Here is a 57671-nt window from a genome sequence, read left to right as displayed (position 1 = left end):
TATTGGTTTAATTGGTATTTGGGCAGTTTTAAAGGCTTTATAGTTTTCTATTCCTATTTTTTGTAACATGTTTTTCGTTTATAATTTATAGATATAAAACTCAATTATCACTCATCTAAAAATATTTTAGACTCTTATTTGAGTACCAAAATTAGGTGTATACAACCACAACCCTTTACGGCAACCCATAAAGACATGTTTGTTTTACTACAACCCATAAAAATAGTTGAGATAAGGGGACTATTTTTTTAGTGTGTTAAACATAATAAAAAAAGAGGAGGGAAGCAAGTTTTTTTTGTCATTACGAGGAGGATACGACGAAGTAATCTGTTGGTTGGGAACTCAAAAGTGAAAGATTGCTTCGCTATCGCTCGCAATGACGGTTTGAATTGCAATCACGAAGAAATATACCGTCATTACGAGGAAGATACGACGAAGTAATCTGTTGGTTGGGATTGTCCTTGTAAATGTTCCATATTTAACTATACGGAATATCATCTATATACAGAAATAATGAAACCCGTTTTTAAGTAAAGAAGAGGGGTTTTTGAGACAGTCTGACGGCAACGTATAAATTTAGTAAGGAATTTTTAAGCTATTGGTTTCTGTTTGTATATAGTCTTTACAAATACAAAATTGCCCTAGTTTTAAGCTTCAACCCCTTATTGAGTTTATACCTTGTTATGAGCAGTTACTGTTTTTCGAAAGTCATATATTCTTGCTCTGAATAAAAGATTTTTAATATGTTTCCTTGCGCTATTTCATAGGGGTTTTCCCAATTTTCAGTTTGCTCATTATAATTTGAGTTTAAACTTTGATAAAACAAATTTCCCCATTCAGTTTCATTAACCTCAGTCGTCGAAAAATTTAAAAACGTAAGTAGTTCTTCTTTTTGATTGATAGAATAATTCCCTGAAAAATTATTGATAACCGTATTTCCAGTAAAGTCTAATTCTTGATTAAAAGTTATTGTTATTTCATTAGAATTTAAAAAATCATTAGGAACTAATATGCTGCCATTGGACTCATTGACAATGGATGTAAGTTTCCAATTTCCTAAAATAATTGTTTCTTGAGACTTTGTTTCATCTTCATTACAGCTGATTAAAGCTAGTAGTAGAATTAAAAATATATTTTTCATGATTTTAAGTTTTTATTCAACAATTATATGGTGTGTTTCTTCTTCTTTTGTTCCGTAAATTTTTAAAATATATCTGCCTTTTTTCAGGTTGCTTACATTTATAATAGCTTTATCATTAGTAATAAAATCTTTATAACGTGAGTTCGGGATAAAAAAGTTTTTTAATTAGAAGAAAAAAAGCAGAAAATTTAGCATGTTAAAATAATGATTTTTAACCATATAACTAAATTATCCACTATGGTTTCTGATTTTAAAATTACTTGATTTTTCTGTTTAATTGATGATTTTTGTATCGAAATTAATCAAGTTATTGATAAAAATGCTTTAGAAACCTGTTCAAAGATAGTTAGACGAAGAAAGCCTAAACTCACCCAAAGTAAAATAATTACAAGTATGGTGCTTTTCCATTTTAGTGGTTTTAGGTGTTTTAAACACTTTTATATCGAATATGTTAGCAAACACTTGTCGATTTAGTTTCCTATAACCGATTTGTTGAATTGAAAAAGCGTTGTTCAGTGCCTATGATACTGTTTCTTCAAATGCACTGTTTAGGTCAATGCACAGGGATCTCTTTTTTAGATTCTACCACTATTAAAGTATGTCATTATAAAAGAGAAAAACAGAACAAAGTTTTTAAAAAACACCACAAAAAAAGGGAAAGGAACCATGGGGTGGTTCTTTGGTTTTAAACTTCATATTATTATCAATGAAAAGGGTGATATTGTTGAATTTTTAATTACTCAAGGTAATATAGATGACAGACAACCACTTAAAAATAAAACCTTTCATAATCGTGTGTTCGGAAAAATATTTACCGACAGAGGGTATGTAGGTAAAGAACTGTTTGAATAGCTTTTTGTAGATGGAATACATCTGGTTACAAAAATTAGAAAGAATATGAAAATACTCTTATGCATATCTATGATAAAATTATGCTTAGAAAAAGGGCTGTTGTTGAAAGTGTGAATGATATTTTGAAAAACGTATGTCAAATAGAGCATACAAGACACAGAAGCTTCGATAACTTTATCTTAAATTTGGTCGCAGGGTTAATCGCTTATTCGTTCTATCCAACTAAACCTAATATTAATATCGATAACCTACAAAGAATAGGGTAAACTATCCCGAATTCACGTTAAAATTAATTTTCTAATAGGTGAAGATGGAGATATGGTAAAATATTTTTCGTTTTCAAAAATTAACAAACTCACACTTATAAAATAATTGATGGTCTAGCTGGTTATAACCACACTACCTAGACAAACATTCGTTGAGTTTACTTTTGTATCAATTTTTGCCAGTGTTTCTTTCATTTGAGCAATTCCTTTCAGTTGCTGACTTGCTTTTTCCATTTCTAATTGTAGCATTGCTCTACCTGTTTCATGCTTGTCTTCAGCAGAGCTTTTTGTTTCAGATTGCAGTGATTTTTGATAGGATGAAATCGTTTCTTCTACCGTTTGTAAACGCTTGTTTACATACTCTTCACATTGCTTGTATAGTTCTTCTTTAATACTCATTTTTTACCTCTGTAAACAATATTAATTGATAAGTTCTGCTAGCTCTTTTCCTACCAAACTTCCTATAGCAACACCCATTCCTCCTAATCTTACGCCACAAAATACATTATTTGAAAGTTGTTTTACAATAGTTTTTTTCTGATTTCCAACCCCCATAATTCCGCTCCAACGATGGTCTATTTCAACTTTCGTATTCGGTAAAATTGTTGTTTTTAAAATTTCTTCTAATTTGTTTTGAATAAGCGCTGTTTGCCCAAATTCAGTAGTTTCTTCACCTTTAAAATCGAGATTTCTACCTCCTCCAAACAAAATTCTATTATCAATATTTCTAAAATAATAATATCCTTTATCTAAATGAAATGTTCCGTTAATATGTAAATTTTTAATTGGTTTAGTAATTAACACTTGTGCTCTAGCAGGTTGTATATTTTCATTTAAAAGCTGTTTTGCAAATCCGTTTGTAGCAATAAATAACTTTTTTGTGTTAAATGTAATTTGGTTCGTTTCAACGGCTACCTGCTCATTATTTTCGGTAAACTTTTCAACCTGAATCGTATTGATAATTTTTATTCCCAACGATGTTACTCTTTCTAACAATTTTCCAGCCATTTTACCCGTATCTATCTGACCTTCAAACTGATTCGTTATGTAATTTTGATGAATATTTTGAAAATAAAACTTATTGTTATCTACCGTAAAAACATCTGAAGAGAATAGGGGCTCTAAAAGCTTGTTTATCTCTCTTTTTCGATACAAACAACATTCATATAGTTCGGTTGTTAGAAATAATTCGTATCCTTTATTTTGTTGAAAGTCGATGTTTTTATCTCCTAAAATTGTGCGTAAAAGCTTCAAACCTTCCCAACGTTTTTTTACCAAGCTAAAAACCTCCTCTTCGGTGTGTGTTTGTAAATCATCTATTAATTCAGATAAGCTTCCAAAACAGGCGAAACCTGCATTTTTAGTACTTGCTCCTTGTGGTAATATTCCTTTTTCTATAACTATAATTTTTGCTTTAGGGTGTTTTTCTCGTAGTTGTAAAGCACAATTCAACCCTACAATTCCGCTTCCCACAACCGTAAAATCTACATTTGTAAACCATTCTTTTAATTCCCAATAACTAAAACTCAGTTTCATATAAATCTGATTATATTTGTGACTTGGCACGTTCCTTGAACGTCTAAATTTAAACATTAAAAAACAACTCCATGAAATTAATTGGAATCTTAATTTTAGCGTTAAGTTTTACCGAATGCGCAAGTGTAAAAACAGAAAATAACCATCCTTTTAAAGTAGAATCTGCAAATTACTCTTATGTAAGTGGAGGCGTAAAAGGAAGTTATAATTCAACGAACCTCATTATTTATTTTACTTCAAAAGAGCCTGTTGATTTTAAAAATGTTTATTTTCAGAATAGAATTACCAAAGCTGTTGTTGAACAGCATAACAATACGAACTATATAGCAGCTCGCTATAAAACCTCCTCTAATGATAAAGAAGATCTTGTTTTACATGCTAATCCAGAAGAAGAGTTTGGTAATACTGCTGTAGAAAATTTTCCTTTTGAATTAAAAGATGATGAAGCCATGATTTCTTATGCCTTAGGAGAGAAAATTTACTATGTGAAAGTAGCAAACATTGTGAAAAAAGATGCGGTTTTTATGCAGTAAAAACTTTAACATACCATAGTATGAACACCTCTTTTTGAGGTGTTTTTATTTTTGGCACGTAATTTGAAAACCTATAAGCATAACCATAAAACGAATGCTTATGAAACGTATAAAATTACTTTTACTACTGCTTATTAGTGGTGTAACCTTTACGTCGTGTGTTGTAAGGAATGAAATTGTAGAGGATAGTTTCGCACTAAATCAATATATTTCAAGTTATGATTTATGGTACATAGATTATCACAGAACAACAGGTAGCGGCGATGTTCCTTTTTTATCGAGAGCTTTTACCATTTCTTTTATTAATGGAACCATGTATGCGAACAATAATATTGTTGATATTGGTAAAACAGGAAATGGTTTAGGAATTGCGGTGGGAAATTACAGAACTTACGGAACCATATTAGAAGCGCGTCACGATATTGATGGTTATTATGAATTTGACATTGTGCAACTTTCTAATAACGAAATTAGAATTGACGACTTATCACAAAACGTAAGTTATTATTTAATTGGTTACCAGAGAAACACTTTTGATTACGATATGTTATTTTATGACAATATTGAATATTTCTTACAAGAGTTTGTTGCTTGGGAAAGAACCGATGCTTCTGGAGGTACTCCGAATCCTTTTGATGAAGAGCACTATTTACAGTTCACTCCTGAGAATAATGTAACCTTTTATTCGTCACATGACCCTTTTGGCACAGATGTTGATTACATTAATTGGGATTATGTAGGAGGCTATATAGTTCGAGACGTTCAAGGTGTTGAAGACCTAAAATATTTAACACTTAATTATGATAACGGAGATACTGAAGAATTTGATTTAACCGTTATAAATGATGAAACCATAGAGTTGTATCACGTAGGTTCTGAGACAACGTATGTTTTTTCTGGAAGAGGGTTTATACAATACCTCAAAGGAGAAAAAATAAGTACTACAAAACCGGCTGGAAAAAATAGCGGTAGAAAACGTACTAAGATAAAAAGACAAATAGTTCCGAAAAGGACATAAAAATAAAGTTTGGTTAGTTGATTTTTGGTTGGTGTAGTAGCCAACTAAAAGGAACCGCTCCGCTAGGGGCGGTTTTTCGTTTTATAATAATACCATTTATAATTTGAAATGGTATAACATAAAAAGTTTACCTTTATGCAAAACAAAAAACCATGCAACAAACTGCTTTAATTACAGGAGCAACCTCTGGCATTGGCAAGGCAACTGCTCAATTTTTTGCAAAAAACAACATCCGCTTAATTATTTGCGGTCGACGTATTGAAAAGCTACAACAATTACAACAAGAACTATCAGAATTTACCAAAGTACATATTTTACAATTTGATGTTCGCTATAACGAAGAAGTACAAAAAGCCATTAATAGCTTACCTAGTGAGTTTAAACATATTGATATTCTTATTAACAACGCTGGAAATGCGCACGGATTGAATAGTATTCAAGATGGAAGTATTGACGACTGGGATGCGATGATTGATGGAAATGTGAAAGGACTTTTGTACGTTTCAAAAGCCATCATTCCTCAAATGGTGAAACGCAACAACGGATTTATCGTAAATATCGGTTCTACCGCAGGAAAAGATGTGTATCCTAACGGAAATGTATATTGTGCTTCTAAGTTTGCTGTAAATGCCTTAAATAAAGGAATGCGTATGGACTTAAACCAACACAACATTCGTGTGAGTGCGATTCATCCAGGATTGGTAGAAACCGAATTTTCTGAGGTTCGTTTTAAAGGAGATACTGAAAGGGCTAAAACCGTTTATAAAGGTTATAAAGCATTGCAACCAGAAGATATTGCAGATATTATTTATTTTGTAGTAACCCGCCCTTACCATGTAACGATTGAAGATCTCATCGTATATCCAACAGCGCAAGCAAGTGCAACGATAATACACAAGGAAAATGACTAATTATTCTAACGTAATTGCTGGGTGTATGCGATGGGGAATTTGGGGTGAAAATTTAGATACACACCAAATGGTAAACCTAATAGAAGCCTGTGTTCAAAATGAGGTAACTACATTCGATCATGCAGATATTTATGGAGACTATACTACAGAAAGTTCCTTCGGAAAAGCACTTGAATCAAGTTCTATAAAACGAGAAAACATACAGCTTATTTCTAAGTGTGGAATTCAGCATACAGGAAATACCAGAACAAATAGAATTAAACATTACGACTATTCAAAAAAGTACATTATTTGGAGTGTAGAGCAATCTTTACAAAACCTAAAAACCGAATATTTAGATCTACTTTTGTTGCATAGGCCAAGTCCTTTAATGCACCCTGATGAAATTGCAGCGGCTATTGAAACACTCATATCGCAAGGAAAAATTAAAGATTTCGGGCTCTCTAATTTTACTCCGCTACAAACACAATTGATAGCAAGTAAAACCACCGTTTCGGTAAATCAAATAGAAGCTTCGTTAAGCCATTATACACCTTTGCTTAATGGAGATTTAAACTATATGCAACTTCATCATATTCAGCCGATGGCTTGGAGTCCGTTAGGCACCTATTTTACAGAAGATTCCACTAAAAATCTTCAAATAAAAGAAGAAATGCTTAGGTTGACTCAAAAATACAATGCTACCGAAACTCAAGTATTGTTAGCTTGGCTTTATCAACATCCATCACAAATAATTCCTGTCATTGGAACCACCAAAAAAGAACGAATAATCGAAGCGGTAGCTGCACAAAAAATTATTTTAGAAACTGAAGACTGGTTTGCTCTACTAGAGGCTAGCCAAGGGCATAAAGTACCTTAAAATGATTAACAAGCGCTTACTTATTAAAAACTTACTGTCTCATAACGATGAGAATAGTTTTTATGATAAAAAGCAGAAGTTATCTTTAGATTCTAAAGAAGGAAAAGCAAAATTTATTAAACATGTTTGCGCACTTTCTAATTCGAACCCTACCAATAATTCTTATATTGTTATTGGTATTGAAGATGAAGAAAATAAAATTGTTGGGGTAGATTTTTACGACGATAGTAAAATACAAAACTTGGTAAATGCATACCTGAACAACCCACCGAAAATAGAATATGAAAATGTTCCTTTTCCACGTTTAGAACGACATAAAGTAATCGGACTGGTAACAATTTATCCTACCAAATTAATTACCTCCTTAGCTAAGAATTCCTGGAAATATCGTAAAGGAACTATTTTTTATCGCAGAGGAAGCAACTCAATGCCTGCGGAAGAAAACATTGTTCTTAAAAACAATAACAAAGCCATTGTTGAAGCTATTGAAAAAAATGCTCGTAATAACATTCAACTTACCCTCGATGGTGTTTTTGATTTTATAAACAGGCATAAACCAGAGTACAATCCGCAATACAAGGTGTTTAACGAACAATTTGTGTTGTGTTGGGCAGGGAAACAGAAAAAAATTAACGATGAGGTATTTTTTACACGTGTTGATATTGAACTGATAAATGAGCAAGTCCGCTTGTTTTTTTCTTCGTTAGATGATGTTCAAATCAATTATAACGAACAATCATTCATTATTACCGAGTACATTGTTTTAGGGATTGACAAGAGTGAAAAACGCTATCCACTAGAAAAAACAATCATCAATTTCAAAGATAACGGAAAGCATGATATTGTTACCGAATTTCTATTTGAGGCACCTCAATACGATAGCAACATCTTACAGCATATATACAATAATAATAACAGCATTGTAGCAAAAATTGTAAACAACAAACCTCTTTCGGTTACCGAGCACGAAGATGTATATCGACTCCCTACTTCTTATTTAATCTGTTATTTAAACGGATTTGAAAGCGCTGCTCTACAACTTAAAAAAGCAAAATATTACATTAAAAACCTCGAAGATAAAACCACGTACATCAAATACAAAGAGGCCATGCGAGTAATACGTAAAGTGAAGTATAATTAATACAATCTCATAAGCAGGTATTAAAAAAGCTGTTGATTTCTCAACAGCCTTTAAAAATAGTAATAGTTTGAACTTTAAATTTAAATTACTTATTCTTGATTTTCAATAGCTTCTTTAATTTTATTTTCAAGCTCCTCCATTAGTTCAGGATTGTCTTTAATAACACCTTTTACAGCATCTCTACCCTGACCTAACTTCGTTTCTCCATAACTAAACCAAGAGCCACTTTTCTTTATAATTCCATACTCTACACCAATGTCTAAAACTTCTCCCACCTTTGAGATTCCTTCTCCATACATAATATCAAATTCTGCTTGTTGAAAAGGTGGAGCTACTTTATTTTTTACAATCTTAACTTTGGTGCTGTTACCAACTACTCTATCGCCATCTTTAATTTGTGTTCTACGACGAATATCTAAACGAACCGATGCGTAAAACTTCAAAGCATTACCTCCTGTAGTTGTTTCAGGGTTACCGAACATAACTCCGATCTTTTCACGTAACTGGTTAATAAATATAACCGTACAGTTTGTTTTACTAATCGTACCTGTTAGCTTACGTAAGGCTTGTGACATTAAGCGTGCATGTAATCCCATTTTAGAATCTCCCATTTCACCTTCAATTTCAGATTTTGGTGTTAGGGCTGCAACCGAGTCAATGACTACAATATCAATCGCTCCTGAACGAATCAAATTATCGGTTATTTCTAAAGCTTGTTCTCCATGATCGGGTTGCGAAATAATTAAGTTATCAACATCTACTCCTAAACTCTCTGCATAAAAACGATCGAAAGCGTGTTCTGCATCGATAAAAGCGGCAATTCCTCCTGCTTTTTGGGCTTCGGCAATCGCGTGAATAGTTAAGGTTGTTTTACCCGAAGATTCTGGTCCGTAAATTTCTATAATTCTTCCGCGAGGATATCCTCCTACTCCTAAGGCTAAATCCAATCCTAAAGAACCCGACGATATTGCATCTATGTCTTCTACTTGGCTGTCGCCTAACTTCATTACCGTTCCCTTACCGTAGGTTTTATCTAACTTATCTAGTGTAAGTTGAAGCGCTTTTAGTTTCGCTTCTTTCTCTTTATCTGCTGCCATAAATCGTGCTAATTATTTTAAATAATAAGAATGGCTAAGTTATGAAAAACTAGGCTTATTATCCTATATTTTTATGTTACATTTTGTAATATTGTACTTCTTAAAAAAGTAAGGATGTCAAATCATCGCCACTTCATGATATACAAGCCTTATGGTTTCTTATCACAATTTATTACCAATCAAAAAAAGGGAGGAAAACATAAACTGTTAGGTGAATTATACGACTTTCCAGAAAAAACCATGGCTGTTGGTAGATTAGATGCTAAATCGGAAGGTTTGTTGTTATTAACAACTGACGGAAAAGTAAGTGATTTTATTACCACCAGAGGTGATGTTGAAAAGGAATATTATGTACAATTAGATGGTGCTATTACTTCAACAGCAATTGAACAGTTAAAAAATGGCGTTGAAATTGGTTTCGATGGAAAAAAATATAGAACGAAACCTTGTAAGGTTCGTTTGATTGATGCTCCGAATCTTCCAGAACGTTCTAAAAAAATTCGTGATGCTCGTCACGGTCCTACTCCATGGATATCGGTTACTTTAACTGAAGGAAAATTCAGACAAGTACGTAAAATGACTTCCGCAGTTGGTTTTCCTACACTTCGCTTGGTACGTGTTCGTATAGGTGATATTTTATTAGGAAATATGCAAGTCGGGCAGGTTAAAGAGGTAGGGGAATTGATTTAGTTTTTAAAAATAATCTTTCAAATTTAACTTTTCAATTAACGTTTCTTTTGAATAATCCACAGCTAGGTGAGTTGAAATACTATATTCATCAATATAATCTTCACTTTTCTTTAATTTATCTGTCGCTATAAGATAATGAAAATATAATTTTTCACCTTCAAATAACTGACGAATCTTAGTTTCTAAACCAAATGGTAATATCTTCGTAATAGACTTTTCTTTATAACTTTTACTAAAAAAAGATTCTGATTTTATAATTCCTAAATTATCTTTAAATCTATAAGGCATCCAATCATTATTTTTTGCCCTAATTTTCATTATTTCACCGTCTTCTGTACCAATACTAACTACATATTTTTCGTCATTTATCCATACTGAATCCAAGTGTTCACCTGTGTCTGATTCAGAAGTAACTTTTGAGTTATTAGGACTTAAAATACAATCAAAACTCAATGCTCTTTTATGATCATTCAACTTATGTATTTTAAAAATCCAACCTATAGTTTTTTCAACTTCAATTTTATTCAACCAATTTTTAACATCATAAAATTTTATAATTTCAATTTTAAATGAACTTGATAAAATATTATAACCTAATTCACTAGTAATTATTTTAACTTCATCATCACTTTTAATGCGAAGTGATATTTCACCTAAATTAGTCAAAAAATTACTTATTTTCATTATTAATTCTTTACCATTCTTATATGCGGAATTCCATCTTCTAAATACCCTTCTCCTACTTGTTTAAATCCGTGAGATTCGTAGAACTTCTGTAAATAGGTTTGTGCAGAAATGGTAATTGTAGTTTCTTTATAGTTATCAGAAATAGCCTTGATAGCTACTTTCATCAAATCGTGTCCGTATCCATATCTACGTTCCGTTTTCTTTACGATAACCCTACCGATACTAGGCGTATTAAAATATTCACCACTGTTAAACAAGCGTGCATAGGCGATGATATTACCTTCTTTTACTCCTAAGACATGCAATGCTTTTTGATCTTTACCGTCTAAATCTTGATACACACAATCTTGTTCAACAACAAAAACTTCAGAACGTAATTGAAGTAAATCATACAGTTCTGAAGTTGTTAATTCTTGAAATCTTTTTACTATAAAATTCATTAACAGCAAGCTATCTTTTGTACTCGGTTTGCATGACGCCCACCTTCAAATTCGGTAGCTAAGAAAATCTTTACAAAACCTAGTGCTTGTTGTAACGATACAAAACGAGCTGGAATTGTTAAAATATTAGCATCGTTATGCTGACGTGTTAATGCTACCAATTCATTATTCCAACACAAGGCAGCACGTACCCCTTGATGCTTATTAGCCGTCATCTGTGCTCCGTTACCACTTCCACATAAAATAATTCCCATGGCTGCTTGTCCTGTCTCTACAGCTTCTGCAGCAGGATGAATAGCATCAGGATAATCCATACTATCCGTATCATTTGTACCAAAATTAAGTACTTTATACCCTAATTCTTCTAAAAGATTAACTATTTCGAATTTGTATTCGGTACCTGCGTGATCATTTCCTACAGCGATTGTCATAATTTGTTGATTTTAATTTAGTTGTGATTTACAAAAATACAGTTATTCACGATTATCAACAGTAATTAACAATGCTTTTTTTAGCATTCTTAATAACCTATTTAAAATTAAGGAGTTAAGCTATATTACCAAATTGTTAAGAACTCATAGTAGATTCTGAAAAGAAAATTTGATTTTCTAAATAAATTTTACAATACAAGAAGAACAATTACTTATGCAACTTTTTTTGTAAGATTTTAATGAACATTTATCAACATAAAATTAACCTCTTTTTTACATTGAGAATTAAATTAACTATTCATAATTTGTGGTGAATTACTGTTTATAACTTTTGTTAATAAGTACATCTTATAATTGATTTTTAAGATTTTATTTAACTCATAACTTGTTTATTTATTTTAATAAGTCACTTCTCCAAAAATAACCTCCATTTTTTATTCCATATATCAACACACTATTATAACAATCATTTCTTTTTTTAAATTTTTAAAAATCTTTTTATTAATAATATACTATGTTAATAACAATTTTAAAACTATAATTCTTAAGAATTCTCTTATATATAGAGTTGTGAGAATTTGAAGGAAACAAGTGTGATTTATATTTGACGTTTCCGCCTAGCGAAATTGCAAAAAATAATATGCAATTACGATGCTTGTTAATAACTGTTACCAAATAGTAATAAGGCTCAAAAGTTTTTTTTATAAGCTTTGATAAGGTATACTGTGTCTTGTTTTACAACTTTTGAAGGAATTTTTTTATTCAAAGCAGCATGAATACTCATTACAGTTACAATAATTCCTGTAATGAATATAAAAATGAATAGTGCTATTATTTTTCGTAAGTTTTTCATTTACAACCACCTTCTATTATTAAAGACGTGTGAGTTTGGTAAATGTTACAATTTTTTTAAGATTTCCTTAACTTTTTATGGTACAACAATTCGAATAGCACTTTTAACAATACTTACTTTTACTTTCCCCGTACCTATTAATTCTCCATCTGCTTGAATATAAGGTTTATTATCAATGTTTTTTGGAGTTATTAACAAAGAGTTAGAGCTATAAGTTTCTACCTTTTTATGTTGAAGTATTTTTCCGTTATACAATCTTTTTATTGAAACTAATACATCCCAAAAAGAAAGGTTTTTAGCAATAGTAATATCCAACAAGCCATTATTAGATTCTTTATAATCAGTTAATTGCATACCACCACCAGAATATTTACAAATACCAAACAGAGTCATTAAGCACTTTGTTTCAATAGAAATATCATCAATATCTATTTTTAAAGTAGTTTTTTTATAGAATAAAATTCCTGCTATTCCACTAATTAAATAAGCAATAGAGCCGAATCTTTTCAATTTATTTAACTTATTAACAACATAGCCATCAAAACCTATACCAGCAACATTATTAAAGTAAGTAGTAGTATTAGACAACTCTAAGTAACCTACGTCTTGAAAAATTGACTTTTCTTTTTTTATTAAATGAATAGCAGTTTTAATGTTTTTAGGTATATTATATGTTTTAACCCAATCATTACCAGTACCTAAAGGAATTACAGCAACAGTAATATCTTTTGAATTAATACTATTTTGAGTCATAATTCCGTTAATAATATGATGTAAAGTACCATCTCCACCTACAGAAATTATTTTTGTATACCCTTTATCAATAGCTAGTTGAACAATCGTTTTTTCACGTTTTGAATGTGCTGTTAAAGCATATTCATAAGCAATATTATTTATTTTTAATTCTTGTTGAATTTCATTCCAATATTTATTAAAGTTACCATTACCAGCTACAGGATTAACAATTAAAAACCAAGAACTATTCATATAAAAACTTTTGAATGAAGAGGAGAAAAGTACGAAATGAATTTATAACAATTATTTTAAATCACTTACATTAATTTTATTCGTACTTTGGCAAAAAATTAAATAAGACGAAAGATTAATGACTAGAAAGAAAAAAATCTATAAAAAAAAGGGAAAAGTTATTAAAAACCTTACCCGAAGCATTTTCAAAATACTTAACGAAGACAGTAATAAAAATTACAACTACAAGCAAATAGCTTCAAAAATGGGAATTTCTGATACCGATGGAAAAACTCAAATTATTAAAAAGCTAGCAGAACTTACAGCTAATAAAAAAATTAAAGAAGTAGACAGAGGCAAGTATCAAATAAATGAAGATCGAAAATATCATATTGGTACTTTAGACGCTACTTCCAATGGCAATGCTTACTTTATCTCAGACGATTTTGAAGAAGATATTTTTGTTCCTTCTGTTAATTTAGGAAAAGGACTGCATAATGATACTGTAAAAGCGTATGTATATAAAAAGAGAAGAAGCAATAAGTTAGAAGCCGATGTCGTAGAAATCATAGAAAGAGCGAAAATCGAATTCGTTGGTGTGCTACAGATGAATAAAAATTTCGGATTCGTTTTGCCCGATAATACGAAAATGTATGCCGATATTTTTATATCACAAAGTAAACTAAATGGAGCCAAACACGGTGAAAAAGTAGTAGCTAAAATAACGGATTGGCCCGAAAACTCTAAGAATCCGTTTGGAAAAATTACGCAGGTTTTAGGAAAACCAGGAGATCATAATACCGAAATCCATTCTATTTTATTAGAATACGGACTTCCTTATGAATTTCCTGAAGAAGTAGAAAAAGAAGCTTCAGAATTACCGATAGCAATTACCAAAGAAGAAATTGCCAAACGAAGAGACATGAGAGGCGATTTAACCTTTACCATCGATCCTAAAGATGCTAAAGATTTTGATGATGCGCTATCGTTTACCATATTAGAAAATGGAAATTACGAAATAGGAATTCATATCGCCGATGTATCTCATTATGTGCAACCGAAAACTATTTTAGATGATGAAGCTTATGACCGTGCAACTTCTGTGTATTTGGTAGATAGAGTAGTACCCATGCTTCCCGAAATGCTCAGTAACGGCGTATGCTCTTTAAGACCTAATGAAGAAAAGTTAACATTCTCTGCTGTATTTGAAATGAATGAGAAAGCACAGATTGTAAAGCAATGGTTTGGTAGAACAGTAACTTATTCTGATAAACGTTTTGCCTATGAAGAAGCGCAAGCAATTATAGAAACGAAAAACAATACCATACCTGCAGATGTTTCTCTTACAGGAGAAGCTTATGAAGTTGATGAACGTATTGTTGAAGCTACCCTTAAATTAGACGAATTGGCAAAGAAAATGCGCAAAAAACGTATGAAATCTGGTGCCATTTCTTTTGATAGAGTAGAAGTAAAATTTCATTTAGATGAAAATGCAAATCCTACAGGAGTTTTCTTTAAAGAAGCGAAAGATGCTAACAAATTAATCGAAGAATTCATGCTACTAGCCAATAAAAAAGTAGCACAATTTGTAGGATTATCTGCTGGCAAGCCAAGTAAGAAAACCTTTGTATATCGTGTACACGATGAACCCGATGTTGATAAGTTAGCAGCGTTACAAAATATTATTAGCAAGTTTGGATACAATATCAATACCGAAACACCTGAAAAAACGTCTCAAAGTTTAAATAAACTATTAAAAGATGTTCATGGTAAGGGAGAAGCCAATATGGTAGAAACACTCGCCATACGTTCTATGAGTAAAGCTGAATATACTACTCAAAATATTGGTCATTACGGATTGGCATTTGATTATTACAGCCACTTTACTTCTCCTATTCGAAGATATCCTGATGTGATGACACACCGTTTGTTACAACATTATTTAGAGGGTGGCAAGTCTCCAAAAGCAGAAATTTATGAAGAAAAATGTAAACATTCTTCAAAAATGGAAGAATTAGCAGCGAAAGCCGAAAGAGATTCTATCAAATACATGCAAGTCAAATACATGCAAGATCATAAAGATGAAGAATTTGAAGGCGTGGTTTCAGGCGTAACTGAATGGGGAATTTATGTAGAAATCAAAGCGAATAAATGTGAAGGTATGGTTCGTATCAAAGATTTAAAAGATGATTATTACATATTTGATGAAAAACAATATGCCGTTATAGGACAATCTACCAAAAATATGATTCAATTAGGTGATGACGTTGTTGTAAAGGTAAAACATACCGATTTAGAACGCAAACATCTTGATTTTGAATTAATTTCACACGAGTAAGCAATAAAATTACTTATTTTTCTTTATGGTATTGGTACAATTATTGAAAGTACACAATCAACTAATAGAATTTTATATGAAGAAGTTAGCAATTATAAGTTTGTTTTTGATGACTTTTACAGCTTCAGCACAAACGACCATAACAAAAGAATTAGAAAGTTTTTATCAACTAAAAGTATACAGTGGTATTGATTTGGAATTGGTAAAAGCTGATACTTCTAAAATTGTAGTTACTGGCGAAAAGGCAGATAAAGTAAAAATAAAAATTGAAGGTTATACCTTAAAAGTATTATTAAAATTTCCTGAAACTATTGCTGATGGTAAAGTAAAAGCAACTTTGTATTACAACGAAGATTTAGAAGTAATTGATGCTAATGAAGGTGCTATTATTACAGGAAAAGATATTGAACAAGAACAAATTGAAATTAAAGCTCAAGAAGGTGCTTTTATAAATCTTGTGGTAAACATTAAGCACTTAAAAGTAAAAAGTTCTTCAGGGGCTGTGATTAAGCTTACAGGGACTACTAAGAATCAAACAGTAGAGGCAAATTTGGGTGGCATGTATCACGGGTACAAACTTGAAGTAGCACAAACCAATATTGTTCAAGCTGGCTCTGGGTCAAAAGTGGAAGTACAAGCAGGTGAAACTTTAGATGCGAAAGTATCGTTCGGAGGAACTATTTTTTACAAAGGGACACCAGAAGTTTTAAGAGATAAAAAAGTAATTGGTGGGGTAATTGAACACCGAAGTTAATTTCGTATCTTTGTAGCGCAAAACTTAATAAAAATGAATGAACTTACTATATTTTTAGGGATTCCAGGAGGGTATCAAATTGTAATTGTATTAGTTGTTATTCTATTACTTTTTGGTGGAAAAAAGATACCTGAGCTAATGAAAGGATTAGGTTCTGGTATAAAAGAGTTTAAAGACGCTAGTAAAGCAGATGAAGATAGTACTGATAAAGTAGAAGAAAAAAAATAAGGTATTATCAATACATTATAAAAAAACCGAAACGCTAAAGTTTCGGTTTTTTTATTTTTTTACTTATTATTTATCACTTTTTTTTCCTGTGCTTTTTTCATGGCCTCACCTATCTGATTACTCGCAGTAAAACTAGCTACCATATCGTTTAGCATATTGCTTCCAGCTTGTGGCGCATTAGGCAGTAAAATTAAGTTACTATTGGTTTCTTCACCTAACGATTGTAATGTATCGTAATGTTGTGTAACTACAATCAAAGCAGAGGCTTCTTGGCTGTTAATGCCTACACGATTTAAAACTTCGACAGACTCTTCTAAACCACGAGCAATTTCACGACGTTGATCGGCAATACCTTGTCCTTGTAAACGTTTACTTTCAGCTTCAGCTTTTGCTTTTTCAACAATTAAAATACGCTGAGCATCCCCCTCATATTGAGCAGCAACTTTTTCACGCTCTGAAGCATTGATACGGTTCATAGCAGCTTTTACTTGTGCATCTGGATCAATATCGGTAACCAATGTTTTTATAATATCGTACCCGTAATCCATCATCGCATCATTCAACTCTGCCTTTACAGCAATGGCAATATCGTCTTTTTTCACAAATACGTCGTCTAACTTCATTTTAGGAACTTCTGCACGAACTACATCAAATACATACGAGGTAATTTGATCGTGCGGATAATCTAGCTTGTAAAAAGCATCATACACTTTTTCTCGTATTACTTTGTATTGTACCGATACTTTTAGTTTCACAAAAACATCATCTAAGGTTTTTGTTTCAACAATAACATCTAATTGTTGAATTTTTAAACTTAATTTTCCTGCAATTCTATCTACAATAGGAATTTTTAATTGAAGTCCTGAGTGACGAATACTTTGAAAGCGACCAAAACGCTCTATAATGGCGGCGGTTTGTTGTTTAACAATAAAAAATGAGGATAGTAAAATAATAATTCCGAAAAATATAATCGGATACATAAAAACAGGCATAGTTTTAAAATTTTAGTTAGTAATTTTTTTATAAAGATACTATTAAAATAGTACATACTAATAAGACTATTTTTTTTGATTTGTTACAATTCTTTTTTTAAAAATTATATTTGCAAAAAATCAACACATGGAACTTATACAACAAAGCATCACAGAAATTTTAATTCTACTTTTTTTAATAGTTACTTTTTTACAATCAGGAATCGATAAGGTAAGCGATTGGAAAGGAAATTTATCTTTTATTAAAGAACACTTCAAAAATTCTCCACTCAAAAATTCGGTGCCCATTTTATTGGCTATTATTTTAGTCATGGAATTATTAGCGGGTGGATTAATGTTTGTTGGAATTTTTCACTTAGCAACAACAGGTAATCATACTATTGCTTTAATTGGTGCAGAACTTTCTGCAGTAACGTTAATCTTCTTGTTAATTGGTCAACGTTTAGCAAAAGATTATGCTGGTGCAATGACGTTAGCAGTTTACTTTATTATTACAATTTTAGGGGTGTATTTATTAAATAGATAAAACTTATTAAATAATTATAATATAATTAATTTTAATTATATAAAAACCTGTTAAAATATACGTTTTAACAGGTTTTTATATTTTTGTAAGGTGTTTGTATGTTTTTATATTTTAAATCCTTTAAAATAGTTTTAAATTAATTTTACACACTTTTTAAGATATAAATTAAAGAAGAGTATTCACCAGATTGTTTTGCTTTTATATTTGATTTCAATCCGATAAAAAAAGCACAAATTGGTCGTATTTTTTTAGTTTTATTTTTTTCAGAAAGTAAGGAAACATAAAAAGAATCAAACTTCATAGGAATGGTCTTTTCAATTTTCATGTTAACAAATGAAAATATTTTAGAGATAGAAGTTCTTGAAAAATGCCATAAATGTCTTGGTACGTCATAGGCAGCCCAAAACTCTTTATAGTGTTTTGCATCAAAACTTTTATAATTTGGAACAGCGACGATTAAAGTTCCGTTTGGTTTTAGAAGTAGCTTAAGTTGTTGTATGTATTCTGCTAAATTAGGTACATGTTCTAATACATGCCATAAAGTAATTACATCGAATTTCTTTTGTTCAATTTCTGTTAAGTTTTCAAAAAGAAACACCTTTTTTTATTCGCAAATTCTCGTGCTTTTTTAGAAGGTTCAACCCCTGTTATTTTCCATCCATCATCTTGACAGACTTTTAAGAAATCACCAGTACCTGCACCAACATCTAAAATCGATTTATCTTCTGTATTAAAAGAATTAATTAATTTTAATTTTTTCTTTAACGTGTAGTTTTTAACTAACTGATAGGTTTTATCGAAAAGAGAAGTTTTACTATCTGTATGAGAAATATAATCGTCACTAGCGTAGTACTGTTCTAAATTATCTGGTACAGGAGAAGTAACCAACATATCATAATCTTCGTTTTTCATTACTTCATAGCTCTCAGAAGATACTGTGTAATCTATACAGTTTAGAAACGGGTTTAAGTTTATATATAACTCTTTTTCTGTAGTCAAGTTGATGTTGCTATTTATGTTCCATGTGGAACCTTTAATTTACAAGACAATTATACGTAAAAAAATAAAATGTTCCACATGGAACATTTTATTTTTTTATAATTTTAAATTGCTGTTTATCTACCCATATAAACCAGTAAAACAGAAATATCACTAGGTGAAACTCCACTAATTCTACTTGCTTGTGAAATGGAAGTGGGTTGTATTTTAGATAACTTTTCCCTGGCTTCGTACGACAATGATTTTACTTTACTGTAATCGAATGTCGACGGAATGGGTACGTTTTCTAATCTATTCAATTTGTCAGCATTGTTTTTTTCTTTTTCTATATATCCAGAATATTTTAAATGAATTTCAACTTGTTCTATAATTTCATCATCAATTGAATGCTCTTGTATATAGTTTTTAAGTTTGTCTATTGACTTAAAATCAGAAAAAGATAACTGAGGTCTTGCAGCAATTTTGTACAACTTCATAGATTGATTTATAGTTGCTAAATTTTTACGTTCTAAAATAGGATTGATATCTTCTTTACTAACACTTAAATCTTTTATAAAATCGATTAAGTTTTGAGTTTTCTTCTTCTTCTCTTCTACCCTATTCATTCTTTCTTCAGAAGCCAAACCTAATTTATACGCTTTTTCTGTAAGACGTAAATCGGCATTATCTTGTCGTAATAAGGTTCTGTATTCTGCACGAGAGGTAAACATACGATAGGGTTCTTCGGTTCCTTTGGTAATTAAGTCATCAATCAAAACACCGATATATGCTTCACTTCTTTTCAAAATAAATGGTTCTTTATTTTGGGTTTTTAAGGCTGCATTTACACCTGCCATTAATCCTTGTGCAGCTGCTTCTTCATAGCCTGTTGTACCGTTAATTTGACCCGCAAAAAACAAGTTTTCAATCAACTTCGTTTCTAAATTATGTTTTAATTGTGTTGGCGGAAAATAATCGTATTCAATTGCATATCCATATCTGAAAAATTTGACGTTTTCAAAACCAGGGATAGCTCGTATTGCTTTATCTTGAATATCTTCTGGTAGCGATGTTGAGAATCCGTTTACATAAATTTCTACCGTATTCCAGCCTTCGGGTTCTACGAAGATTTGGTGACGTTCTTTCTCTGCAAAACGATTGATTTTATCTTCTATAGAAGGACAATAACGAGGTCCTGTCGATTTAATTCTACCATTAAACATTGGCGAGCGTTCAAATCCTTCTCTAAGCAAATCGTGTACTTCAGGATTCGTATATGTGAGGTAACAAGAACGTTGTTTCGTTAAAGGCTTTGTTACGGGTAAATAAGAGAATTTTTCTGGAGTAGCATCACCTGGTTGCTCAGTCATTTTAGTATAATCTAACGAACGACCATCTACACGAGGCGGTGTTCCTGTTTTCATTCTACCAGCTTCAAAACCTTTTGCAACCAAATCTTCGGTTATTCCTGTTGAAGCCCCTTCTCCTGCTCTACCACCACCAAATGTTTTTTCACCGATATGAATTAATCCGTTTAAAAAAGTACCAGCAGTTACAATTACCGTTTTTGCTTTTATCTCTAAACCTAAAGCAGTTTTTACCCCTACAATCGTATTGCCTTCAAACAATAATCCGTTTACAGAATCTTGATAAAAATCTAGATTTTCAGTTTGTTCTAACAACGTTCTCCAGCACTCAGCAAATTGCATTCTGTCTGATTGTGCTCTTGGACTCCACATAGCGGGTCCTTTAGATTTGTTAAGCATCTTAAACTGAATTGCTGTTTTATCGGTTACAATTCCGCTGTAACCTCCTAAAGCATCAATTTCACGTACTATTTGCCCTTTTGCAATTCCACCCATAGCAGGATTACAACTCATTTGAGCAATGTTTTGAAGGTTCATTGTAATTAACAAAGTGTGCGCTCCCATATTTGCACTAGCTGCTGCTGCTTCACTACCAGCGTGCCCACCTCCTACTACAATAACATCGTATGTCGTATTAAATAAACTCATTTTTATAGTTAGTTCCACGTGGAACTCTTTTATATGTTATTTAAAATTTTTAAAAATTCATTTTCTTTAGAGCGCATTATTTGCTTCTCTTCATCAGTTTTATCTCGATATTTCATATAGTGCAAAACACCATGAATAATTACTCGGTGCAATTCATTTTCAAAAGAAGTATGAAATTCTTTAGCGTTTTCTTTTACTCTTTCTACAGAAATAAAAATATCGCCACCAACCAATTTACCCAAGGTATAGTCAAAGCTAATAATATCGGTTAAGGTATCGTGTTGTAAAAACTCCATATTGAGCTTATGTAAATAAGCATCGTCACAAAAAATATAGTTGATTTCTCCTAACTCAAAACCTTCTTTTTCGATACATTGTTGTATCCATTCAGAAGTGTTTTCTTCATTGTTTAATTGAAACTCAATTTCGTAATTAAATGTAATCATTACAACTTGTTTGTTTGAAAAATGAAACCTTGTTGCTTACGAGAATAACTAATAAACCTAAAACTATTTTTTAAAAAACAACTGGATTCATATTTAAAATCTTTAATTTCTTCTAGTTTTTCAATGTACTTTTTTTTGTCTATTTCTTTATACATCGTTTCTGGTAATTCTTCATTCAATAAGTTTCCTTCACTATCGAGTAATATTTCAAAATAACGTTTTTCTTCAGCGAATGTATAGGTGTTAAAATAGATGTCGTTTGGTTGCGAAGGACCAAAACCACTAGGAATAGTACGCATCATATTTTGTTGTTGCCACATCATAAATTGTTGATGATGCCACCACCAATTGTAGTGATACGAATAATCAATATTTACATAATCAACTCTGACTTTTATTTTATTATTCTTTGTTGGATTTGCTGTAATGGTTGTTTTGTGTTTGTTTTTACCAGCTTGTTTTAAAAATGCTGTTACACCAGCAAATGCATCATTTCCTTTAATTTTTGATGATAAACTATCATCTACATTAATAAGCTTACTTTTATTTGTTGTAATATGGTGTATTTTAATACTTCCCGTTTTTTTATCATTTCCAAATTGGTAAATTTTACTATCAAAATAAAAGGAAGTAAATTTTTTGTAAATTCCATCTGCTTTTTTATTGGTAAACGTTTTGATTTTTGAAGGAATAAAATCTTTTTCATCAAGTGGAACTGTTACTACATTTGTTATATTATCAGATGTACTTTCTTTGGTGAAAATAAGATGATTTTCATCAAAATACACTCGGAAATTGGCAGTAGAACCATTGGCAATAAATTCATTTGTTTTAATGGCTTCTAATTTATTTTCGTTAAAAAAAGTAGAGTAATCATCATTTTTTTTACGAAATGTATACGTGAATTTTTTTGGTTGATTAATTCCAATAAATTGAGAAATAGTTATTTCTTCTTTCGTTTTGTATATTAAAATAGATCTATCATTTTCTCTTATAGAAGAAAGATAATCTTCATGTACAAAGGGGGTTTCCTGCTTGATTTCTTTAGTGTTTAGGTTTATATCTACTCTCCTTATGTATTCTTTATTCTTTTCTTTATAACTCAGCAATAAGGAAAGGATTCCTTGTTTTTTGTGAAAGGAAATAAGACTATATTTTTCCACACTTTCAAAAGGTTGTAGCTCGGTAATGGTTTTGCCATCATAAATAAAAGAATGTACAGTGTTTTTTCTATTTTGTTTATTCTTTGAAAAAATAAGATGGAAAGATTCTTTCTCTGATAAATCTCCAGAAAACGTATCTTCTACTTTAAAGTGCTTTGGTAAGGTAACCAAATTACGAACTGTATTTGCATAGCTCATAGATACAAACAGAAAAAAGAATGAAAATTTTAAAAGTAAATTCATTTAATAATAAATTAAAAAGAGTTAATAGGTAATTAATTATTTATCCTTCGGAAGGCTAAAATACTCTTGCACCTTCTTCTTGTAATTTTGGCGCAAAGGTAGTGATTGTCTGTTTAATATCTCTGTTTGGTTATAAAACAACTTTTTAAATTTCAATTCTTTAGCTGTATTGTTATCAAACTCTTGTAAATTGGTGTTCGATTTACGTTGTTTATCTTTATTTTGTTCAAAAGTAGCATTGTCTAATTTTAGCAATTCATAGTTTAATTGCTGCATTCTATTTATACTTTCTTGTGTAAAACCTTTTTCTAAAATTTCATTTTCTAATTGTTCCATTTCTTTTAATGCCTTTTTAGCGTTACCATTGCTATCGTTTCCTTGCTTAATAGCATCTTCAAGTTGTTGTCTTAATTGTGATTGTTCTTTGTAAATTTCATACAATTCACCATCTAAATCATCATTCTGTTCTCCATTTTGTCCTTCCTTTTCGCCTTTCTTTTGTCCTTCTTTACCCTCTTTTCCGTCTTGTGGCTTTCCTTGATCTTTCTTTTGCTTTCCTTGCTTCATCTTTTCCATCAATTCATTTTGTTGTTGAATAATATCTGGCAAACTAAAAGACTTCCCCTTCCCCTTCCCATTTCCTTTGCCTGGTGTTGGATTTTTCATAGCATCTAAAGAATCACTTAACATGTCTGCTAATGTATTTGCAGAAGTCATTACATATTGTTGATTAGACAAACCATTTTGAAAATAATTATCGGCAAAGTTTTCTAAAGACTGGTCCAAATTATAATGTGCTTGTGCCAGTTCATCTTGAATTGTTGAAGAGATACTAGGAATACGCATTGAAAGCACAAACAAACTGTCATCTATGTGCTCAAAATAGGTTTTGAGTTGATATTGCTTTTGTAAGTTTTTTCCAAAGTCAGGATGCGATGAATCTGAAGAAGAAAAATCATTCATTAAGGCCTCTTGGTCAAAAGAAAAGATGATTAGATTCTCTAATATTTGACGTAATCCCTCCATATTTTCCTCTTCCATTTCAGCACTCATCGATTGCATAGATTCCTGCATTTTTTGACTCATTTCCTGCATTTTTTTAGCAGCTTCTTTTTGTTTTTTCTTAGCTTTAGCAGCATTGTTTTTCTCTAGGTTTTCTTCTGCTTTATTCAGTTCTTCTTGGGCTTGCTTTTCTAAATTTTCCATAGAAGGTATTTCCATGGGCTGTTTCAATTCTTCGTTATCTTTCTTTAAATTATCTAAGTCTTTTTTTACTTTTTGAAACTCTTTATTAATTTCTTGCTGTTCTTCTTTACTCGATTCTTTATTACTTAGCTCTTCTTGTTTTTTAGATAATTCATCAAGTTTGTTTGCCAACTGATTCATTTTCTGCTCGACATAAAAACGCTTCGTCATTTCTAAAATACGCTCTAAACTACGTTCTTGTTGTTTGTTTTGTTCTGCTAACTCTTTGGTTTTTTTAATTAACTCTTCTTTATTTAGTTTGTCTGCCAACTTCATTAATTCATCTAGCAATTTTTGTTGTTTTTCTAATTTTTTAAGTTCCTCAATACGTTTTTTAAGGTTCTCTTTTTTCTGTTCTAGAGTTTCATTTTCTTCTTTTTTTTCTGAAAAATTCTCTTGTAATTTTTGTGTCTGACGTTGCATCATTTGTTGGTACTGCTCTTGACGCTTTATTAAATTCTGAATTTTCTTCTGGTCATTCCAATTCACATTCTTTTTATTTTGTAAATTGAATTGAATTTTTTCTAAGTCCTTTTTACTTTTTTGTTGTTCGTCTAACGAATTGGTAATATTTTCAATATAGTTTTTTTGCTCTTGTAATAACTCCTCTTCTATTTCTTCTTCTGTTTTTTCTCGATAGCTAAATTTTCTACTCATAGCTTTTTTACTACCATTCACCAAATCATTATCATATACCTGAAAGTACATTTCATAATCTACACCTTCTTTTAGGTTTAAGTTTCCGGGAAATTCAAAATAAAAAGTCTGAATGCTTTCTTTATTTATTTTAATTAACTGATTATCAGTTTTTTGAATATTATTTTTATCGTAATAAACCAATTCTAATTTCTTAAAACCATAATCATCAGCAATTTGACCTACAAACTGTGCGTTACCACGAGAAATACTATCAATGTTAGAATTTACTCTAATGCTTGGGTATTCATCTTTGGTTACGGTTATAGAAAACTGAAGTTGTTCGTAATCTGTAAGATTTTTATTAGAGGTAGTTATTTGATAATTGGTATTGTTTATCAAACGTTTTGTAAACTCAAACTCATTGTTCTCTTTTTGTTTAAAAATGGTTCTTTTGTCTTTTTCAACAAAGCTAACGGTATCGGTTTCAGAAGTTTTAACATTCCATGTTACCATTGTTCCTTGTGGAACATGTAAGTTTCCTGTGTTATTAATTGTTTCAGAAGCTTTTCGTATGTATGACGGATACGTTAAAAGCAGTGAAATATTTTGAATAGATGGGGTATTGATTACAGCTATTTTATAGGTATCAGATTCAATTCCGTTGGCACTAGCATAAAAAGTAATGGGGTTTTGAACCTCAGAAAACGTATACGAGAACAAGCCATTTCCTTCATTTTCTAAAAAATATTGTTGCTTATTAAAATGAATCTTCGCTTCTTGAGGTATTACCTCTCCTTCGGTTTGTAAATACACTGTAATATCTTTTCCTTTAATAACACGCAAATCTTTAACTGTTAAATTAAAATAAAAAGGTGCTGGAGGGTTGTATGCAACCGAGTGGTTTACCACACGATTAAAACTCTGTGAAAGCTTCTCTGAAGCACCAGTAAAAAAGGAAATTAGCCAAATAAAAACAGGAATTAATACATATTTTAAGTATTTTTTATTCCCAGTAAAATCAATAGCTTTATTAAATGAAACAGGGTGTAATTCTTTCGATTTTTGCTCAATACTCGCCGCTAATAAATCTGATTGTTGATTATTTTGTTGTAATTGTAAAACATTTAATAATTTGTCTTGTACCTCAGGAAAGTGATTTCCAATAATTTTTGAGGCTTCTTCAAAGGAAATACCTTTTTGTAAACCGACAATTTTAAAAATAGGAAAACAAATAAAGCGGAAAAGCAAAAACAATTCAACAATAATAAACAACCAAAAAAGCACCGTTCTAGCCGTTGGTTTTAGCCACAAAAAATATTCGATAAATAGCGTAAAAAATAGATATATCAACCCTAACGAAACAAATAAAATGCTTCCTTTTATCAATTCATTCACGTAAAACTTTGTACTGAACTGTTGTAGTTTTTGTTGTATTTTATTAAAATCTTCCATATTCAAGTATAAAAATACGTGTTTTATAAAGAAATATTAGTTAAAGAGTTGTTTAAACCTTTATATTTCCTTCATAAACGCTCATAAACCGAGCATTTTATAGAAAAAATAAGGTTTTTCCATACTTTTTGTATGGTAAAAAAGGCATTTAATTTTCAAAGTTGAATTATTTTACAAAAACTAATTTTAAAAACATTAAATTATGCTACAAAACATTTCAAACTTAGGAACTTTGCTCGATAAAATAGCACAAAAAAATATTCAAGGTGGTTTCTTCTCTGGAAGCAGCGAATGTGATCTTACAGGCTGTCATGAAAGTTATCCAGGAGGCAACGGATATATTGGTTTTGGAGAAGGTAACCCGTGTGCATTCGATACACCTACAGGTGTAAGTTGTGTAGGAGTTATACACGATGATAAATGTTGTATAAGCTAAAGCAAAGCAGAAAAATGGATTCGAGCAGTATTTAATTAAATGCTGCTTTTTTTGTGAAGTGTAACTAAAAAAGGGATGTTAAATAACGTCAAGATAGCTTCGTAATGTAAATTTGATATGCTATATGCTTTCAATTTATTGAAGATCAATAATTTATTATCAAAAAACTGTTAAGTGTTTTACATAAAAAAAGAACCAAAACGTCTGTTTTGGTTCTTTTAAGTTTTTTTAAAATTAATGTTTATTGAAAATCAGCATCAGAAACCCCTTCGTTTATTTTGATTTCTTTTGTGATAAATTCCAACTCCATAGGTCCCATTTTCTGAGTCATTTTATGAGGAAATTTAACTCCATTTACCTCTTTGTAATCTGAAAATACAATAGGTAACGTCATTTCTCCTTGAGGTCCTTTAGCTTTTGTTACTTCTTTTACTTTTAATCCAGATTTTGCATCATAGAAAATTTCTTTTTCTCCAAACTTAATAACATAAGTATTGTTACCGTCAATAGGTTCAATTCTATCTAAAGTTCCAGTTTTATAGGCTTTGTCAGTAAAAGGATAGGATTCTTTTTTTACTTTTTCTAATTCCTCACCTGACAATTCTTTCTTTTGTCCTTGTCCTTCTGCATAGCCTTTGGTTCCGTCAAAAACCATTTTTTGCATCACGTTACCCATCATCGATACGGTTGTAGATGACTTGTTAGGGGCAGCAGATTTTTGAACTAAATTCAACTTCATTCCTTGAACTTCAGCTTCAGAAGTAAACATTACAGAGTTTATACTTGCTATTTTATCCTTTCCTCCAATCGCTTCAAAATAGTTATCTACAACAGTTGCAGCTGTTACACCATCGGGAATAGGTAAACTCATGGATGGCTTTTCAGTAGGGTTTCCGTTTTTGTCAAAATAGTTGATTTTATAATCAGCTGTATTTTCTAAGTTCTTTAAAACATCAATCCCTTTACCTGTAATGATAATACGAGCCTTATCTGCATTAAAATATTTAATCGCTGCGTTTTGTACATCGTCTAAGGTTACTGCATTAATATTTTTTAAGTAGTTTTTATAGTAATCAGCAGGTAAGTTGTTTGTTAAGATGTTTAAAGCATAAGAGGCTACTGTTTCAGGCTTTTCAACATTGCGAACAAAACTTCCAATGTATTTAGCCTTTGCAATATCTAATTCTTCTTGGGTTGCTTTTTGGTAGCGAATTTTGTTTATTTCTTTCATCGCTTCAACCATTGCGCTATCGGTAACCATATTTCTTACCGATGCCGATGCTTTAAAACGAGAAGCGTATCTACTTGATCCAATTCCCGAGTATGCACCATAGGTATATCCTTTATCTTCACGAAGGTTTTTATAGAGTCTACCTGTACCACCTCCACCAAGAATTTGGTTGGCTAATAATGCTGCATAATAATCTTTATCGTTCATTTTTAAATCTACTGCATTAATGATAGATAATTCAGATTGAACAGCATTAGGCATGTCGATAAAATTAATTTCTGTAGTTGAAGGGTTTTCAACTTTTGGTAGTTTTTGAACAATTAAATCACTTTTTTTCCATGCTCCAAATAAGTTTTCAACTTGTGATTTAATTTCGTTAAAGTTTACGTCGCCAATGATAACTAAGTAAGCATTATTTGGTTTATATGTTTCATTGTATAGGTCTTTAACATCTTGTAACGTAACATTTTTTAATGTTTCTTCAGTAGTAAATTCTCCAAAAGGGTGATTTTTTCCATACGTTAACGCATTCTCAACTCTACTAGCAATGGCTTTAACATTTTTAGCATCATTTTTAATTTCGTCAAGAAACTGCTTCACTTGCTTGTCAAACTCTTCTTGAGTAAACACAGGATTAAAAGCCGCATCAGCCATTAATCCTAATACTTTTGGGAAGTACTTTGATAAAGAACTAGCTCTTGCTCCTTCGTTCCAAAAAGAGATGTTGGCTCCTAAAAAGTCAACTTCTTCATCAAACGTTGCTTTTGGGGTATTTGTCGATCCTGTTCCAAGCATTCCGCTTAATAAGCCCTCAACTCCTTTTTTATTTCCATAAGACATTGGTGGGTTATCAATAGTTAATGTAGCAGATGCTCTTGGTAATTTATGATTTTCAACCACTAAAACTTGCAATCCGTTTGGTAAGGCAAACTTTTTAGGAGTTCCTAAGTTAATTTTAGGAGCTGGACCTGGTTTTGGTTGTTGGCTTCTATCAATCTGTGCTGAAACAGTTAATGATAGAAATACTATTGTTATAATTGAAAATATTTTCGTTTTCATTAAAATTCAGTTTAGATGATTATTTCTTTTTTGGTAAATATTCGATAACAACACGACGGTTTTTAGCCAAATATTTTTTAGCTACCGCTCTGATTTCTTCTTTGGTTATAGAGTTGATAACGTCCAACTCTTTGTTAATTTGGTTTGTGTCTCCAACTAACATATAATTTCTTGCTAATGAGTTGGCAATACCTTGTGCGCTAGAGTTTGAAGCAACAAATTGGTTTTCAAATTTATTACGAACTTTTTGTAGGTCTCTATCTGAAATTAACTCTGTTTGTAATTTTTCAATTTCTTCGTCCATTTCTTTAATTAAATCGTCTAACGACGTTTTCCCTAAAGGAATAGCTCCAATATTATATACACTATGTTCTTCTAAATTACGAGCAAAAGAAAATACTTGTAATGCCTTTTTCTTATCGTCAACTAATTTTTTGTACAATCTAGAACTTTTACCATTGCTTAAAATAGTAGAAATTACATCTAAAACTTTAGAGTCTCTTTCTTTCATTGAAGGAGTTTTGTGCGCTAATAAAATAGCTGGTAACTGAATGTTAGAATCGTACTCTTTTACACGTTTTTCTTGAGTTCTTTCGGGTTCTACTACGTTGTCTCTTTTAGAAAGGGTTCTTGCAGGAATTGATTCAAAGTAGTCTTTTATTAATTTTTTAGTTGATTTTTTTTCAAAATCACCTGCCACTACAAGTACGGCATTGTTAGGCATATACCATTTTTTGTAAAAATCTTGAAATTCTGCTAAAGTAGCAGCATCTAAATCTTCGATATAACCAATCATTGGTCTTCCGTAGTTGTGTTTGTCGAAAATATGGTTGTATACATCTCCGTAAATAATTTTTCCATAAGGAGCATTGTCCATACGTTGGCGTTTCTCTTCTTTTACAACTTCATTTTGTGTGTCGACAGCTTTTTGGTCGATAATTGGATGTAATAATCGTTCAGACTCCATCCATAAACCTAATTGTAAATTATTAGAAGGAAATGTTTCGTAGTAATAGGTTCTATCCCAGTTCGTATTTGCATTTCCGGTTCCTCCATTGGCAGCTTGAATTTTACTCCATTCACCACGACCAATATTTTCAGTTCCAGTAAATAGTAAGTGTTCATAAAAATGTGCCATTCCTGTTTTACCAGTTTCTTCATCTTTCGATCCTACATGGTACATTACCCCAACAGTAACTACAGGAGCAGAATTGTCTTGGTGCAAAATAACATGCATACCGTTGCTTAAATCGTACTCTTCAAATTCAACTTTTTGCGCATTAGCCGAAAGGCCTACTAATAAAGCTGAAGCTAGAGTGATAACTCTTTTTCTCATTGGTTGATTGAAATTTAATTTTTAATGATTTTCATGTATTTGACGTGAAGTTATACTAATTGTTACAATTGAAATAGTAAAAAAAAATCTTTTTTGGGTTAAAAGAGTAATTTTCTGAGGAATACATTTTTTTTTGATGTAAAAAATGTATATTTGCACCCGCATTTTCAGTAAGAAAGTGCCAATTTAAGTATAAACGCAAAACAAATAGTATGTACGCAATCGTAGAGATAGCAGGGCAGCAATTTAAAGTAGCAAAAGACCAAAAAGTATACGTACACCGTTTACAAGAGGCAGAAGGATCAGAAGTAACTTTTGATAATGTAATGCTAATTGAAGATGAGGGTAATGTAACTATTGGCGCCCCAGCTATAGAAGGTGCAGGAGTAACTGCAAAGATTTTAGGTCACTTAAAAGGTGATAAAGTAATCGTTTTCAAGAAAAAGAGAAGAAAAGGTTACAAAAAGAAAAATGGACACAGACAGTATTTAACTGAAATCCAAATCGAAGGAATTACAACTTCAGGTGCTAAAAAGGCAAAAGAATCAACTAAAAAAGAAGCTCCTAAAGCTGAAAAAGTTGAGGTAAAAGAAGAGTCGAAGGATTTAAGTTCAATGACTGTAGCTGAATTAAAAGCATTGGCTAAAGAAAGAGGTATCACAGGATACACTTCTTTAAAGAAAGCAGAATTAATTGAAGCATTAAGTAAATAATAACTTTAAAAACTTACAAAGATGGCTCATAAGAAAGGTGTCGGTAGTTCGAAAAACGGTCGTGAATCGGAATCGAAACGATTAGGAGTAAAGATTTTTGGAGGACAAGCTGCTATTGCAGGTAACATTATTGTTCGTCAAAGAGGAACGCAACACAACCCAGGTGAAAATGTTTATATGGGTAAAGATCATACTTTACATGCGAAAGTAGATGGTGTTGTAAAATTCCAAAAGAAAAGAGATAACAAATCATACGTTTCTGTAACTCCATTTGAGGCTTAAGAAACTAACTGATTCGATAAAATTTAAAGCTCAAACCTACATGGTTTGAGCTTTTTTTATTTCTATAAAAATAAAGAAGCCTTAGATTTTATATAAAAAAACACCACTCTATGTTCTAGAGTGGTGTTTCATAACTTAATATCATTATTGATTAATCCCCCAATTTATCAATATGATTCCCCTTGTGTATTACACCACAAATATGAAACAAAAAACCCTTTTCAATAGTGAGATATGTATAACTGGTTCATTTTTTTGTGTAAATGGTAAAAATTTATGTTTGTTGAGTGTTTTTCGCTTTTTTTTAAACTAAATCAATATTCAATCATATTTTATTTTTAAGATATTATCTGTTACATTTGGTGTAAATGTATATAAAATGTTAAAAGCAGTTATCGTTGACGATGAACCGAAAGCAATACAAGGACTTTCTTGGGAACTTTCAACTTTTAGTGATGATATAGAAATCATAGAAACCTTTACCGAGGCAGAAAAGGCGATTAAATATATTAACGAAAACATCATTGATTGTCTTTTTTTAGACATAGAAATGCCAACGATGGATGGTTTTCAGTTATTAGAAAAATTACAGCATAAAGATTTTGCTATAATCATTACAACTGCATACAATGAATATGCAATTAAGGCACTTAAAAATCAAGCAATAGATTATCTTTTAAAGCCTATTGATTCAGATGATTTAAAAGAAACCATACAAAGGGTTAAAGAATATCATAACAAAGACAATACAGAGAAGGTAGAAAAAATCTTGTCGAGCTTTAATAAAAAATTTAATAGACGAAAAATTACAATTAGTACCGACGGAAAATTAGTTTTCTTGTCTCAAGAAGAGATTTTATTTGTCGAGTCAGATGGTAACTATTCAACAATAGTTACCACAGGTTCTAATAAAAAAATAGTAGTAACTAAAAAATTAAAGGAAATTGATTCTTTACTTCCTGACGACCATTTTTTTAGAATACACAATTCCTTCATTATTAATTTAAATAAAATTAAAGAATTTTTAAAGTCTGATGGCTACGTGGTGCTAGAAAACAACCATAAAATTCCAGTATCGAGACAAAGAAAATCAGATTTTTTAGAAAAACTTTAAACTCATAGCATGAAACAACTTGTAGTAATAACTATTTTCTTTTATGCAGTATTTTCTTGTTATGCACAAGAAGATAAGACAAGTATAAATAGTTTGATTTATGAAGCAAAAAAGAAGAAAATAGAAAATTATTATGAGCTGTGTCGTTTTTTTAAATTCGGAAAATTAGAGAAAGAAGAAATAAATCTTTTTTTAGAAGAAAGTAAAAAAAACAAATTCGAACCTGCGCAAATTTATGCTTATAACTTATTAGGTAGGCATTACAGAAACAACTCTTTATTTGATAAATCTATTGATAATTATTTAAAGGCTCTAGAACTGTCAAGAAAAATCAAAGATATTAACGCAGAAATAGTTACCCTAAACCAAATAGGAGTTGTATATCGAAGACAAGACAAAATTAGAAGTGCTTTGAACTACCATCAAATGGCACTAGAATTAGCCGATAAAATTAAGTTTCCTGACATTGATACTAAAATAAGCATAAGTATATCAAACAATAGCATTGGTAATATTTACTTGGCTCTTAAGCAATATCAGCTAGCATTAGAAAAGTTTAAAAAATCAATTCTAATACAAAAAAAAACAGGCGATAAAAGAGGCTTAGCCATTAACTATCAAAACATGGGCTTAGCCTTTCAAAACTTGGGAGATATTGATGCTGCGCTAGAGCATTACAAAAAATCTTTACAATATAACATAGAGACTAATTCAAGTATAGGAAAAGTTATTTGCCATAACAGTATTGCTAATGTATTGTTGTTACAAGGTAAGTATCATAAAGCTTACAACTATATAAGTGAAGTACTGCCCCTTTCAGAAAAAATAGGAGATCAGTATTACACTTCCGATGTATATATTACGTTTGGTAATGTACAATTGAAATTAGATAGCTTAGATAAAGCAAAAAAATATTTAGAAAAAGGCTTAGAGGTAGCTACAAAACATAAAATTCCATCAGAAGTTAACCAATCTAACTTGTATTTGTCTCAGCTGTACGAGAAAAAAAGGATTACGAGAAAGCGTATAACTTTTATAAGAAAGCTATTGAAGGAGAACGTAAAACGTTTAATAACAAAAACATATCTTATGTAAATAACCTTATTAATAAATACGATAATGAGGTAAGTAGAAACAAAATAAAAAGCTTAGCAAAAGAAAACGAAATAGCCAAGTTAAAACTCTTACGAAATAGAAACATATTAATCATAGCATTGGTTTCTATAGCGTTATTAGGGGTATTACTGTATTCTATTTACAGGCAACGTTTGTTGAATAATGAAAAGAAAATATTATTGTTAGAACAAGAAGCATTACGAATTCAAATGAATCCGCACTTTGTATTTAATGCTTTAAACTCTATTAAACTTTATATTATTAACAATGAGCAGAGAAATGCAGTATATTATTTAAACAAGTTCTCTAAATTAATTCGGAGTATTTTAGAATCGTCAACAGTAAAAGAGGTAACTTTAAGTGAAGAGTTAAAAACCATGAATCTTTACATGAGCATTGAAAATATTCGATTATCGAATGAGGTTAATTATGTAGAAGAAGTAGACCCTAGTATTAATGTAGAAAGAATAAAGGTACCGCCTCTAATCTTACAACCTTTTTTAGAAAATTCTATTTGGCACGGACTTTCATCAAAAAAAGGAGAAAAAGAAGTTTTAGTAAAAGTCACAAAAATAGCAGATGAATTTATACAAATTGATATTGTTGATAATGGAATTGGTAGAGATGCTGCTATGAAAATTAGAAAAAACAAATCACTGAACCGTAAGTCTATAGGTATAAATTTAACGAAAGAAAGATTACGAAACTTTGCCAATCAGTATGCAAATAATTATTCATTAATTTACACAGATATAATTGACGAAGAAGGAAACCCGAAAGGAACCAAAGTGTCGTTGAAAATCCCGATACTTTAAAAATCAAATCGCAACTGTACCCAAACAGGCGCTTTTCTTTCGGTATTCAAATTACTAAATGAAATTCCTAATAAGCGAACAGAATTATTAAGAGTATCTTGGTACAATAACTCTTTTACGATAGGATAAAAGTCTTTTTTTAGTTGAAGATAGCGGTTGGTAGTTTTACTACGAGTTTGTTGCGTAAAATCGCTGTATTTAATTTTTAAGGTTACTGTTTTTCCTTTGGTGTTCGATTTTTTCATGCGACGCTCTAATTCATCAGCAATTTTATCAAGTCGCTCTAACATAAAAACCTCAGAAGATAAATTTTCTCTAAAGGTAGTTTCGGCAGCAATCGATTTTCGAATACGATTTGGTTTTACTGAAGAATTATGAATACCTCGAACAATATGGTAATAATGCACCCCAGACTTTCCAAATAATTTAGAAAGCTCTTCTAATGATTTTTGCTTTAAATCTAATCCAGTAAAAATACCTAGATTATGCATTTTAGCAGCGGTTACCTTACCTACTCCATAAAACTTATTTACAGGGAGTTGTTCTAAAAACTCAAGAACTTCTTCTGGGTTAATTGTTTTCTGTCCGTTTGGTTTGTTAATATCAGAAGCAACTTTAGCAATAAATTTATTAATAGATATTCCTGCCGAAGCGCGTAACTCTAACTCCTCCCATATTCGCTGGCGAATCTCTTGAGCAATCATACTAGCTGATGGATTTGCTTTTTTGTTTTCAGTAACATCCAAATATGCTTCATCCAACGATAAAGGTTCTACCAAATCTGTATATTCATAAAAAATCTTTCTAATTTTAGCAGAAATTTCCTTGTAACGGTCAAATCTTGGCGGAACAAATATAATATGCGGGCATTTTTGTTTTGCCAGCACACCACTCATGGCAGAACGCACTCCAAATTTTCTAGCTTCGTAACTAGCAGCAGAAACAACTCCTCGTACCTCACTACCACCTACAGCAACGGGTTTTCCTCGTAACTCTGGATTATCCAACTGCTCAACCGACGCATAAAAAGCATCCATATCAACATGAATAATTTTACGAAAAGGAGGCTGTAACTGCATGTAAAAGTGTTTTTTATAAAAAGCAACAAGTACTAAAAACGTTTTAGCTAAAGATGATTCAATGAAAATAATTACAAAAGTAAATAGGATTTCAATATAAAAATACAATTTTTAAACCATCCTACTTTATTAAGTGTAAGGTGAAGTAAAAACAACACTTTACAAACGACTATTGCCAAATAGGTAATTTTTACAAAAAGAACATAATTTTGGTTTGATATTCTAGTGTGCAATCTTAACTTTTTAACAATTATGATATGCTTCCTAAGACGTAAATAACGTATTTTATTTTCAATATTAAGTCACCACCTTAAATCGCTAAAACTATAAATATAATAGAGTAGATGAATTTGTTAGAATTTATCATTGCTATTACGTTTTAGTAAAAATAAATCGGAATTATTTTGTTATTATTATGAAATATTCTAAAAAACAACACGTTATATGAAAAAATGACAAAAGTCATAAATCAAATTCTTTGTTTCATACTATCTTTACATATCTAAAAACAGAAGCATTATGTATGTTATGCTAGCCATATTAATCATTACAATAGCCCTATTTATTTGGGGTAAATATTCACCCGATATGGTGGCTTTATTATCTATGATTAGCTTGTATGTTTGGGGTGTTTTAGATGCCAAAGAAACGCTAAGTGGTTTTAGCAACCCTACGGTGGTTATGATTGCCGCTTTATTTATTATTGGGGAAGGCCTTTCACAAACAGGATGGACAGCACAAGCAGGTAAAAAATTTGTGCAATGGTCTGGAAATAGCGTTTCTAAATTATTAATGATTATTACTGCAGGATCTGGAGTTTTGTCAGGATTTGTGAGTAATACAGGAACGGTAGCAACACTACTTCCTGTAACCATTTCTTCTGCTTGGAAAATGGGTGTTTTTCCATCACAATTATTAATGCCAGTAGCTTTTGGTTCTAACACAGGCGGACTATTGACTTTAACAGGAACACCACCAAACATTATTGTTAGCAATGCTTTAGAAGAAACGGGTCTTGAGGGTTTTTCATTCTTTGAGTTCGGATTAATTGGTTTACCTTTGCTCATCATTACCCTTGTTTATTTTAGATTTTTTGGAAAAAAACTCTTACCTAAAAATCACACCAATAACAAACCTGTAGATATTGCTTCTACCATTCATAATTGGATTGAAGCTTACAAAATTGAAGATAACTATTACCGCTTGCGTATCCGTTCCTTGTCACCTTTAATCAATACCACTTTTGCCGATTGGGATTTTGAACGTGAATATAATGTACAAGTTATCCGATTAAAAAGAAGACACCCTAATCGATTTAAAGGAACGGAACCATTTATTGAGTTTCCAACGCCAGAAACCGATTTACGCTATCACGATATCATTACAATAAAAGGTGAAACGGATGCTGTAAACCGATTGATGATTCACTTTAGATTAGGCTTATTACCCTTAGAACCCATTACGGACGAGTTAAAACACAACCTTATCAATCAAGAGGTAGGAATGACTGAGATGTTGGTTACACCAAAATCATTTTTAGTGGGTAGAAAAATTAGATTAGGTAATTACTTTAAACGCTTTGGGGTACAATTATTAGCTGCCTCAAGAAACAACAAGCCCTATTTAGAACCAGAAATTGAAGTAAAGGCAGGTGATGGTTTTATCATTCGAGGTACTTGGGAAAGTATAGATGGATTAAAAAAGCAGCACGAAAACCTAGTAATTGTAGGTAGTCCAGAAGGAATGGCTAAAGATGTAGAGAACTTAACCACAAAATCGTATATAAGTTTAGGAGCTTTACTATTGATGATTGGTCTGTTGTTATTTAAAATTGTTCCTGGTTCTATAGCAGCTTTGATAGCCGCAGGTATTGTAGTTTTAACAGGTTGCATACCAGCATCTAAAGCCTATAAAGCGGTAAGTTGGAGCAGCGTAATTATGATTGCTGCCATGATACCTATGGGAGTAGCCCTTCAAAAAACAGGAACGGCACAAATGATTGCGAGTAACCTAGTTACGTACTTAGGTCAGGCAAACCCTGTCTTACTTTTGGGAGGTATCTTTGTGCTAACCACAGCCTTTAGTCAGGTTATCAATAACTCGGCAACAGCGGTCTTGATGGCGCCTATAGCAATCATAGCTGCTCGAACCTTACAAATTTCTCCAGAACCCTTTATGATTGTAGTTGCTATTAGTGCCTCCACGGCGTTTTTAACCCCTGTGGGCACGACAACAAATGCTATGGTTATGAGTGCAGGAGGATACAAATTTATAGACTATTTAAAGGTAGGAGCACCCTTGTTATTTATTTTTTTAGTAGTAACCCTACTACTAGTTCCTATAATATGGCCATTTTAAAAAATTATAATAAACCACAAATTAATTAAACATGAAAAATACAATTGTTCCAAAGAATGGAAATTTAGAGAAGTATGGATTAAAAGATGTTACTGCACATTGGAATCTTTCTCCAGAAGAATTACAACGCATTACTCTTGAAAAAGGTATGGGTAAAGAAACTAAAAATGGTACTTTAGCCATTAATACAGGTAAATTTACTGGACGTTCGCCACAAGATCGTTTTTTAGTGAAAGACGATTATACTAAAGATAAAGTTTGGTGGGGAAAAGTGAACAAACCCGTTTCACCAGAAAATTTTGATAAATTACAAACTGCAATTGAAGACTATCTTTCTGGTAAAGAAATCTTTGTAAGAGATGGTTACGTTTGTGCAGATCCAAAATACAGACTTAACGTAAGAACAGTAACAGAGTACCCTTGGTCTAATATGTTTATTTACAACATGTTCTTACGTCCTGAAGAATCAGAATTAGAAAACTTTGATGAAGACTGGTTAATTCTTTGTGCGCCTGGTTATGTATGTCCAGATCCAGAAGGTCATGGAATCCGCCAAGGTAACTTTTCTATATTGAACTTTACTAAAAAAGTAGCTTTAGTAGGTGGTTCTGCTTACACAGGAGAGATGAAAAAAGGTATTTTCTCTGCCCTAAACATGATTTTACCTACCGACAAAAACGTGTTACCAATGCACTGTTCTGCTAACGTTGGTGAAGATGGTGATACTGCTATTTTCTTTGGATTATCAGGAACTGGAAAAACAACCTTATCTGCCGACCCAGACAGAAAATTAATTGGTGATGACGAGCATGGTTGGACTTCAGAAGACGTAATCTTTAACTTTGAAGGAGGTTGTTACGCTAAGGTTATTGACCTAACAGAAGAAAAAGAACCAGACATCTTTAGAGCTATTAAGCCTGGTGCCATCTTAGAAAATGTTATTTTTAATGAAGATAATGAGGTTGACTTTGAAGATGCAAGCATCACACAAAATACACGTGTAAGCTATCCTATTTATCACATCGATAACATTCAGCAACCGTCTTATGCAGACAATCCTAAGAACATCTTCTTCTTAACTTGTGATGCATTTGGTGTATTGCCTCCGGTTTCTAAATTAACACCAGGACAAGCGGCTTACCATTTTATTTCTGGTTATACTGCTAAAGTGGCAGGTACAGAGGCTGGTATTACCGAACCAGTACCATCATTCTCAGCATGTTTTGGTGCGCCATTTATGCCATTACATCCAACAGTATATGCTGAAATGTTAAGCAAAAAAATGCAAGAAGCTGGGGTTAATGTATGGTTAATTAATACAGGATGGTCTGGCGGACCTTACGGTGTTGGTTCTAGAATTAAGCTTAAATACACCAGAGCAATGATTAGTGCTATCTTGGAAGGAAAATTGGAAGATGTTGAATTTGAACAGCACCCTATTTTTGGATTGTTCATGCCAAAATACTGTCCTAATGTTCCAACTGAAATGTTAGATCCAATGAATACTTGGTTACAAAAAGGAGCCTACATTAGTAAAGCGATTAACTTAGCACACTCGTTCCACTTAAACTTCGAGAAGTTTGCAAACCAAGCTTCAGAAGAAATTATGGAAGGTGGTCCGTTAATTGATGAACACCATCACTTAGACGATCATATGTAACAGGATGTTTAAATTTTAAGTAATAGAAAGGGAGCTAAAAAACAAGCTCCTTTTCTCTTTTTAGAATGTTAAATATTACTCTTAGTTAAGGCCTATGATAATAATGGTTGAACCTAAAAAGATGAAATCCCAGTGGGTTGTCTTAAACATTGCATTTGAATAAACAATACCAAGGGAACTGAAAAACACTTTTTTAACTAAACAAATCGATTATAGAAAACTAAATCTAGAAATTCTTTTGATAGATAATTTCTAAACATATTCGATATAAAAGCGTTTAAAACATTAAAATTAAAAAGTATCATAGTAGCGTTGATTTTAATGTTTTTACCTGTAGAATCCATTTAAATGCGTCATTCCTACCAGAGGGAGGAACCTCTTTGAAACAAGTAACTCATAATATTAAGATGCCGCATCACACAGACTTCCCGATATCGACATGAGACACTATTGATTTTTAGTGAACCCAATTTGATGTTTTATCCAGAAATCAAGTTAAAAAGTTACTATATTGCTTAACTAAGATTGCTAAACCTAATTAAAAACAGCCATCGCATTGCTACATTGCTACATTAACTCATTAACCCTCCTCGATTGCAACCACAAATAAAATTGTAGCCCAAATAAAAGAGCACCCGATAATAAGTGTACCGCTTGTGTTCCTAATGGGAATTCAGCATAATACATTAAAATACCTGTAATGGTTTCTAAGAAAATTAAAGCAACAATCCAGTTTACCAGTTTATACCCCAAGTTTTTCACCTGATTTAGGTACAGTAGCCCTAAGTTAACCAATACAATAGCAATAGTAAATGAGCGATGTATATAAAATTTTAAATTCGGATCCATTAAACTATACTGTTTGTTTTCAAAGCCGTGTAGTTTTACTTGCTCATCAATAAATTGACGTACTTGCGTGCCTAAAGCAATTTGTATTAGTGAAAATATAGCTGAAAGAATCACTAATTTACTAAATAATGAATTGTATGTATAAAATGCTTTCTTTTGGTCAGAGACGATGTAAAGTAACCATAATAGTAGTGCAATAATCACCAAACCACCCACCATGTGAATGGTGATGACAGTTGGTTTCAAATTAGAATCTACCACGATTTTACCTAGCCAAGCTTCTAATAATAGTAAAAAGAAAGCTCCGAACGATAACAGCGTAATTTGTTTGTTTTCTTTCCAAAATTTAAGTGAGATAACAATTAAAAATAGAAACGGAATTCCAGCTAATACTGAAGCCAATCGGTTGATGTATTCCGTCCACGTATGATATTTGTTAAATTTGGCATAGTCGTGTTTTGTATACTTTTTCCAGTTGGCGATATTAAATTCTTGAGTCGTTTTTATATCATTTTCCGCAACAAATAAGGCCTCATCTTTTACGATAATCATTCCTTCTTTATATTCAGAATTAGGCTGCCAAGTAATTTGTTCTTCCGAAGTAGGCGGAATGATGTATCCAAAACATTTTGGCCAGTCAGGGCATCCCATTCCCGACCCTGTCATACGAACAACAGAACCCGCTAAAAAAATAACATATACAGCAATTAACGAGATTTTTACAATAAGAGGAAAGTGTTTTTTCATCTAGTTTCAAAGTTTAGGCAAAGATACAACAAGCCTATAAAACAAAAGGCTTCCCAATTGAGAAGCCTTTTGTTTAAAATAAATATAAATTATGCTTTTTTGGTTTCGGCACAGCAAGCCATCGTACAGTCTTTTTTACAAGCGCTTTTTTCAGTTGTTGTATTTTTTTCACAACACTCCATTTCACAGTTTGCTTTTTCAGCATCTGTTTTATCTGCACAACATTTCATTTCACACTTTTTACTCGCTAATTCAGTGTTGCAACAAGGCATTTTACAGTTGGTTTTACAAGCCTTAGCTTCAGCATCTGTTTTTGCTCCACATTCTTTTTTACAATCTTTTTCGCAAATTTTACTGGTTTTATACATGTTATCTCCAATACCATCAACAAATGCCATTAACTCTGCTTTGTTTGTTTTGTTGGCATCAAACTTCACATTAGCAATGCTATCGTTAAACACTACGTTAGCTTCTAAAACACCCTCTTTTTTATTTAAATCTGAAGCTATTTTTTTAGCACAGCCAATCTCACAAGTCATTCCTGAGATAGCAAAACTAGCTTCTTGTATATTTGCAGCTACCTCTTGATTTTGTGGAGTTTCTTCTTTTTTTGCTTCATTGTTACATCCAACAGCTAAAAAACTTACCAAAGTTAAAGCAACTACTATTTTCTGAAAATTCATCATTTTTATTTATTAAGTTATTCCGCAAATTTATCAATAAAATCAAAAACAAAATTAAAAATAGACGATTTTTGCGCTTAAATTGATTGATAATGAACAACCAACAAAGAAAATGGCTGTATTTAGTAGTGCTTTCACTGGTTTGGGGGAGCTCTTTTATTTTAATGAAAAAGGCATTAGTCGGATTAAGCCCTGTTCAAGTAGGCGCATTACGAATGCTAATTACAGCCATTTTTTTATTGCTAGTTGGTAGTGAGAGCTTGAAAAGAATTCAAAAAAGACATTGGAAATATGTCGCAATAACAGCTGCGGTAGGAACGTTTTTTCCTTCATTTTTGTTTGCTTTTGCCATAAGTAATATAGACAGTTCTGTAGCCGCTATTTTAAATTCATTAACACCACTTAACACCTTTATTTTTGGAGCTTTGGTTTTTGGTTTTACATTTAAAAGAAAACAATTTTTTGGTATTTTAATAGGGCTTGTTGGCACTTTGATACTTATTCTAAAGGGCGCTGAATTGAACCCGAATCAAAACTATTGGTATGCAACTTTAATATTTATAGCCTCTATAGGGTATGCCTTTAATGTAAATATAATTAAAAAGTACTTATATGATTTAGATGCATTGGCAATTACAACAGGTAATTTTTTGCTATTAATTATACCTGCGTTTATAGTTTTGGTATTTTCTGGATTTTTTTCAACTTTTGAAGTAACTACAGAAACCGCTTCGGCATTAGGTTATATAACTGTGCTGGCTGTGGTGGGCACGGGAATGGCAAAAGTATTATTTAATAAGATGATACATTTGTCATCGCCTTTATTTGCTTCATCTGTAACATATTTAATTCCTATTGTAGCAGTTTTTTGGGGTATTCTTGATGGAGAAAAATTAAGTATTATTCAGTTATTAGCTACTGGAATTATTTTACTAGGTGTTTGGTTGGCAAATAAGTCAAGTTAGTTTCGAAATTTGAATTTGAATAAGTTTTAGGGTTTTAATAGTCTTAAAATTAATAGTGTCTCATGTTGATAGAATAAAGTATGAGTGATATATAAAACATTTCAATACTAAGAGCTACTTGTGCACATGAGATTTACTTCCGCTAAACCTTACGGTTCCTCCCCTATTCGGATTTTTTTAAATCAACACTACCATACATCAAACACACATATACTAGAAATAAAAATGCCCAGAAAAATAGCTTCTGGGCATTTTAATATCTTTTACAATGAAACTTAGTTAAGACATATCAAAGTAATTAATTTTTGTAATCATATTAGTTTCCTGATCGAACGCAATATTAATAAAGATATTGCACTCATCACATTCGGCATATAAAATACTTTTAGCACCGTTTCTACCAGTACTAAAAGAAACATCTCCTAACTTACTAATGGGGTCTCCAACAGTTACGGTATTTCCTTTTATAGTAAAAGTAGATTCGTTGGTTAATACATCTAAAGATTCTATGTAAGGCTTTTTTCCTGAAATAGAAAAGTCTAGCTTCAAACCATTGAACTTGAAATAGTAATAAAAGCCGTTTTCTTCATAAGAGTTGGCAGGGCCTAGTAAAGATTCTAATTTTGGTTGTTTTCCAAAGGTTTTTTTTATATCTGTTAGAGCAATATTGTTTATTTTAATATCATTAAAATCTGATTTGGTAATGATATTGGTTTGACTTTTCGCTACAATACTGGTCAGTAAAAAAAATAGTAGAACTAGTTGCTTCATTATTAAATACAAAAAAATTAATTATACAAAATCTTAAATTTAGTAGTCAATTTCCCAGTTGGCAAATATATAATAGTACACTATTAATAAGATAAAAAAACTAGTTAAAATTTACTGCGATATTAATTTTTTTGTTGAGTTCTTCTTCGTATTTCGATAGGGTTTTTTCATCCCAATTAAAACAAGCTGCAAATTCTTGTATAACGAAGTCTTTATATGCATCAACACTAGGCTTGTCAAAAAATAAACGACCGGTTCTACGCATAAAAAAGTCGGTTGGTGTACAAGCCATTTCATGTTTAACAGTAAACCAAACCTCAGCTTTTAACAAGCGTTTTTCTATATTCTCTTCGCTTAATTCATCAAACTTGTTTAAAATAAGTTCCGTTTGTTTACCATAATTGTGTACCAAATAGCTGGCATCTTTTTCGGTAAAACCAACTAATTTTATACGGTTGTAAATTTGATTGATATACAATTTTACAGATTTATAGTTTTGAAAAGGTCCTCCAGACAATACAATTTCTTCAGTTTGAATAGAATCGAAAGCTAGATTAAAACGACGTTTCATTTTTTTTGCAACAATGTCTACAATACGTTCTGCCATTTTTCGATAGCCTGTGAGTTTACCTCCAGCAATAGAAATTAACTTGGTGTCAGAAATAAAAATTTCATCTTTTCGAGACAATTCTGAAGCTGATTTTCCTTCTTCGTGAATTAACGGACGTAATCCTGCCCAAGATGACTGGATATCATCAATAGTTAATTGAATTTCAGGAAACATGTTATTTACGGCCTCAATTAAATACAAGGCGTCTACCATTGAGGTTTCTACAGTATCTTTATCTTGTTGGTAATTGGTATCCGTAGTTCCAAAATAGGTAATTTTTCCGCGAGGAATAGCAAACATCATACGACCATCTGGAATATCGAAATACACCGATTGCTTTACAGGTAGTTTTTCGTGCGGAACCACTAAGTGAACCCCTTTAGTTAAATGTAATCTTTTACCAATTTTTGAATTGTTTATTTGACGTAATTCATCTACCCAAGGACCTGCAGCATTTACAACATATTTTGCGTTGATATTGTAACTTTCACCTGTAAAAACATTGGTTGCTTTGGCACCTACCACACGTTTGTTTTCATAAATAAACCCATTAGCCTGAGTGTAATTAAGTATTTTTGCATCGTATTGGCTGGCGGTTTTTAACACCTCAATCGTTAAACGAGCATCGTCGGTGCGATATTCGGCATAAAAACCAGCACCTTTAAGAATGCTTTCAGGTAGTAAAGGTTCTTTTTTTAATGCTTCTGTTTTATCGAGCATTTTACGTTTATCATCACCTTCAACAGAAGCTAAAATATCGTAAACCTTTAAACCAAAAGAAGTTAGCCAAGAACCGTAAGTTCCACCTTCAATCAATGGTAAAATCATTTTTTCAGGAATTACTAGGTGCGGAGCTAGCTTATGAACAACAGCACGCTCGGTTCCTACTTCTTTTACCAACCAAAAATCAAACTGTTTTAAGTAGCGTAAACCACCGTGAATTAGTTTGGTTGATTTACTAGAAGTACCTGAGGCAAAATCGTTTTTTTCTATTAATGCGACTTTCATTCCACGAGAGGCTGCATCTAAAGCAATACCTGCACCCGTAATGCCACCACCAATTACGAGAATGTCAAATTCGGTTGTTTGTAATTCTTGTTGAATGTTTTTTCTATTGAAGGATGAGAAATTGTTCATAGAACTGTTTTTATCAATCAAAAATAAGTATAAAAAAAGATGATGGGTATAAAAAAAGAGCTGAATTTTTTTCAGCTCTTATAAAAATTTTACTTCTACAACTTTCAAATCAAATTAATGATTCCATTTTTTACAATGTATATCTGCCTCTTTTTTAAGTTTTTGAGAATTTACTTTTAATAAAAGGCAAAACAAAAATGTATATAGAAATATTTTGTCTTTAGTTATTTTGATGTTTTAGTTCTTCCCAATTTTTGTCTCCTTGAACTTGTAAATTTTCAGTATTACCATTTTTCCAGTCATCGAGCTTGTTAGAAAACCAAGAACTGTAAAAAAGGTACAATTTGCCATCTCTAATTTCATAAGATTCTGCATCGATGTTCATTTTGGTTTTTTTAGCCGCTATGGCATACGCACAATATCCGCCATATTGAGGAATATATTTTGTCGGATTTTCTTTGAAGAGCGCTAAATTTTTTTCTGAAGAAAACACAAACGTTGCTTCATCATAGGTTGTTTGATACTTTTTTTTACCCTCAACAGGTTCGCTGTTGGTAAAATAAGAAACAACATCATAGCCTTGAGCTACAAACCCTTTTTTATCAGTGTTATAATCTGTCTTTTGAGCATACAATACAGCAGAAGCCGTTATTAAAAATAATGTAACAAAGTTTTTCATTGTTTATAATTTTAAGAATAGTCGATAAAAATAAAGAACATTACAGTTTGAGAAAAAAATTAAAGTTTGTCTTTTTTAAAAGACCATAAAAACGTTGTTTATATTCCTCATGATGTAAACTAGTTACCTACAAAACCATCAAATTACAGCCACGTATGTCAGAATTATCAAAGCGACCAATAATTTCGAAGCTATTGTCTTGGTGCACTTTTCCTAAATCTTGTGTAGCGATAAAAGAACAAGAATTGTAGTTTGCTAAATCAATTACATTCATTCCACCCGATTTTCCCTCAGGCAATATAGTTAATGCATCTTCAGTATCGCGAGTTAATACTCGCATCCAAGGCGGACAGTTAAAAATACCGTTTCCTTTGGAATACGCTTGGCTTAATAATTCGGTCATTCCATATTCAGAATGAATCATATCTACACCAAACCCATTACATAAAAGCGCATGTAATTCGTTGCGAATTAGTTCTTTTCTTCTTCCTTTCATGCCACCAGTTTCCATAATAACAGTATTAGATAGGTTGAATTGATAGCGTTCTATCAAATCTAATAAAGCAAAAGAAACACCTATAAGTAGTACTTTTTTATGCTGTGTATCTAACTGTATGAGTTTTTCAGCAAGTTCGCCGAGATTGTTGAGGTAAAATCCACTTTCAGAATGTTTAGAACGTTTTATCAAATCGTTCACCATATAAATTAAAGAAGAACCGTTACGTTCTAAATAATTTGGTAACAAGGCGAGTACTACATAGTCTTCTATATTTCCATAAAAATGCTCAAAACCTTTTATATAACTGGTTTCATACCAAGATATATCGCTAACCAAATGCTTGCTAGTTGTACTTCCTGTAGTTCCTGAACTTGTAAAAGTTTCTTGAATGGTATCGGTTGAAGAGAGGACTTCTCGAGTTTTAAAAAATTGAATAGGTAAAAACGGAATTTCTTCAACAGCTTTTACATCAGAAGGATGCACATACAATAAATCGCAAAAAGAGCGATATACCTTGTTGTTGGTAAACTGGTGTTTAAAAACCTGAAGTGCAATACTGTCGAAATCTTTAGCCGATTGTATGTTAAAAATGATGTTTTTCATAAACTTATACAAAAATAAGAGTATTCAACGCAACCTCTCTAATTTTTTTTCATCTAACTTATAAATGAACAAATTATGAAGAAAATAATACTCCTTTTTATTACGATTTTTAGTTTTTTTTCTTGTACTGAAGACAGCACCTCAATCATAAATTCTGATAATTTATTACTTGGATATTGGTCAAAAGCTCAGTTTAAAAATGAGGAATTAACCTTTACAAGATTAACCTCATTACCAGATGAAGAATATGGAGTCTCTTTTAAAGAAGATGGAACCTTTATCGAAAGAACTTCGGGTTGGTGTGGTACACCACCATTGATTTTTTTTAATGTAAAAGGAACATGGAAAGCTTCTGATAAAACAGTAATTGAAGTCTCAACACAGAGCTATCTTAGCAGTTTCAATTGGCAAATACAACTGTTAACCGATGAAAAGTTAGTGGTAAAAAGAGTTCTTTCAGAACAAGAAAAAGATCATAGAAAACTACTAGATTTATTTATTGAAATACAGAATTTAGTTTACGGGGTTTCTTGCACAGATTCAAGTAATTGGACGTTTACAGCGTATGGTTCTAATACTTGTGGAGGACCGAAAGGGTATATCGCTTATTCAACAGAGATTGATACAGAAAATTTTTTACAAAAAGTGGCAGCATATACCGAAGCAGAAAGGCTGTATAACATAAAATGGGGGATCTTTTCAACATGTGATACCCCGTCAAAACCCATTGGCGTAGCCTGCCAAAACGGATACCCTGTTTTAAAATATTGATAACCCCCAAAATTTATGGTAGTATGAAAAAAAATTTAATTCTTTTTGTAAGTGTTTGTACGCTTTATTCTTGTTTAAATGATGACAGTCCTAATTTTAGTTACGAGTTTTTAAAGGTAGACAGTGCGACCACTCCTGAAAGTTTCACATTTGGAGAAGTAGATACTATTAAAATAAAGTATACGTTGCCAAATGGCTGCTACACTTTCAACGGATTGTATTATCAAAAAATAGATACAACCAGAATTGTAGCCGCTACAGCAATAGTGGCACTTAAAGATGCTTGTACAGAAGAGATAAGGCAAGAGGAATATGCTTTTCCTGTAGAAGCACTTCAAGAAGAAGACTATGTATTTAAGTTTTGGAAAGGTAAAAATGAAGAAGGAAAAGATGTATACGAAGAAGTGGTAATACCTGTAAATTTGTAGCATCAATTTAGAAGAACTCATATAAGAATGCTGTCGTCAAAATATCACAGCACAGGCTCAAGTTTATCAGCTATTTTCTGGTAAACTTTTTGCGCTTTGCTTAAAGTATTCTCGTAATTACCAAGATGCTGAAGATACGTTACAAGATAGTTTTTTAACTATTTTTAAAAAGATACCTCAGTATAAACATACAGGTTCTTTTGAAGGGTGGATGAAAAGAATAACCATCAATACTGCATTGCAAAAATACAGAGAAAAATCACCTTTACAGTTAGTCTCAGAAGCACCTATTGAACAAATGGAAGAAGATGTAGTGCTTGAAGCTGAAAATGTGAATATTGATATCTTATTAAAGTTGATTCAAAACTTACCAGATAGGTACCGTTTGGTTTTTAACTTGTATGTATTAGACAAATACGAACATAAAGAAATAGCAGGCTTATTAAATATTTCTGAAGGAACATCAAAGTCAAACTTATCAAGAGCAAGACAACTACTAAAGAGGGCGATAGAATCATATCAAGCAAAAGAAAAAAAGCATACTAGATGGAAGAAAACAATATTGATACATTATTTCAAGAAAAGCTTACAGATTTGGAGATTGCTCCGAACGAAAGTGTATGGAATGCTATTGAAGGAAAATTACAAAAAAAGAAAAAACGCAAAGTTTTTCCGATATGGTGGTTTTCTGGTGGAGCTGCTGCGGTTTTTATATTAGGCCTTTTTCTTTATTCGAATATGAATGAGTCAAAAAACACAGAAGATGTAGAGGTGATTGTGGTTGAATCGCCAACACCTACTTCAGAAGATAAAAAAAATAAACAACAAGAACTCAAAGACAATGTAGTAATTGAGTCAGCAAAAGAGAATACGATAGAAACCATTATTGCTAAAGAAGAACTAAAAAACAAAAAAACAGTAAAAGAAAAACCTCTTAAAAAGGATGTTTTGAGTCCTTATGATGTTGTAAAAGTTAGCGAAAAAGAGATGCCGGTAAAAAAAGATCATAATACGATAGGTAAAGTAATTGAGGGGGCTTTGCTAGCTAAAAACGATGTTACGAAAGAAGAAGAACAAGCTGGCAAGCTTAAAAACAGCTTGCCAGTTATTACAAGAGAGGAAGCACTTTTAAAAAGAAAAAAAGATACCGTAAACCAAGGTTTAAAACCTTCAGAAGACTTTATGGCTACGGTAAATAAAGAAGAGTTTGACGAAAAACAACGTCAAAGGAAGGTATGGACTATCTCACCAACAGTGGCGGTATTAAATTCAAGTTCTTTTTCAAAAGCATCTCCAATCGAGGCCAGTTTATCAAATTCAACAAAAGGTGAAACAAGCTATTCTTATGGGGTGCAAGTTGCGTATCAATTCAATAGTAAATGGACACTTCAATCGGGAATTCACTTGCAAGAAATGGGATATTCCAACCATAATGTTGCTGTAAATCCTGTAAACTCTAGTTCAGCAAATGTTGCGTTCAGTTCAGGAGAGAGTTTTGAATTAAGCGATGCTTCTGAATTAAATTTTGGTCCAGACTTTATATCTTTAGATTTGGGTAGTTTAGATGGTATACTGAGTCAAACGTACGGGTATATCGAAGTTCCAATCGAAGTTAAGTACAACTTGTTGGAAGTAAAAAAGTTGAAAACGGAAATCGTTGTCGGTTTTAGTTCCTTGTTTTTAAATAAAAATGAGGTGAATTTAAGCACGACTTACTTTTCAAATACAGGAGAAGCCAACAACTTAAACAAGATTAATTTTAGTGGTAATTTTGGTGTCGATTTTAACTACCAGATAACTAAAAAATGGTCGTTAAACGTCAACCCGATGCTAAAAACCCAGTTGAATACATTTAAAAACGATGCCAATGGGTTTCAGCCTTATTTCATCGGTTTTTATACTGGTATAAATTATCAGTTTTAATCCTTATAAATTTTAATCACCATATCACCTTTATCATTCATAGATGCCCTGTACATTCCAGCAGTATTGAATTCAAAAGCCATATTTCCATTTTTGTCTAATGCCACAACCCCACCAGTGCCACCGAGTTTTGTTAACTTGTTATGAATAACGTCGTTTGTAGCCTTTTTTAGTGATTTTTGTTGATATTCCATTTGTGCAGAAATATCATAAGCGACTTGCGCACGAATAAAATATTCGCCCCAACCCGTAGAAGAAACTCCACACGTTTTGTTGTTTGCGTAAGTGCCCGAACCAATAATAGGAGCATCGCCAATACGCCCCCAACGTTTGTTCGTCATTCCACCGGTAGAAGTACCTGCGCTAATATTTCCTTCTTTATCTAAGGCAACACAGCCTACTGTACCAAACTTACTGTTTTTAATAGTAGCATCATAAAAAGCCGCCTTTTTATCATCATGATCTAAGGCCGTTTTTTCTTTGTCTTTGATTCGTTGTAAAGATTTAAAACGACTTTCAGTATAAAAATAGCTTGGGTCTACAATTTCTAATCCCTGCTCCTTAGCAAACTGAGAAGCGCCAGTTCCCGAAAGCATGACATGGTCAGAGTTTGTCATCACTTTTCTAGCGGCTTCAATAGGGCTTTTAATATCTTTTACTCCCGCTATAGCCCCAGCATTTAATGTTTTTCCATCCATAAAAGAAGCATCTAGTTCATTTGTTTCTTCATGCGTAAAAACGGCACCTTTGCCTGCATTGAATAACGGAGATTCTTCAAGTACCTGAATGGTTTTTACTACAGCATCACCACTAGAGCCACCTTTTTTTAAAATTTCATATCCTGTTTTTACAGCTTCTGCTAGCTTAGCTTTGTAAGCAGCCTCTTTCTCTGGTGTCATATTCTTTTTTAAAATAGTTCCCGCTCCTCCGTGGATAATAATGGCGAACTCATTTACAGGTATGTCTTTTTGCGAATTAGAAGGTGTTTTAGAGCTAGGACTGCAAGCTGACAAAATCAGCATTAAAGAAAGTAAGAGATGAATGTTTTTCATGGTGTTGTTTGTTTTTAAACAAAGACAGTTGTTTTTGTTTAATTTATTAATTTATTCGTAGTTTTGAAACCTAAATTTAAACAACTAAAATTACAATATAAAATATGGCAAATTTTGGTATCGAAGAAGCTTTAGAAACGTTAGGCTTACAAGAGATAAACGAAGGAAGTTCAACAGGTTCAGTAAACTTTTCAAATGGTGAAATTATAGCATCATATTCTCCAGTAGACGGAAAGTTAATAGGAAAAGTAAAAGCTTCTACCAAAGAAGATTACGAAAAGGTAATGACTACTGCTACGGCAGCATTCAAAACATGGAGAGCAATCCCAGCACCACAACGTGGAGAAATTGTTCGTCAGTTTGGAAACAAATTACGAGAATTAAAAGAACCTTTAGGTAAATTAGTTTCTTACGAAATGGGTAAATCGTACCAAGAAGGTTTGGGTGAGGTGCAAGAAATGATTGACATTTGTGATTTTGCTGTAGGCTTATCGCGTCAGTTAAACGGACAGGTAATTCCGTCAGAAAGACCAGGACACGTTATGAGAGAGCAATGGCATCCATTAGGCGTTGTAGGTATTATTTCAGCATTTAATTTCCCAGTAGCTGTGTGGTCTTGGAACACCGCTTTGGCTTGGGTATGTGGTAACGTATGTGTATGGAAAGCTTCTGAAAAAGCACCGTTATGTTCAGTAGCTTGTCAAAATATTATTGCCGCTGTTTTAAAAGACAATAATTTACCAGAAGGAATTTCTTGTATTGTAAACGGAGATTATAAAGTTGGGGAGTATCTTACTGCAGACACTCGTGTTGCTTTGGTATCTGCTACGGGTTCTACAAGAATGGGAAGAATTGTTGGAGCTAAAGTTGCTGAGCGTTTTGGTAAATCGTTGTTAGAGTTAGGAGGAAATAATGCCATTATCATTACACCAACGGCAGATTTAAAAGTGGTAGTTCCAGGCGCTGTATTTGGAGCGGTTGGTACCTGCGGACAACGTTGTACATCTACACGCCGTTTAATTATTCACGAATCTGTTTACGATAAAGTAAGAGATGCTATTGTAGGCGCTTATGGTCAAATTAAAATAGGAAACCCGTTAGATGAATCGAATCATGTAGGACCGTTAATTGACAAAGATGCAGTGAATACTTATTTAGCAGCTATAGAAAAAGCAAAAGCTGAAGGAGGAAAGGTATTGGTTGAAGGAGGCGTTTTAGAAGGAGAAGGATACGAAAGCGGTTGTTACGTAAAACCAGCTATTATAGAAGCTGAAAATCATTATGAAATTGTACAACACGAAACATTTGCACCGATTTTATACTTAATGAAGTATTCAGGAGATGTTGAAAACGCTATTGAATTGCAAAACGGAGTTGCGCAAGGATTGTCTTCTTCGATCATGACCAATGAAATGAAGGAAGCTGAAAAATTCTTATCATTTGCAGGTTCTGATTGTGGTATTGCCAATGTAAATATAGGTACCTCTGGTGCTGAAATTGGAGGAGCTTTCGGTGGTGAAAAAGAAACAGGTGGTGGGCGTGAGTCTGGATCTGATGCTTGGAAAACGTACATGCGACGCCAAACCAACACGGTAAATTACTCAGACGAGTTGCCATTGGCACAAGGAATTAAATTCGACTTATAGTAAACCACCTTGGGGTATCATACCCTTTGGCGGTGCTAATAAATAACAACTACTAAATCAAAAGAACCTCAGCGTAAGATGCACTCTTAGCTGAGGTTTTTTTAATGAGTAATATTCGCTGGTTTTTACTTTCAGTATTTTACTTCGTTAAGATAAATATGTATCATGTGTCACCTCGAACGTATGTGAGAGGTCTGCGTATTGCTTATATACATGCTTGATTTATGGACTTATAGTTCATATAATATCAACTTGAAATGAAGTCAACCAAAGAACGTTTTACATTGAATAAAGATTACTTTAACAAAACTATACAACTCTATTAACAGAGTTTTAAAACATATGTTGGTATTTTAGTTGTCTACTTAACACAATTGCAAGAAAGAAAGCTATGAAAAATCCAATAACAACAAACGAACGATTATTCAAAATCAAACGAAAAGGAAAGGGTGTCGACCTTTCAGAATCGATGTCAATCGTTAATGGAAAGGCATCCACAAAAAATTTTGAAACAGAAATATACCAACTTACATTTTCAGCACAAATAAATCAAGAAAGAAAGCAATATACACTTATGGTTACTGCTAATGAGTGTATTAGCGAAGAAGACAAAGAAAGCTTGCAAAAACAATTAGGAGTGGTGATTGAAGGTAGTGGAATGTATTTTGAAATAAGCGGGTACACCCATTCTTTTTCAATCCAAATTGATACAGTTGCCAGTGTATTTATAGATACAGACTCGGTACAAAACGGATTCATTTTATTTTGTCGATAATAGTTTAGAACGACTTTAAAATACAACATTATACAAAATAAATTGTATTTTGTTTTGTTTTTATATGTAATATGTTGTATTTTTGTCTTGCTTTTCTAACAGTTTATTGTATTTATGAACCTTATAATGTAAGCAGAAACAAAGTAGTGATGATGAACCCTTTCAGGTAGAGAAAAAAAGAAAAAGAATCAACAACTCAATTGTTTTGTCTGTGAACGCTTAAAAAATTAAACAATTGTATGAATAATTTAATATCAGTAGCATTATCGCAATATGGAGTCAAAGAGGTGAAAGGCTCTAAAGATCACCCTCAAATTTTAAATTACTTTACCTCGTTAGGTTTTGACGGAGGTAAGTTGAAAGACGAAACCGCTTGGTGTAGTGCCTTTGCAAATTGGGTAGCGAAACAAGCAGGATATGAACATCCGAATAAGTTAACAGCTCGCAGTTGGTTGTCTGTAGGAAACTCAACCACCAACCCACAACCAGGAGATGTGGTGGTTTTATGGAGAGAACATCCTACGAGCTGGAAAGGGCATGTAGGTTTTTTAATTAAAGAAACCAAACGCTATGTGTACTTACTCGGTGGTAATCAAGGAAATAGTGTAAGCATAAAAGCCTATCCTAAAAACAGGGTATTGGACTTTAGAAAATTGAAAAAGAATGGATAAACTTTCGCATTTTATTTTTTGGTTGCTCGCATTATTGTCGCCTTTAAATGGAGTGTTAACTACCATGATGTTTCTAATAGTCGTCGATTTTATTACAGGAGCCTATGCCTCTTTAAAATTGCATGTACCTATAAAAAGTGAACGTATCGGGCATACCATTTCTAAATTTGTGATTTATAATTTGGTTATTATATCTGCCTATTTTTTAGAAAAACACATCGTGAGTGAAGTCCCTTTCTTAAAAGTCATAGCAGGCTTTATTGCGATTACCGAAATAAAGTCAATTTTAGAAAATTATAACAAAATTTATGGAGTAAACCCCTTTAAGGCATTGCATACCTTTTTAAAACAAATCGGTATACATAGCACTCTAGAAAAAACAACCGAAAAAAAACAAAAAAACGATCAAGAAAAAGTTTAGCCCCTAACAAGTACAGTATTTAGTGGCTCTTTTTTATCAAAAAACAATTTAAAAACAGGTGAGTTCGATAGGTTAGTTACCGACTTTCAGTTGTCATTTCGAACGAGGAATGAGGAGAAATCTACTATTGGTAAGATGTCTCATTACGCATTCTTCTTTCTATCTAAATGACATGATACTGGTTTTAAACCTATTGAATGTGGTTATTGATATCGAACTCATGATAAAAAAGAACAAAAATGAAACAAAACAAAGAAACCTTAAAGCAATTTTTTGAAACAGGCGATAAGCCTACACAACAACAATATGGCGATTTAATCGACAGTTATGTAGATGCGCAACAAGAAGCGGGAGAAGCCAATCGCCGATTTGTGATAGATGAAGCAGGAGCGGTAAATGTAACTTCTGAACAACAGATACCCAACTATCAAGCTGGAACAAACATTTCGATTGATAGTACTAATCCTTTACAGCCTGTGATTAGCGCTACAGGATCTTCTGTAACAATTCAACAAGGAAGTTATTCGCCAACATTCAGTGGACCAAACTCTACTTTTTCTGCAACAGTATCTTCGGCAGAATATTATCAGATAGGAGACAGGGTGTTTGTAGACATAAAGTTAACAGGGGTAAATTCTGACGGAAATGCTTCTGGAGGTTATATACAGGCAAATATTCCTTTTAGTGCACCTTACAAAGCAACTACAGGTATTGTTACAAACCTATTAGATTATACGGTTTACTCTGGAGCATATATTCCTGATGGTTACAACCAAGTAAGAATTAAAGACACTGCTATTGTCAACGGAAGTTTAGCTATTTGCTTTAGTTACACTACTGGTGGGCCTCAATATTAATCGTACAAAAGTCTAGCACCTAGCAAATAAAGTTTTTAGTGGCTCTTTTTAATCAAAAAAACAATTTAAAACAGGTGAGTTCGATAGGTTAGTTACCGACTTTCAGTTGTCATTTCGAACGAGGAATGAGGAGAAATCTACTATTGGTAAGATGTCTCATTACAATTCTTCTTTCTATCTAAATGACATGATGCAGGTTTTAAACCTATTGAATGTGGTTATTGATATCGAACTCATGATAAAAAAGAACAAAAATGAAACAAAACAAAGAAACATTAAAGCAATTTTTTGAAACAGGCGATAAGCCTACGCAACAACAATATGCCGATTTAATCGACAGTTATGTCGATGCGCAACAAGAAGCAGGAGAAGCCAACCGTAGGTTTGTTATTGATGAAACGGGAGCGGTAAGCGTAGCTTCAGAGCAGCAAGCTCCTGAATATACTTTATCACCCATTTCAGGAACGAATACGGTCGATTTATTAAAAGACGGCGTAAGCGTCTCTCAAATTGACTTAACACCCTATTTGGATAATACGAATTTAGCACGATTGGTGTCAGGAACAGTAGATGTGAATGGTTTGGCAACCTTTACTCGAGACGATAATTCGACATTTACAGTAGATTTAAGTAATTTGAAGGATAATGTTCCAGTCTATCAAGCAGGAACCAACATTACGATTGATAATACAAATCCTTTATTACCTGTAATTAATGCAATTGGAGGAGGAGATACAGCAGGTTATGTTGCTGGATGGACAACAGAGAGACAATCCGGCAGTTCTATTACGATAGGTAAGGGTGTTGGGAAATTACGTTTAACAAATGGCTCGTCTGCTGTTGTAGGTATCGACGGTGTTGATTTTACTAATACAAGTAGTTTTGATTCACCTGCTTATTATTATGAAGCTACTATATTTTTGCCTGACGGAAGTTTTAGATACATTATTTTTAATAGTTTTACAGACGCCACAAATGGAACAATTGGTTTAGTTTCAGATGTACCGGGAGGAAGTCCTTCTTTAGGTTCCGTTTGGGATTTAGCGACTGGAGATTATGATTATTATGCTCACTCCGCAGGAAAAGCAAGCGGAGAACTCTCACTAGCAGGTATTTACTCTACTGCTTCTGGAGTGTTGTCTATTGCTTTAAATCGTGGTATAGCATCAGGTCAAGGATCCTTTGCCTTTAATGGGTCTTCTACGGGGTTTAATTCAGTCTGTTTTGGAGGATCATCTTCTGGGTTTTCTAGTTTTTCTCAGGGCATATCTACAGCTTCTGGTCGTTATTCATCGGCTTTTGGTATGTCAAACACATCTCCTTCTCCAGGTGAATCTTCTGTAGGTGCTTTTTCGACTAATTACACTCCTTCAAACATCGTTCAAATAGATCCAAATGACAGAGTCTTTAACGTCGGTAACGGGCTATCAAGTTTTAGTCGATCAGATGCTTTTACAATATTAAAAAGCGGAGAAACAGGAGTTGGAATTGATAACTTTGAAGCAAACACAACAGGAGAATTACTTCAGGTAAACGGCTCAATAAAATCCTCAGATTTAAAACTAACTGCATTACCTACATACGCTGATGACACAGCTGCTGGCACGGGAGGCCTTGTTGTGGGTGAAGTTTACAAAACAGCAACAGGAGAACTAAGGATAAAACTATAACAGTTTAATAATAAAAGTCTAGCCCCTAGCAAAATACAGTATTTAGCGGCTCTTTTTTATCAAAAAAAATTAAAAACAGGTGAGTTCGATAGGTTAGTCACCGATTTTCAGTTGTCATTTCAAACGAGGAACGAGGAGAAATCTACCATTGGTAAGATGTCTGATTACTCATTCTTCTTTCTATCTAGATGACATGATGCTGGTTTTAAACCTATTGAATGTGGTTATTCACATCGAACTCATGATAAAAAAGAACAAAAATGAAACAAAACAAA

The 57671-nt window shown here is 32.3% G+C and carries 56 protein-coding genes and 2 pseudogenes (2 of these 58 only partly in view); 31 read left to right on the top strand and 27 right to left on the bottom strand.

The genetic code is table 11. From position 1 onward, the window contains the following. Together P8625_RS11125 and P8625_RS11120 are read right to left on the bottom strand one after the other, a co-directional pair. Positions 1–69, bottom strand: partial view of an AAA family ATPase gene (locus P8625_RS11125; RefSeq protein WP_279650533.1) — the 5' portion only. 1497 nt of this gene lie to the left of the window's left edge; the window shows 69 of its 1566 coding nt (coding positions 1–69); its start codon is at positions 67–69; the stop codon falls past the left edge of the window. Positions 70–691: 622 nt separating this feature from the next. Then, positions 692–1141 (bottom strand): META domain-containing protein, encoded by a 450-nt coding sequence (locus P8625_RS11120; protein WP_279650532.1) that lies wholly within the window; start codon positions 1139–1141, stop codon positions 692–694. 276 nt (positions 1142–1417) lie between these two features. Here P8625_RS11120 and P8625_RS16255 point away from each other — a divergent pair. Continuing rightward, positions 1418–2259 (top strand): annotated as a pseudogene (locus P8625_RS16255) (IS982 family transposase). A 114-nt stretch (positions 2260–2373) separates the two neighbouring features. Here P8625_RS16255 and P8625_RS11100 read toward each other — a convergent pair. Both P8625_RS11100 and P8625_RS11095 read right to left on the bottom strand, forming a co-directional pair. Continuing rightward, complete coding sequence (locus P8625_RS11100; RefSeq protein ID WP_279650529.1) at positions 2374–2658, bottom strand: hypothetical protein; 285 nt, start codon at positions 2656–2658, stop codon at positions 2374–2376. Between the two features lie 21 nt (positions 2659–2679). Continuing rightward, positions 2680–3789, bottom strand: coding sequence for an NAD(P)/FAD-dependent oxidoreductase (locus P8625_RS11095; RefSeq protein WP_279652949.1), 1110 nt, complete (start codon positions 3787–3789; stop codon positions 2680–2682). Positions 3790–3866: 77 nt separating this feature from the next. Between P8625_RS11095 and P8625_RS11090 the strand changes: the two genes are divergently transcribed. From P8625_RS11090 to P8625_RS11070, 5 genes are all read left to right on the top strand, one after another. Further along, positions 3867–4328 carry a hypothetical protein gene (locus P8625_RS11090; RefSeq protein ID WP_279650528.1) on the top strand — a complete coding sequence of 154 codons (462 nt, stop codon included), beginning with the start codon at positions 3867–3869 and terminating at the stop codon, positions 4326–4328. Positions 4329–4428: 100 nt separating this feature from the next. Then, the gene (locus P8625_RS11085; protein ID WP_279650527.1) at positions 4429–5346 is read left to right on the top strand and encodes a hypothetical protein; all 918 of its coding nucleotides are present in this window, start codon (positions 4429–4431) and stop codon (positions 5344–5346) included. A gap of 152 nt (positions 5347–5498) precedes the next feature. Further along, positions 5499–6257 carry an SDR family NAD(P)-dependent oxidoreductase gene (locus P8625_RS11080; protein WP_279650526.1) on the top strand — a complete coding sequence of 253 codons (759 nt, stop codon included), beginning with the start codon at positions 5499–5501 and terminating at the stop codon, positions 6255–6257. After that, entirely contained in the window at positions 6250–7116 is an 867-nt protein-coding gene (locus tag P8625_RS11075; protein WP_279650525.1) for an aldo/keto reductase, read from the top strand. Before P8625_RS11080 ends, P8625_RS11075 begins: the two co-directional genes overlap by 8 nt. 1 nt (position 7117) lies before the next feature. Next, positions 7118–8257: an ATP-binding protein gene (locus tag P8625_RS11070; RefSeq protein WP_279650524.1), complete on the top strand. Its 1140-nt coding sequence runs from the start codon at positions 7118–7120 to the stop codon at positions 8255–8257. Between the two features lie 89 nt (positions 8258–8346). Here P8625_RS11070 and recA read toward each other — a convergent pair whose 3' ends face one another. Next, positions 8347–9354 (bottom strand): recombinase RecA, encoded by a 1008-nt coding sequence (gene recA, locus P8625_RS11065; protein ID WP_279650523.1) that lies wholly within the window; start codon positions 9352–9354, stop codon positions 8347–8349. Between the two features lie 135 nt (positions 9355–9489). Here recA and P8625_RS11060 point away from each other — a divergent pair, with 135 nt between their 5' ends. Continuing rightward, positions 9490–10044 carry a pseudouridine synthase gene (locus P8625_RS11060; RefSeq protein WP_322790480.1) on the top strand — a complete coding sequence of 185 codons (555 nt, stop codon included), beginning with the start codon at positions 9490–9492 and terminating at the stop codon, positions 10042–10044. A 3-nt stretch (positions 10045–10047) separates the two neighbouring features. Here P8625_RS11060 and P8625_RS11055 read toward each other — a convergent pair whose 3' ends face one another. The 5 genes from P8625_RS11055 to P8625_RS11035 all read right to left on the bottom strand — a co-directional run bounded on the left by P8625_RS11055 (position 10048) and on the right by P8625_RS11035 (position 13442). Continuing rightward, positions 10048–10728, bottom strand: coding sequence for a hypothetical protein (locus tag P8625_RS11055; RefSeq protein WP_279650521.1), 681 nt, complete (start codon positions 10726–10728; stop codon positions 10048–10050). Between the two features lie 2 nt (positions 10729–10730). Continuing rightward, complete coding sequence (locus P8625_RS11050; RefSeq protein ID WP_279650520.1) at positions 10731–11171, bottom strand: GNAT family N-acetyltransferase; 441 nt, start codon at positions 11169–11171, stop codon at positions 10731–10733. Next, positions 11171–11602, bottom strand: a complete 432-nt coding sequence (gene rpiB / locus P8625_RS11045) for a ribose 5-phosphate isomerase B (protein ID WP_279650519.1) — start codon at positions 11600–11602, stop codon at positions 11171–11173. Before rpiB ends, P8625_RS11050 begins: the two co-directional genes overlap by 1 nt. Before the next feature lie 688 nt (positions 11603–12290). Next, positions 12291–12455 carry a hypothetical protein gene (locus tag P8625_RS11040; protein ID WP_279650518.1) on the bottom strand — a complete coding sequence of 55 codons (165 nt, stop codon included), beginning with the start codon at positions 12453–12455 and terminating at the stop codon, positions 12291–12293. Between the two features lie 75 nt (positions 12456–12530). Then, a complete protein-coding gene (locus P8625_RS11035) occupies positions 12531–13442 on the bottom strand; it encodes a diacylglycerol/lipid kinase family protein (protein ID WP_279650517.1) in 912 nt (303 codons plus the stop codon). Between the two features lie 118 nt (positions 13443–13560). Here P8625_RS11035 and rnr point away from each other — a divergent pair, with 118 nt between their 5' ends. From rnr to tatA, 3 genes are all read left to right on the top strand, one after another. Further along, the gene (gene rnr / locus P8625_RS11030) at positions 13561–15759 is read left to right on the top strand and encodes a ribonuclease R (RefSeq protein ID WP_279650516.1); all 2199 of its coding nucleotides are present in this window, start codon (positions 13561–13563) and stop codon (positions 15757–15759) included. 76 nt (positions 15760–15835) lie between these two features. After that, entirely contained in the window at positions 15836–16513 is a 678-nt protein-coding gene (locus tag P8625_RS11025) for a head GIN domain-containing protein (protein WP_279650515.1), read from the top strand. Between the two features lie 33 nt (positions 16514–16546). After that, the gene (tatA, locus tag P8625_RS11020) at positions 16547–16741 is read left to right on the top strand and encodes a twin-arginine translocase TatA/TatE family subunit (protein WP_279650514.1); all 195 of its coding nucleotides are present in this window, start codon (positions 16547–16549) and stop codon (positions 16739–16741) included. 59 nt (positions 16742–16800) lie between these two features. On the opposite strand, the gene P8625_RS11015 is transcribed toward tatA, so the two are convergent. Next, positions 16801–17721, bottom strand: a complete 921-nt coding sequence (locus P8625_RS11015; protein WP_279650513.1) for an SPFH domain-containing protein — start codon at positions 17719–17721, stop codon at positions 16801–16803. A gap of 139 nt (positions 17722–17860) precedes the next feature. Here P8625_RS11015 and P8625_RS11010 point away from each other — a divergent pair, with 139 nt between their 5' ends. Then, positions 17861–18259 carry a DoxX family protein gene (locus tag P8625_RS11010; protein WP_279650512.1) on the top strand — a complete coding sequence of 133 codons (399 nt, stop codon included), beginning with the start codon at positions 17861–17863 and terminating at the stop codon, positions 18257–18259. 142 nt (positions 18260–18401) lie between these two features. Here P8625_RS11010 and P8625_RS16400 read toward each other — a convergent pair whose 3' ends face one another. From P8625_RS16400 to P8625_RS10985, 6 genes are all read right to left on the bottom strand, one after another. Then, entirely contained in the window at positions 18402–18857 is a 456-nt protein-coding gene (locus P8625_RS16400) for a class I SAM-dependent methyltransferase (RefSeq protein ID WP_407704737.1), read from the bottom strand. After that, complete coding sequence (locus tag P8625_RS16395; protein ID WP_407704736.1) at positions 18836–19258, bottom strand: class I SAM-dependent methyltransferase; 423 nt, start codon at positions 19256–19258, stop codon at positions 18836–18838. Before P8625_RS16395 ends, P8625_RS16400 begins: the two co-directional genes overlap by 22 nt. Before the next feature lie 116 nt (positions 19259–19374). Then, the gene (mnmG, locus tag P8625_RS11000) at positions 19375–21252 is read right to left on the bottom strand and encodes a tRNA uridine-5-carboxymethylaminomethyl(34) synthesis enzyme MnmG (protein WP_279650511.1); all 1878 of its coding nucleotides are present in this window, start codon (positions 21250–21252) and stop codon (positions 19375–19377) included. Between the two features lie 29 nt (positions 21253–21281). Further along, positions 21282–21698: an rRNA maturation RNase YbeY gene (ybeY, locus tag P8625_RS10995; RefSeq protein ID WP_279650510.1), complete on the bottom strand. Its 417-nt coding sequence runs from the start codon at positions 21696–21698 to the stop codon at positions 21282–21284. After that, positions 21698–23104 (bottom strand): hypothetical protein, encoded by a 1407-nt coding sequence (locus P8625_RS10990; RefSeq protein ID WP_279650509.1) that lies wholly within the window; start codon positions 23102–23104, stop codon positions 21698–21700. The genes ybeY and P8625_RS10990 overlap by 1 nt, the downstream gene beginning before the upstream one ends. A 36-nt stretch (positions 23105–23140) precedes the next feature. After that, positions 23141–26440, bottom strand: coding sequence for a DUF4175 family protein (locus P8625_RS10985; protein ID WP_279650508.1), 3300 nt, complete (start codon positions 26438–26440; stop codon positions 23141–23143). Between the two features lie 202 nt (positions 26441–26642). On the opposite strand from P8625_RS10985, the gene P8625_RS10980 reads away from it, so the two are divergent. Next, positions 26643–26876, top strand: coding sequence for a hypothetical protein (locus P8625_RS10980; protein ID WP_279650507.1), 234 nt, complete (start codon positions 26643–26645; stop codon positions 26874–26876). A 241-nt stretch (positions 26877–27117) separates the two neighbouring features. Here P8625_RS10980 and P8625_RS10975 read toward each other — a convergent pair whose 3' ends face one another. Beyond that, the gene (locus tag P8625_RS10975; RefSeq protein WP_279650506.1) at positions 27118–29166 is read right to left on the bottom strand and encodes an insulinase family protein; all 2049 of its coding nucleotides are present in this window, start codon (positions 29164–29166) and stop codon (positions 27118–27120) included. Between the two features lie 19 nt (positions 29167–29185). Then, on the bottom strand, positions 29186–30502 hold the full coding sequence (locus P8625_RS10970; protein ID WP_279650505.1) for a M16 family metallopeptidase: 1317 nt from the start codon (positions 30500–30502) through the stop codon (positions 29186–29188). A 212-nt stretch (positions 30503–30714) separates the two neighbouring features. Here P8625_RS10970 and rplU point away from each other — a divergent pair, with 212 nt between their 5' ends. From rplU to P8625_RS10945, 5 genes are all read left to right on the top strand, one after another. Further along, positions 30715–31215 (top strand): 50S ribosomal protein L21, encoded by a 501-nt coding sequence (rplU, locus tag P8625_RS10965; RefSeq protein ID WP_279650504.1) that lies wholly within the window; start codon positions 30715–30717, stop codon positions 31213–31215. 21 nt (positions 31216–31236) lie between these two features. Continuing rightward, positions 31237–31497, top strand: a complete 261-nt coding sequence (gene rpmA / locus P8625_RS10960) for a 50S ribosomal protein L27 (protein WP_028891690.1) — start codon at positions 31237–31239, stop codon at positions 31495–31497. 379 nt (positions 31498–31876) lie between these two features. After that, on the top strand, positions 31877–32611 hold the full coding sequence (locus P8625_RS10955) for a LytR/AlgR family response regulator transcription factor (RefSeq protein ID WP_279650500.1): 735 nt from the start codon (positions 31877–31879) through the stop codon (positions 32609–32611). Positions 32612–32620: 9 nt separating this feature from the next. Continuing rightward, entirely contained in the window at positions 32621–33706 is a 1086-nt protein-coding gene (locus tag P8625_RS10950; protein ID WP_279650499.1) for a tetratricopeptide repeat protein, read from the top strand. A gap of 119 nt (positions 33707–33825) precedes the next feature. Further along, positions 33826–34542 (top strand): sensor histidine kinase, encoded by a 717-nt coding sequence (locus P8625_RS10945; protein WP_279650498.1) that lies wholly within the window; start codon positions 33826–33828, stop codon positions 34540–34542. Here P8625_RS10945 and dinB read toward each other — a convergent pair. Further along, a complete protein-coding gene (gene dinB / locus P8625_RS10940) occupies positions 34539–35621 on the bottom strand; it encodes a DNA polymerase IV (protein ID WP_279650497.1) in 1083 nt (360 codons plus the stop codon). The two genes, P8625_RS10945 and dinB, sit on opposite strands and share 4 nt — an antisense overlap. A gap of 519 nt (positions 35622–36140) precedes the next feature. Between dinB and P8625_RS10935 the strand changes: the two genes are divergently transcribed. Further along, a complete protein-coding gene (locus tag P8625_RS10935; protein WP_279650496.1) occupies positions 36141–37979 on the top strand; it encodes an SLC13 family permease in 1839 nt (612 codons plus the stop codon). 31 nt (positions 37980–38010) lie between these two features. Further along, the gene (pckA, locus tag P8625_RS10930; protein ID WP_279650495.1) at positions 38011–39639 is read left to right on the top strand and encodes a phosphoenolpyruvate carboxykinase (ATP); all 1629 of its coding nucleotides are present in this window, start codon (positions 38011–38013) and stop codon (positions 39637–39639) included. 567 nt (positions 39640–40206) lie between these two features. Here the strand turns inward: pckA and P8625_RS10925 are convergent. Both P8625_RS10925 and P8625_RS10920 read right to left on the bottom strand, forming a co-directional pair. Further along, positions 40207–41235, bottom strand: coding sequence for a COX15/CtaA family protein (locus tag P8625_RS10925; RefSeq protein WP_279650494.1), 1029 nt, complete (start codon positions 41233–41235; stop codon positions 40207–40209). Positions 41236–41324: 89 nt separating this feature from the next. Continuing rightward, positions 41325–41921, bottom strand: coding sequence for a heavy-metal-associated domain-containing protein (locus P8625_RS10920; protein ID WP_279650493.1), 597 nt, complete (start codon positions 41919–41921; stop codon positions 41325–41327). An 89-nt stretch (positions 41922–42010) separates the two neighbouring features. Between P8625_RS10920 and P8625_RS10915 the strand changes: the two genes are divergently transcribed. Continuing rightward, entirely contained in the window at positions 42011–42883 is an 873-nt protein-coding gene (locus tag P8625_RS10915) for a DMT family transporter (protein WP_279650492.1), read from the top strand. 279 nt (positions 42884–43162) lie between these two features. On the opposite strand, the gene P8625_RS10910 is transcribed toward P8625_RS10915, so the two are convergent. The 4 genes from P8625_RS10910 to P8625_RS10895 form a co-directional block, all read right to left on the bottom strand. Beyond that, positions 43163–43654: a hypothetical protein gene (locus P8625_RS10910; RefSeq protein WP_279650491.1), complete on the bottom strand. Its 492-nt coding sequence runs from the start codon at positions 43652–43654 to the stop codon at positions 43163–43165. Positions 43655–43754: 100 nt separating this feature from the next. Then, a complete protein-coding gene (locus P8625_RS10905) occupies positions 43755–45401 on the bottom strand; it encodes a glycerol-3-phosphate dehydrogenase/oxidase (RefSeq protein WP_279650490.1) in 1647 nt (548 codons plus the stop codon). A gap of 220 nt (positions 45402–45621) precedes the next feature. Continuing rightward, a complete protein-coding gene (locus P8625_RS10900) occupies positions 45622–46080 on the bottom strand; it encodes a YHS domain-containing (seleno)protein (RefSeq protein WP_279650489.1) in 459 nt (152 codons plus the stop codon). Positions 46081–46207: 127 nt separating this feature from the next. Further along, positions 46208–47182, bottom strand: coding sequence for a LuxE/PaaK family acyltransferase (locus tag P8625_RS10895; protein WP_279650488.1), 975 nt, complete (start codon positions 47180–47182; stop codon positions 46208–46210). 75 nt (positions 47183–47257) lie between these two features. Between P8625_RS10895 and P8625_RS10890 the strand changes: the two genes are divergently transcribed. The 4 genes and pseudogenes from P8625_RS10890 (at position 47258) to P8625_RS10875 (ending at position 50304) form a co-directional block, all read left to right on the top strand. After that, positions 47258–47953 carry a hypothetical protein gene (locus tag P8625_RS10890; RefSeq protein ID WP_279650487.1) on the top strand — a complete coding sequence of 232 codons (696 nt, stop codon included), beginning with the start codon at positions 47258–47260 and terminating at the stop codon, positions 47951–47953. A gap of 23 nt (positions 47954–47976) precedes the next feature. Continuing rightward, a complete protein-coding gene (locus P8625_RS10885) occupies positions 47977–48381 on the top strand; it encodes a hypothetical protein (protein WP_279650486.1) in 405 nt (134 codons plus the stop codon). 43 nt (positions 48382–48424) lie between these two features. Next, positions 48425–48919: pseudogene (locus tag P8625_RS10880) on the top strand (RNA polymerase sigma factor); the annotation flags it as partial. 8 nt (positions 48920–48927) lie between these two features. Continuing rightward, positions 48928–50304: an outer membrane beta-barrel protein gene (locus tag P8625_RS10875; protein ID WP_279650485.1), complete on the top strand. Its 1377-nt coding sequence runs from the start codon at positions 48928–48930 to the stop codon at positions 50302–50304. Here the strand turns inward: P8625_RS10875 and P8625_RS10870 are convergent. Next, entirely contained in the window at positions 50301–51356 is a 1056-nt protein-coding gene (locus P8625_RS10870; protein ID WP_279650483.1) for an isoaspartyl peptidase/L-asparaginase family protein, read from the bottom strand. The two genes, P8625_RS10875 and P8625_RS10870, sit on opposite strands and share 4 nt — an antisense overlap. A gap of 104 nt (positions 51357–51460) precedes the next feature. Here P8625_RS10870 and amaB point away from each other — a divergent pair, with 104 nt between their 5' ends. The 7 genes from amaB to P8625_RS10835 all read left to right on the top strand — a co-directional run. Continuing rightward, positions 51461–53002: an L-piperidine-6-carboxylate dehydrogenase gene (gene amaB / locus P8625_RS10865; RefSeq protein WP_279650482.1), complete on the top strand. Its 1542-nt coding sequence runs from the start codon at positions 51461–51463 to the stop codon at positions 53000–53002. Between the two features lie 391 nt (positions 53003–53393). After that, the gene (locus tag P8625_RS10860; RefSeq protein ID WP_279650481.1) at positions 53394–53777 is read left to right on the top strand and encodes a hypothetical protein; all 384 of its coding nucleotides are present in this window, start codon (positions 53394–53396) and stop codon (positions 53775–53777) included. A gap of 239 nt (positions 53778–54016) precedes the next feature. Beyond that, positions 54017–54448, top strand: a complete 432-nt coding sequence (locus P8625_RS10855; RefSeq protein WP_279650480.1) for a TIGR02594 family protein — start codon at positions 54017–54019, stop codon at positions 54446–54448. Then, positions 54441–54869, top strand: coding sequence for a phage holin family protein (locus tag P8625_RS10850; RefSeq protein ID WP_279650479.1), 429 nt, complete (start codon positions 54441–54443; stop codon positions 54867–54869). The genes P8625_RS10855 and P8625_RS10850 overlap by 8 nt, the downstream gene beginning before the upstream one ends. A gap of 239 nt (positions 54870–55108) precedes the next feature. Next, positions 55109–55726 (top strand): hypothetical protein, encoded by a 618-nt coding sequence (locus P8625_RS10845; protein ID WP_279650477.1) that lies wholly within the window; start codon positions 55109–55111, stop codon positions 55724–55726. Positions 55727–55980: 254 nt separating this feature from the next. Beyond that, positions 55981–57396 (top strand): hypothetical protein, encoded by a 1416-nt coding sequence (locus P8625_RS10840; RefSeq protein WP_279650476.1) that lies wholly within the window; start codon positions 55981–55983, stop codon positions 57394–57396. Positions 57397–57656: 260 nt separating this feature from the next. Then, positions 57657–57671, top strand: partial view of a hypothetical protein gene (locus tag P8625_RS10835; protein WP_279650475.1) — the start only. Its footprint extends 1839 nt past the window's final position; the window shows 15 of its 1854 coding nt (coding positions 1–15); its start codon is at positions 57657–57659; its stop codon lies off the right edge, out of view.

The sequence above is a fragment of the Tenacibaculum tangerinum genome (assembly GCF_029853675.1).
Taxonomy (GTDB): domain Bacteria; phylum Bacteroidota; class Bacteroidia; order Flavobacteriales; family Flavobacteriaceae; genus Polaribacter; species Polaribacter tangerinum_A.
Note: the sequence above shows the minus strand (reverse complement) of the source record. Positions and strands in the feature narration are given on the sequence as shown.

Coding starts and splice junctions, on each gene's coding strand:
- mnmG (WP_279650511.1), bottom strand. CDS start 21,252: ATGAGTTTATTTAATACGACATACGATGTTATTGTAGTAGGAGGTGGG.
- P8625_RS10920 (WP_279650493.1), bottom strand. CDS start 41,921: ATGATGAATTTTCAGAAAATAGTAGTTGCTTTAACTTTGGTAAGTTTT.
- P8625_RS10895 (WP_279650488.1), bottom strand. CDS start 47,182: ATGAAAAACATCATTTTTAACATACAATCGGCTAAAGATTTCGACAGT.
- P8625_RS11015 (WP_279650513.1), bottom strand. CDS start 17,721: ATGTATCCGATTATATTTTTCGGAATTATTATTTTACTATCCTCATTT.
- P8625_RS10925 (WP_279650494.1), bottom strand. CDS start 41,235: ATGAAAAAACACTTTCCTCTTATTGTAAAAATCTCGTTAATTGCTGTA.
- tatA (WP_279650514.1), top strand. CDS start 16,547: ATGAATGAACTTACTATATTTTTAGGGATTCCAGGAGGGTATCAAATT.
- dinB (WP_279650497.1), bottom strand. CDS start 35,621: ATGCAGTTACAGCCTCCTTTTCGTAAAATTATTCATGTTGATATGGAT.
- P8625_RS10955 (WP_279650500.1), top strand. CDS start 31,877: ATGTTAAAAGCAGTTATCGTTGACGATGAACCGAAAGCAATACAAGGA.
- P8625_RS10860 (WP_279650481.1), top strand. CDS start 53,394: ATGAAAAATCCAATAACAACAAACGAACGATTATTCAAAATCAAACGA.
- amaB (WP_279650482.1), top strand. CDS start 51,461: ATGGCAAATTTTGGTATCGAAGAAGCTTTAGAAACGTTAGGCTTACAA.
- P8625_RS10970 (WP_279650505.1), bottom strand. CDS start 30,502: ATGAGAAAAAGAGTTATCACTCTAGCTTCAGCTTTATTAGTAGGCCTT.
- P8625_RS10990 (WP_279650509.1), bottom strand. CDS start 23,104: ATGAATTTACTTTTAAAATTTTCATTCTTTTTTCTGTTTGTATCTATG.
- P8625_RS10975 (WP_279650506.1), bottom strand. CDS start 29,166: ATGAAAACGAAAATATTTTCAATTATAACAATAGTATTTCTATCATTA.
- rpiB (WP_279650519.1), bottom strand. CDS start 11,602: ATGACAATCGCTGTAGGAAATGATCACGCAGGTACCGAATACAAATTC.
- P8625_RS10875 (WP_279650485.1), top strand. CDS start 48,928: ATGGAAGAAAACAATATTGATACATTATTTCAAGAAAAGCTTACAGAT.
- P8625_RS10905 (WP_279650490.1), bottom strand. CDS start 45,401: ATGAACAATTTCTCATCCTTCAATAGAAAAAACATTCAACAAGAATTA.
- P8625_RS10885 (WP_279650486.1), top strand. CDS start 47,977: ATGAAAAAAAATTTAATTCTTTTTGTAAGTGTTTGTACGCTTTATTCT.
- P8625_RS11070 (WP_279650524.1), top strand. CDS start 7,118: ATGATTAACAAGCGCTTACTTATTAAAAACTTACTGTCTCATAACGAT.
- P8625_RS11035 (WP_279650517.1), bottom strand. CDS start 13,442: ATGAATAGTTCTTGGTTTTTAATTGTTAATCCTGTAGCTGGTAATGGT.
- P8625_RS11080 (WP_279650526.1), top strand. CDS start 5,499: ATGCAACAAACTGCTTTAATTACAGGAGCAACCTCTGGCATTGGCAAG.
- P8625_RS10910 (WP_279650491.1), bottom strand. CDS start 43,654: ATGAAGCAACTAGTTCTACTATTTTTTTTACTGACCAGTATTGTAGCG.
- P8625_RS11055 (WP_279650521.1), bottom strand. CDS start 10,728: ATGAAAATAAGTAATTTTTTGACTAATTTAGGTGAAATATCACTTCGC.
- rpmA (WP_028891690.1), top strand. CDS start 31,237: ATGGCTCATAAGAAAGGTGTCGGTAGTTCGAAAAACGGTCGTGAATCG.
- P8625_RS11050 (WP_279650520.1), bottom strand. CDS start 11,171: ATGAATTTTATAGTAAAAAGATTTCAAGAATTAACAACTTCAGAACTG.
- P8625_RS11040 (WP_279650518.1), bottom strand. CDS start 12,455: ATGAAAAACTTACGAAAAATAATAGCACTATTCATTTTTATATTCATT.
- P8625_RS11100 (WP_279650529.1), bottom strand. CDS start 2,658: ATGAGTATTAAAGAAGAACTATACAAGCAATGTGAAGAGTATGTAAAC.
- P8625_RS11120 (WP_279650532.1), bottom strand. CDS start 1,141: ATGAAAAATATATTTTTAATTCTACTACTAGCTTTAATCAGCTGTAAT.
- rplU (WP_279650504.1), top strand. CDS start 30,715: ATGTACGCAATCGTAGAGATAGCAGGGCAGCAATTTAAAGTAGCAAAA.
- P8625_RS10935 (WP_279650496.1), top strand. CDS start 36,141: ATGTATGTTATGCTAGCCATATTAATCATTACAATAGCCCTATTTATT.
- P8625_RS10845 (WP_279650477.1), top strand. CDS start 55,109: ATGAAACAAAACAAAGAAACCTTAAAGCAATTTTTTGAAACAGGCGAT.
- P8625_RS11085 (WP_279650527.1), top strand. CDS start 4,429: ATGAAACGTATAAAATTACTTTTACTACTGCTTATTAGTGGTGTAACC.
- ybeY (WP_279650510.1), bottom strand. CDS start 21,698: ATGATTACATTTAATTACGAAATTGAGTTTCAATTAAACAATGAAGAA.
- P8625_RS10980 (WP_279650507.1), top strand. CDS start 26,643: ATGCTACAAAACATTTCAAACTTAGGAACTTTGCTCGATAAAATAGCA.
- P8625_RS10870 (WP_279650483.1), bottom strand. CDS start 51,356: ATGAAAAACATTCATCTCTTACTTTCTTTAATGCTGATTTTGTCAGCT.
- P8625_RS10915 (WP_279650492.1), top strand. CDS start 42,011: ATGAACAACCAACAAAGAAAATGGCTGTATTTAGTAGTGCTTTCACTG.
- P8625_RS10850 (WP_279650479.1), top strand. CDS start 54,441: ATGGATAAACTTTCGCATTTTATTTTTTGGTTGCTCGCATTATTGTCG.
- P8625_RS11060 (WP_322790480.1), top strand. CDS start 9,490: ATGATATACAAGCCTTATGGTTTCTTATCACAATTTATTACCAATCAA.
- rnr (WP_279650516.1), top strand. CDS start 13,561: ATGACTAGAAAGAAAAAAATCTATAAAAAAAAGGGAAAAGTTATTAAA.
- P8625_RS11090 (WP_279650528.1), top strand. CDS start 3,867: ATGAAATTAATTGGAATCTTAATTTTAGCGTTAAGTTTTACCGAATGC.
- pckA (WP_279650495.1), top strand. CDS start 38,011: ATGAAAAATACAATTGTTCCAAAGAATGGAAATTTAGAGAAGTATGGA.
- P8625_RS10855 (WP_279650480.1), top strand. CDS start 54,017: ATGAATAATTTAATATCAGTAGCATTATCGCAATATGGAGTCAAAGAG.
- P8625_RS11075 (WP_279650525.1), top strand. CDS start 6,250: ATGACTAATTATTCTAACGTAATTGCTGGGTGTATGCGATGGGGAATT.
- recA (WP_279650523.1), bottom strand. CDS start 9,354: ATGGCAGCAGATAAAGAGAAAGAAGCGAAACTAAAAGCGCTTCAACTT.
- P8625_RS11010 (WP_279650512.1), top strand. CDS start 17,861: ATGGAACTTATACAACAAAGCATCACAGAAATTTTAATTCTACTTTTT.
- P8625_RS11025 (WP_279650515.1), top strand. CDS start 15,836: ATGAAGAAGTTAGCAATTATAAGTTTGTTTTTGATGACTTTTACAGCT.
- P8625_RS10890 (WP_279650487.1), top strand. CDS start 47,258: ATGAAGAAAATAATACTCCTTTTTATTACGATTTTTAGTTTTTTTTCT.
- P8625_RS10985 (WP_279650508.1), bottom strand. CDS start 26,440: ATGGAAGATTTTAATAAAATACAACAAAAACTACAACAGTTCAGTACA.
- P8625_RS10840 (WP_279650476.1), top strand. CDS start 55,981: ATGAAACAAAACAAAGAAACATTAAAGCAATTTTTTGAAACAGGCGAT.
- P8625_RS10900 (WP_279650489.1), bottom strand. CDS start 46,080: ATGAAAAACTTTGTTACATTATTTTTAATAACGGCTTCTGCTGTATTG.
- P8625_RS10950 (WP_279650499.1), top strand. CDS start 32,621: ATGAAACAACTTGTAGTAATAACTATTTTCTTTTATGCAGTATTTTCT.